The sequence below is a fragment of the Streptomyces sp. NPDC005181 genome (genome assembly GCF_040608395.1).
GTDB lineage: Bacteria > Actinomycetota > Actinomycetes > Streptomycetales > Streptomycetaceae > Streptomyces.
The window spans coordinates 1-50,615 of the sequence record NZ_JBEXID010000051.1 but is presented as its reverse complement, the minus strand read 5'-3'; the positions used below and the strand labels follow the sequence as shown (position 1 = coordinate 50,615).

At 68.6% G+C, this 50,615-nt stretch carries 35 protein-coding genes, 1 tRNA gene and 1 pseudogene; 18 read left to right on the top strand and 19 right to left on the bottom strand.

From position 1 onward, the window contains the following. Nucleotides 1–51: 51 nt before the first annotated feature. The 4 genes from ABZV38_RS27060 to ABZV38_RS27045 all read right to left on the bottom strand — a co-directional run bounded on the left by ABZV38_RS27060 (nucleotide 52) and on the right by ABZV38_RS27045 (nucleotide 5,038). Nucleotides 52–417 (bottom strand): hypothetical protein, encoded by a 366-nt coding sequence (locus ABZV38_RS27060; RefSeq protein WP_356331060.1) that lies wholly within the window; start codon nucleotides 415–417, stop codon nucleotides 52–54. 297 nt (nucleotides 418–714) lie between these two features. Then, the gene (locus ABZV38_RS27055) at nucleotides 715–1,260 is read right to left on the bottom strand and encodes a hypothetical protein (RefSeq protein ID WP_356331059.1); all 546 of its coding nucleotides are present in this window, start codon (nucleotides 1,258–1,260) and stop codon (nucleotides 715–717) included. Continuing rightward, complete coding sequence (locus ABZV38_RS27050) at nucleotides 1,257–2,432, bottom strand: XRE family transcriptional regulator (RefSeq protein ID WP_356331058.1); 1,176 nt, start codon at nucleotides 2,430–2,432, stop codon at nucleotides 1,257–1,259. Before ABZV38_RS27050 ends, ABZV38_RS27055 begins: the two co-directional genes overlap by 4 nt. Nucleotides 2,433–2,554: 122 nt before the next feature. After that, nucleotides 2,555–5,038 (bottom strand): DUF2786 domain-containing protein, encoded by a 2,484-nt coding sequence (locus ABZV38_RS27045; RefSeq protein WP_356331057.1) that lies wholly within the window; start codon nucleotides 5,036–5,038, stop codon nucleotides 2,555–2,557. A gap of 8 nt (nucleotides 5,039–5,046) precedes the next feature. Here ABZV38_RS27045 and ABZV38_RS27040 point away from each other — a divergent pair, with 8 nt between their 5' ends. The 3 genes from ABZV38_RS27040 to ABZV38_RS27030 are packed head-to-tail and all read left to right on the top strand — an operon-like array spanning nucleotide 5,047 to nucleotide 10,232. Next, complete coding sequence (locus tag ABZV38_RS27040; protein ID WP_356331056.1) at nucleotides 5,047–6,858, top strand: DUF4357 domain-containing protein; 1,812 nt, start codon at nucleotides 5,047–5,049, stop codon at nucleotides 6,856–6,858. Continuing rightward, nucleotides 6,855–8,057, top strand: coding sequence for a restriction endonuclease (locus ABZV38_RS27035; RefSeq protein ID WP_356331055.1), 1,203 nt, complete (start codon nucleotides 6,855–6,857; stop codon nucleotides 8,055–8,057). The genes ABZV38_RS27040 and ABZV38_RS27035 overlap by 4 nt, the downstream gene beginning before the upstream one ends. Before the next feature lie 39 nt (nucleotides 8,058–8,096). Further along, complete coding sequence (locus ABZV38_RS27030; RefSeq protein ID WP_356331054.1) at nucleotides 8,097–10,232, top strand: UvrD-helicase domain-containing protein; 2,136 nt, start codon at nucleotides 8,097–8,099, stop codon at nucleotides 10,230–10,232. Nucleotides 10,233–10,240: 8 nt separating this feature from the next. Here ABZV38_RS27030 and ABZV38_RS27025 read toward each other — a convergent pair whose 3' ends face one another. Further along, entirely contained in the window at nucleotides 10,241–11,899 is a 1,659-nt protein-coding gene (locus ABZV38_RS27025) for an N-6 DNA methylase (protein ID WP_356331053.1), read from the bottom strand. A 612-nt stretch (nucleotides 11,900–12,511) separates the two neighbouring features. Between ABZV38_RS27025 and ABZV38_RS27020 the strand changes: the two genes are divergently transcribed. Together ABZV38_RS27020 and ABZV38_RS27015 are read left to right on the top strand one after the other, a co-directional pair. Further along, entirely contained in the window at nucleotides 12,512–13,957 is a 1,446-nt protein-coding gene (locus ABZV38_RS27020) for an amino acid permease (protein WP_356331052.1), read from the top strand. Between the two features lie 200 nt (nucleotides 13,958–14,157). Further along, on the top strand, nucleotides 14,158–15,102 hold the full coding sequence (locus tag ABZV38_RS27015) for an LLM class flavin-dependent oxidoreductase (protein ID WP_356331051.1): 945 nt from the start codon (nucleotides 14,158–14,160) through the stop codon (nucleotides 15,100–15,102). A gap of 221 nt (nucleotides 15,103–15,323) precedes the next feature. Here the strand turns inward: ABZV38_RS27015 and ABZV38_RS27010 are convergent, their stop codons facing one another. Then, entirely contained in the window at nucleotides 15,324–16,886 is a 1,563-nt protein-coding gene (locus ABZV38_RS27010; RefSeq protein WP_356331050.1) for a hypothetical protein, read from the bottom strand. Nucleotides 16,887–17,371: 485 nt separating this feature from the next. Between ABZV38_RS27010 and ABZV38_RS27005 the strand changes: the two genes are divergently transcribed. After that, a complete protein-coding gene (locus tag ABZV38_RS27005) occupies nucleotides 17,372–17,707 on the top strand; it encodes a hypothetical protein (protein ID WP_356331049.1) in 336 nt (111 codons plus the stop codon). A 200-nt stretch (nucleotides 17,708–17,907) separates the two neighbouring features. On the opposite strand, the gene ABZV38_RS27000 is transcribed toward ABZV38_RS27005, so the two are convergent. Beyond that, on the bottom strand, nucleotides 17,908–18,993 hold the full coding sequence (locus tag ABZV38_RS27000; RefSeq protein ID WP_356331048.1) for a hypothetical protein: 1,086 nt from the start codon (nucleotides 18,991–18,993) through the stop codon (nucleotides 17,908–17,910). A 61-nt stretch (nucleotides 18,994–19,054) separates the two neighbouring features. On the opposite strand from ABZV38_RS27000, the gene ABZV38_RS26995 reads away from it, so the two are divergent. The 3 genes from ABZV38_RS26995 (at nucleotide 19,055) to ABZV38_RS26985 (ending at nucleotide 23,814) form a co-directional block, all read left to right on the top strand. After that, a complete protein-coding gene (locus ABZV38_RS26995; protein WP_356331047.1) occupies nucleotides 19,055–20,323 on the top strand; it encodes a DUF6880 family protein in 1,269 nt (422 codons plus the stop codon). A gap of 196 nt (nucleotides 20,324–20,519) precedes the next feature. Further along, on the top strand, nucleotides 20,520–21,785 hold the full coding sequence (locus ABZV38_RS26990; RefSeq protein WP_356331061.1) for a recombinase family protein: 1,266 nt from the start codon (nucleotides 20,520–20,522) through the stop codon (nucleotides 21,783–21,785). Nucleotides 21,786–22,065: 280 nt separating this feature from the next. Next, on the top strand, nucleotides 22,066–23,814 hold the full coding sequence (locus ABZV38_RS26985) for a hypothetical protein (RefSeq protein WP_356331046.1): 1,749 nt from the start codon (nucleotides 22,066–22,068) through the stop codon (nucleotides 23,812–23,814). Here ABZV38_RS26985 and ABZV38_RS26980 read toward each other — a convergent pair. Beyond that, nucleotides 23,786–24,055: a hypothetical protein gene (locus tag ABZV38_RS26980; RefSeq protein ID WP_356331045.1), complete on the bottom strand. Its 270-nt coding sequence runs from the start codon at nucleotides 24,053–24,055 to the stop codon at nucleotides 23,786–23,788. The two genes, ABZV38_RS26985 and ABZV38_RS26980, sit on opposite strands and share 29 nt — an antisense overlap. A 5-nt stretch (nucleotides 24,056–24,060) precedes the next feature. On the opposite strand from ABZV38_RS26980, the gene ABZV38_RS26975 reads away from it, so the two are divergent. Both ABZV38_RS26975 and ABZV38_RS26970 read left to right on the top strand, forming a co-directional pair. Further along, on the top strand, nucleotides 24,061–24,426 hold the full coding sequence (locus tag ABZV38_RS26975) for a hypothetical protein (protein ID WP_356331044.1): 366 nt from the start codon (nucleotides 24,061–24,063) through the stop codon (nucleotides 24,424–24,426). 225 nt (nucleotides 24,427–24,651) lie between these two features. Then, the gene (locus ABZV38_RS26970; RefSeq protein ID WP_356331043.1) at nucleotides 24,652–27,183 is read left to right on the top strand and encodes a 2OG-Fe(II) oxygenase; all 2,532 of its coding nucleotides are present in this window, start codon (nucleotides 24,652–24,654) and stop codon (nucleotides 27,181–27,183) included. Nucleotides 27,184–27,277: 94 nt separating this feature from the next. On the opposite strand, the gene ABZV38_RS26965 is transcribed toward ABZV38_RS26970, so the two are convergent. The 5 genes from ABZV38_RS26965 to ABZV38_RS26945 form a co-directional block, all read right to left on the bottom strand. Further along, nucleotides 27,278–28,069, bottom strand: coding sequence for an SEC-C metal-binding domain-containing protein (locus ABZV38_RS26965; RefSeq protein WP_356331042.1), 792 nt, complete (start codon nucleotides 28,067–28,069; stop codon nucleotides 27,278–27,280). Between the two features lie 120 nt (nucleotides 28,070–28,189). Beyond that, the gene (locus ABZV38_RS26960) at nucleotides 28,190–29,938 is read right to left on the bottom strand and encodes a hypothetical protein (protein ID WP_356000547.1); all 1,749 of its coding nucleotides are present in this window, start codon (nucleotides 29,936–29,938) and stop codon (nucleotides 28,190–28,192) included. An 88-nt stretch (nucleotides 29,939–30,026) separates the two neighbouring features. Beyond that, complete coding sequence (locus tag ABZV38_RS26955) at nucleotides 30,027–31,364, bottom strand: helicase-associated domain-containing protein (RefSeq protein ID WP_356331041.1); 1,338 nt, start codon at nucleotides 31,362–31,364, stop codon at nucleotides 30,027–30,029. A gap of 30 nt (nucleotides 31,365–31,394) precedes the next feature. Next, nucleotides 31,395–31,802 carry a hypothetical protein gene (locus ABZV38_RS26950; protein WP_356331040.1) on the bottom strand — a complete coding sequence of 136 codons (408 nt, stop codon included), beginning with the start codon at nucleotides 31,800–31,802 and terminating at the stop codon, nucleotides 31,395–31,397. Nucleotides 31,803–32,486: 684 nt separating this feature from the next. Beyond that, complete coding sequence (locus ABZV38_RS26945) at nucleotides 32,487–32,702, bottom strand: hypothetical protein (RefSeq protein WP_356331039.1); 216 nt, start codon at nucleotides 32,700–32,702, stop codon at nucleotides 32,487–32,489. Between the two features lie 358 nt (nucleotides 32,703–33,060). On the opposite strand from ABZV38_RS26945, the gene ABZV38_RS26940 reads away from it, so the two are divergent. After that, nucleotides 33,061–35,379: an ATP-dependent RecD-like DNA helicase gene (locus tag ABZV38_RS26940; RefSeq protein ID WP_356331038.1), complete on the top strand. Its 2,319-nt coding sequence runs from the start codon at nucleotides 33,061–33,063 to the stop codon at nucleotides 35,377–35,379. A gap of 170 nt (nucleotides 35,380–35,549) precedes the next feature. On the opposite strand, the gene ABZV38_RS26935 is transcribed toward ABZV38_RS26940, so the two are convergent. After that, nucleotides 35,550–36,119, bottom strand: a complete 570-nt coding sequence (locus tag ABZV38_RS26935) for a hypothetical protein (RefSeq protein ID WP_356331036.1) — start codon at nucleotides 36,117–36,119, stop codon at nucleotides 35,550–35,552. A 139-nt stretch (nucleotides 36,120–36,258) separates the two neighbouring features. Continuing rightward, nucleotides 36,259–37,542 (bottom strand): hypothetical protein, encoded by a 1,284-nt coding sequence (locus tag ABZV38_RS26930; RefSeq protein ID WP_356331035.1) that lies wholly within the window; start codon nucleotides 37,540–37,542, stop codon nucleotides 36,259–36,261. A gap of 483 nt (nucleotides 37,543–38,025) precedes the next feature. Here ABZV38_RS26930 and ABZV38_RS26925 point away from each other — a divergent pair, with 483 nt between their 5' ends. Beyond that, entirely contained in the window at nucleotides 38,026–39,492 is a 1,467-nt protein-coding gene (locus tag ABZV38_RS26925) for a zinc ribbon domain-containing protein (RefSeq protein ID WP_356331034.1), read from the top strand. On the opposite strand, the gene ABZV38_RS26920 is transcribed toward ABZV38_RS26925, so the two are convergent. Continuing rightward, a tRNA-Leu gene (locus ABZV38_RS26920) sits at nucleotides 39,471–39,558 on the bottom strand. The two genes, ABZV38_RS26925 and ABZV38_RS26920, sit on opposite strands and share 22 nt — an antisense overlap. A 224-nt stretch (nucleotides 39,559–39,782) precedes the next feature. Between ABZV38_RS26920 and ABZV38_RS26915 the strand changes: the two genes are divergently transcribed. After that, nucleotides 39,783–41,087 (top strand): DUF2254 domain-containing protein, encoded by a 1,305-nt coding sequence (locus ABZV38_RS26915; RefSeq protein ID WP_356331033.1) that lies wholly within the window; start codon nucleotides 39,783–39,785, stop codon nucleotides 41,085–41,087. Between the two features lie 21 nt (nucleotides 41,088–41,108). On the opposite strand, the gene ABZV38_RS26910 is transcribed toward ABZV38_RS26915, so the two are convergent. The 3 genes from ABZV38_RS26910 to sucC all read right to left on the bottom strand — a co-directional run bounded on the left by ABZV38_RS26910 (nucleotide 41,109) and on the right by sucC (nucleotide 45,067). Continuing rightward, the gene (locus ABZV38_RS26910) at nucleotides 41,109–42,677 is read right to left on the bottom strand and encodes an aldehyde dehydrogenase family protein (RefSeq protein WP_356331032.1); all 1,569 of its coding nucleotides are present in this window, start codon (nucleotides 42,675–42,677) and stop codon (nucleotides 41,109–41,111) included. Nucleotides 42,678–43,016: 339 nt separating this feature from the next. Then, nucleotides 43,017–43,922 (bottom strand): succinate--CoA ligase subunit alpha, encoded by a 906-nt coding sequence (sucD, locus tag ABZV38_RS26905; RefSeq protein ID WP_356331031.1) that lies wholly within the window; start codon nucleotides 43,920–43,922, stop codon nucleotides 43,017–43,019. An 11-nt stretch (nucleotides 43,923–43,933) separates the two neighbouring features. Beyond that, nucleotides 43,934–45,067, bottom strand: a complete 1,134-nt coding sequence (gene sucC, locus ABZV38_RS26900; RefSeq protein ID WP_356331030.1) for an ADP-forming succinate--CoA ligase subunit beta — start codon at nucleotides 45,065–45,067, stop codon at nucleotides 43,934–43,936. A 164-nt stretch (nucleotides 45,068–45,231) separates the two neighbouring features. On the opposite strand from sucC, the gene ABZV38_RS26895 reads away from it, so the two are divergent. From ABZV38_RS26895 to ABZV38_RS26880, 4 genes and pseudogenes are all read left to right on the top strand, one after another. Next, nucleotides 45,232–46,914, top strand: coding sequence for a thiamine pyrophosphate-binding protein (locus ABZV38_RS26895; protein ID WP_356331029.1), 1,683 nt, complete (start codon nucleotides 45,232–45,234; stop codon nucleotides 46,912–46,914). A gap of 16 nt (nucleotides 46,915–46,930) precedes the next feature. After that, a complete protein-coding gene (gene frc, locus ABZV38_RS26890; RefSeq protein WP_356331028.1) occupies nucleotides 46,931–48,160 on the top strand; it encodes a formyl-CoA transferase in 1,230 nt (409 codons plus the stop codon). 2 nt (nucleotides 48,161–48,162) lie between these two features. After that, nucleotides 48,163–50,310, top strand: coding sequence for an acetate--CoA ligase family protein (locus tag ABZV38_RS26885; RefSeq protein WP_356331027.1), 2,148 nt, complete (start codon nucleotides 48,163–48,165; stop codon nucleotides 50,308–50,310). Between the two features lie 128 nt (nucleotides 50,311–50,438). Then, nucleotides 50,439–50,615: pseudogene (locus tag ABZV38_RS26880) on the top strand (MFS transporter); the annotation flags it as partial.

Here is a 50,615-nt window from a genome sequence, read left to right as displayed (position 1 = left end):
AGTACCGCTTCGAGTAGTTGCTTCCCACCTGGCTCTACTTCCTCTGGAACCTCAGGTCCCAGTCTCCAGGTGTCCGTGATCAAGGGGAAGCTTCAGGTGTTGGGTTTCGCCGTCGACCCAGGCCGGGAAAGCCATGATGCGCAGGGTGGCCGCGCTCCCTGAAACCCCTGCTATGCCGACGCGCAGCCGGTTGTGCAGGTTGGAGAGCGCCGCAGGGATCTCGGGGACGACCGTGGGCTTGTACAGCACGAGATCTCGCTCGCCGTTACCCCATCGGGTGTCGTGCACAGTCAATAACGGGCGCCCAGGAAGATGTAATTGCCACTCCACGGCTGAGCCGTCCTCCTGGACCCCACCGCAGGTCTTGCCCGATTTGCTGTGGCCGGAGGAGCCGCGCTCCAGCGTGAGATCGTCCACGAGCCTCATGATCTGCGATCCCCCCAGGAATGCATGCCGAGATATGTCCGACGATGTACCTCCGGCGTACAGAACGTACCGCTTGCTGTGCTCGTACGCGAGGAAATGATGAAAGGTCAACGACCCGATGAAGATCAACGACCCACGGACCGCCCCCAATCGCGGTTGCTGCAGTGAACCAGTGGCCGGGCAGGAGTTGGCTGCGGTGCAGATGCCGCAGTAATGAGGGGTGCCTCCGCGACGGCGGACCGAGAAGTGTGGTTCCCGTGGGCCCGGTGGGCAACCCGCTGCAGGCCCTCAGCGCAGCAGGTCTTCGGGCCTCTGTGGCACACCTCGCAGATGACGATCAGCCGCCTCCATCGCGACCAGCAGCCGGTGACCCTCACTCGCCATGACCAGACCGTCGATGACGGCCTCGCGCATGAGGTCGACCGTGTTCTTGACGCAGATGCCTTTGCGGCGGGCGTAGTGGCCGGCTTCTCCGTCATCTGTGATCCATACGGAGTCCGCTAACTCTCCGCGGTGCTCGATGATGACCAGCGTCTCGGCCTCGCCCAGGTGTTGCAGCGGCCGGGACGGGGAGCCGGCGAACACCACGCGGCGCATGCGGTCCACGAGTGCCGTTTCCGTGGGGTCGTCGATCTCAATGGGATCGCCGAGCCAACCGTCCTCGGCCACCTGGCGCAGCCGCGGCCAGTACCGGGTCGACTGCTCGGCCTCTGCCGCAACCGCCTGCGTCCAACGCCCGCGGCCGTCCAGGACCTTTTCCAGCAGGCTCAGGCGGTCGACCGCCGCGAAGTTGCACAGCACAGTGTTGTCGGGGAACCAACAGTGGCGCGTCATGGTTGGAAGACCAGGTCCCCTTCGTCCGCGTCAGCTGTGGACGGTGTGCCACCCTCCGGCTCGGGTTCGAGTGCCGCGCGGATCTCGTCGACTTCCAGGCCGGTGTAGGCGGCCAGCGGGCGCAGGGTTGTCTCGCCGGCGAGGTAGCCCTCGTACAGTGACCGGGTAGGGCGGAAAGGCAGCCGCGTGGCTTCCGCCCAGGCAGTGCGGGCCGCGAACAGGTCGCTCTGTCCGGTCAGCAAATGGCAGGCCTCCGCAGTGAGTTCCCGCAGCCTGCCCCTCGTTTCCGCGTCGATGAATCCCAGCTGGGAAAGCCGTGCGGCAAGTGCGCTCGGCGACACCTTGAAGCGCACGACCAGCGATCTGAGCTCTTCGTCCGTGAGATCGCGCCCCCTCGCAGCAGCGCTCAGCTCGTCTTTGGGCATAGACAGGTTGGCGGCGAACACATTGGCGCGGATCTCAGTCAGGTCCTTCTGTCGCCCCGGCGCAAGATGAGTCTCTGTGAGGAGGTCCTGGGCATCGCGGGCCAGGATGTGGCCGAGTTCATGGGCAAGCGTGAAGCGCTGGCGCGTCGGCACCTTCGTCCGGCCGATCATGATGAGTCGGAATCCGTCCGACTGCCAGGCCGCACCGTCGACCCCCTCGGGCAAGCTGATCTTCGCCACGTCTACGCCGAAGGCACGCTCCAGGACATGGACCAGCTCAGACGTCTCCAGATCGCTGATGGTCGGCACCCCGGCTGTGGCGAGCAGTTCGAGGGCATCCGCGGCCAGAGCCACGCCCTGGTCAACATGGCGCGTCACCTCGCTACGGACGGACGGCAGCTCCGGCAGCTCCGGTGAGCGGCCGAGAAGATCCAGCACTTCGTGGGCCGTCGTGAACCTTTCGACGAGATCACGGAGCCTGTCGCGTCCCTGGTCATCGACCTCCAGGGCACTTGTGCGGGCAGCGAAGGCAGGACGGAGCGGCTCGCGGCCGGTCAGGAGCCAATCGACTGTGGTCTTGCCGAACTCGGCGATGCGCGCGAGGTCAAGAGACGTGAACCGTCGGACACCGTTGAGGGACTTCGACAGCTTGTCGGGGGTCAGCCCTATGGTCTCGGCGAACGCTGCCTGGTGGACCGAGGCCGCGTCCATGACTTTGCGTACACGATCACTCACAGTCTCACTCATATATCCAGCGTACGAGGACATTGCGAAAATCGCAACGCGTGGCGCGTGGCGCGCTTTGTCAGCGAATGCGCGCTCTGGACTCCCTACTGTGCCTCCGTGCTTGGCACGGGTGACGTCGCCTGTCAGACCAGTAGCTCCGGCTCGTCATCCATGTCTACAAGGGCAGAGCCTCCAATGTTGGCCTGCTGTCCGTCCGCGTGACCCTGGTGGTAGCCACTGCCCTTGAAACGGGTGCGGCGCGCCTTGCCGAGCTTCGGGTACTGCGAAGCGACTTCGGCCTGAATCGCGGTCGTCCGGTCGGCCAGGACAAGGGCGACACTGCGGCCGGCGGGCGCGTCCGGGGAATCGGTATGCCGGTCGCGCTCGGTGTCGTCCCGGGCAGCTCGCTCGGCCTCGGCAATTCGGGTGGTCACGGCCCGGACGAAGCCGAGCATCCACGAGCGCTTGTAGGCGCGCGCGTCCTCTCCGTCCGGCCGGTGGCGCGTGTCGGCCAGGTCGGCCCCCTGCAGCATCTGGAGCCGCAGACTCACGTACAGCACCTCCACCGCCTGCAGGTCCGAGGCGAAGCCGAACAGGTGCACCCGGTGCCGGTTCGCCTGGCCGCCGGGGTAGATGGCGTGGCAGCGCATGGCATCCGCGATCCAGGAAAGGAGTCGCTTGCACTCGCGCATCCAAGGAGCGGTGACGTCGACGACACGGTCGGACGGCTGCTCCGAAACAGGGTCGTCCCCCTGGAGCAGGGCCTGTTCGATGCCGTACTTGGCCATCAGTTCGGTGGCCTTCTTCAGAAAAGCCTCCGCCTCGGCTTCCGTCGCTCCCGGATCCTCGGCCAGGCGCAGCATGGCCTTGACGCGCGCCAGCAACGCTTCGGGAAGTGGGCCCGAGGGTGAGAGTGAGGAAGGGCCGGGCTCGCCCGGTGTGCCCGACGGTGCGGTGTCGTCAGCCGGATCCTGCTGCAGGTCGTCCAGATCGTCGTCTTCCGCGCCGTCCCCCTCTTCGGACTCTCGCGCAACAGCATCGGCGAGAGCGTCGGGGTAGGGAACCAGCCTACGCAAGCCGGCCAGCGCGCCCTGCTCCCAGGCGGTCGCGTCGTCGGTGCGGATGTGGGCCCGGAGTGATCTGAGCAGTGAGAAGCCGCCGCCCTCGTCCCGGACGAGGAACTCGAGACGTGCGTGGCCGAGCCGGGCGAGAGCCAGCAGTTCGCACAAGTCGGACGGACTCTGCCCTGAGTAGCGGATCTCTATGCCGGGTTCGGGGTACCAGTCCTCCGGCGCGTCTTCAGCGTCCAATGCGTCGCAGTCGAACAGGCTGAACTGAAGAGGTACGACCGGCACCTCGGCGTCGATACGGATCACCGCCGACGACACCCTTCCCGAGAAGGCCCGCGCCGCCGCCCGCTCCTGCGGAGACATGACGATGTGGTACCAGACCGGCACAGACCCGCGCATGCTGTGCCACGTCAGCTCGCTCCGCTCCCAGTGCTCTGCGGCATCCAGCACGACGTGGCCGTCCAGCACGCCGTCGCTACCGCCGTACGCTGCGGGAACGGCAACACAGTCGAAGAACTCGGTCAGATACTCGTCCACCGCCCGCTGATCGGAGATTTCACCGGCTGCCAGCAGGGCCCGCTCGGCTTCCGAGAGAAGACGGACGACTGGTTGGACCACCTCGTCGAGGTAGGAATCGACGACTTCGGACAGCTCCCCCAGGAACGCCTCACCAACCGCTGTGGCCACGCTCGTCTGTTCGTCGCACCACTCCTGCACATACCCGGCACTGAGGCGCTGCTCAGCGAGGAGCGCCAGGTGTCCGGCTCCCTGGAACGCCTCCTCGTACACGATCAGCTCATCGTCGATCGAGTCGGCCGCCTCTCGCTGAGCGAGCACCCCCTGCACGAGGAGCCGGACAGGTTCCGCCTCCGACTCGACGAACGCTGTGAGCGGCACAAACTTCCGGCCGAAGTCCTCCGGATGCTGCGCCTCCGCCGTGTCCTGCCCACGTACGCCCCAACGCGAGACCAACTCGTCTTCAACCTGCCGCGGCTCGACAGAACGAGACCGGTCCCAGCGCCACACCCCCAGGACCAGCGCCTCCCACGCCTCCGAGTTGCACGCCCACAACGCCGGGTCTCCGGACAGGAGAAGGGTGGAGCGGGCCTGCTGAACGGCACTGCTCAGATCGTGGCGGTGGCCTTGGGGGATCAGTAGCTCAAGCCATGCGACCATCTCGGAGACCGGCCTGACACGGGCCTCGTCCGCCGCGATACGGAGCATCACCAGCCCGTTCACCAGGCGCTGGTCTCCGAGGTCGGTGGGGAGCAAGGCGTGCAGCCGAGGGCTGCGGTCGGCGAGCGTCCCGCTCAATTCGGTGCAGCGGCTCCGCAACCAGGCCTTTCGGGCCGCGGCGAATTCCTCGGTCGTCCACTGGCCGGTCTTCTGATCCGACATGGCGTTCCGGCCCTCCCCCTGGCCGCCCGGATCGGTATCGCCCCAGCGCCCGTGTTCAAACGTGAGTTCACATCTTAGGGGCGCATGCCGGGCCTTTTGCCAGCGACTGTCAGCGCCCGTAAGTAATCTCTGTGGACGTTCCCATTCGGCAGGCGACAAGGAGACCCATGAGCGAGCAGTACCCGGAGTTCCGGTTGCGGCTGCCGAACGGCGGGCCCGAAGCACGGGGGCGGTTGCTGGCGGAGAAGGGGACAAACGGCAGCCAGAAGTTCGTCGTCCACGCAGGATCACCCGCGCGGCCCGACGTCGTGCCATCGTTCCCGGTGCGGATACCGTCCTCCTACCAGCTGCGGCAGCAGAACATCGACTCCGGTGTGATCCGCCCGTCCGAGACCTGGCCCGGTTGGCTGCAGGTCTTCGAGGACATTGAGTGCAACTCACCGTCCGCCGCAGCCGAGATCCTCGTCGGTCACAGCGCCAACGGCTGGCTGGCGTGGAAGACGGAGGACGGGCATCCGCTCTCCGACTACATGGAGCAGATGTGGCCGGGGCCCAGCCGTGCCTGGCTCGTACGCGGTTCCAACGTGTCCGGGCTCGACCTCGTTCAGCGGCTGTGGTTGCCCGAGCAGGAGGTCACCCTCGCCGCGGCCCGGTTGAGGCAAGGGGTCGAGCAGGGGGTGAGCAAGAACCGGCTGCGCACCCTGGTCGAGGAGGACTACGGTTCAGCGGCCACGTACAACCAGAAGCTGGATCTCGTCGAAGGTCTGCATGCCTTTCTGTCGCGAATGAGGCCCGGCGACACGGTGTGCACGATCTCCGGCGGCCTGCTCTACGTCGGTGAGGTGACCGGGCTCGTCGAACAGTCCGTCTCCGAGGACGGACGGTCCAATCTGCGGCGGCCCGTGGAGTGGCAGGGCGCTGGCTATGCGTACGACGAGCTGCCGGAGGCTCTCCAGCAGAGGCTGTCCGTACAGCACGACGTGGTCGACCTGACCCCGGTGCAGGCCCTGATCGAGGGGCTGGGTCGCAGCGACGAGGAGCTGGCGGACGAGGCCGCCGAGGTCATACGGGGGGACGCGAGCGGCGAGACGCCGGCCATCACGGCCCGTCGTGGGCTGGAGCTGCCCGAGCCGACGACTGAGCTCGCCCAAGAGTTGCTGGTGCACGACGTGGCGTGGCTGCGTGAAGTGCGGGATCTGCTTTGGGACGACCGGCAGTTGGTGCTGTACGGGCCGCCGGGTACGGGCAAGACGTATCTTGCGCTGAAGCTGGCGGAGTTCCTGGGCGGCGGGCCCGAGCAGGTAAAGCTCGTGCAGTTCCACCCCTCGTACGCGTACGAGGACTTCTTCGAGGGGTTCCGGCCCAAGGAGGACCCCGAAACACGCGAGGTGGCCTTCCGGCTGACCGCCGGGCCCCTGCGGGAACTCGCGGATCTGGCGTCGCGCGAGGGTAACCGGCACATCCCGCACTTCCTGATCATCGACGAGATCAACCGGGCCAACTTGGCCAAGGTCTTCGGCGAGCTGTACTTCCTGCTGGAGTACCGGAACAAGTCGGTGCGGCTGACGTACTCGGGCGACGACTTCGCTCTGCCCCCGAACCTTTTCGTCGTCGGCACGATGAACACCGCGGACCGGTCCATCGCTCTGGTCGACGCGGCAATGCGGCGGCGCTTCGCATTCGTGGAGCTGTCACCGCGCACCGAACCGACGAGCGGCCTGTTGCGGCGCTGGCTCGTAGACCAGAAGCGTGATCAAGAGCCTGCGGACTTGTTGGATGCTCTCAACTCCCGTATCGATGACGCGGACTTCCGCATCGGTCCCTCGTATCTGATGAAAAAGGGCGTCTACCGGGACGGCGGTCTGGAACGCACCTGGCGGACGAAGATCCTGCCGCTACTTGAGGAGCACCACTACGGGGAGGGTGTCGACATCGAGAAGCGGTACGGTCTGGCGGCGCTGCGGGGATCACTGACGTGACGACCGTCGAGCTGGTCGAGCACGCCCCGGCGGTGTCCGTGCCCCTGCTGGACGCGGTCGGTCGGGCGCTGGCCGCCGCACGGATCGTGGATGCCGCGCCGGACCCGTACACACCGGGGAGATGGCTGTTGCGCGCGGGGAGCAAGGTCGGGGCGGTCGCCCTGGAGGTTCCGGGCGGCGATCCCGTCACGGTGCGCGTCACGCCCAAGGTGCCCATTGCCCGGCTGTTCTTCCTCCTCGGTTACAGCCTCGACCCGCGCGGTTGGCGTGACGGGCAGATCGACGTCGCCGCGCACCGGGATCTACTGCCCGCGCTCGCCCACGCCGTCGAGCGGCAGGTGGACCGGGCGCTGCGGCAGGGGCTGCTCCAGGGCTACCGGAGCACCGAGGACACGTCCTTCGTCGTACGCGGGCGGATCCGGGAGGCCGAGCAGATCCGCAGGCACTTCGGCGCTTCGCTCCCTGTGGAGATCGCCTACGACGAGTTCACCGCGGACATCGCCGAGAACCAGCTGCTGCGCGCTGCGGTGGAACGGCTGCTTCGACTGCCCGGGGTCCCTTCCGATGTACGGCGCCGTCTGCTCCACCAACGGGCACGGCTCGCCGACATCACTCCGCTGGTGCGGGGGCAGGCGCTGCCCGTCTGGTATCCCACCCGGCTCAACACCCGATACCACCACGCTCTCCGGCTTGCACGTGTGGTGTTGGAGGACTCGTCGGCCGAGCATGCTGTCGGCGGGCTGCGCATCGACGGGTTCCTGTTCAACATGAACAAACTCTTCGAGGACTTCGTCACCGTCGCTCTTCGGGAATGCTTCCGCTCCACGGAATACACCGCGCGATTCCAGGACCCCCACCACCTCGACGAGGCGACCGAGGTCCGCATGAAGCCGGACTTCGTGCTGTACGGGTCCGACCTCATACCGAGGGCTGTCGTCGACGCGAAGTACAAGGCCGAGAAACCTCACGGGTACCCGGACGCCGACCTCTACCAGATGCTCGCCTACTGCACCGCACTCGGCCTGCCCGAAGGGCACCTCATCTACGCCAAGGGCAACGCCGCACACGCCGCGCATCGGGTGCGGCACGCCGGAATTCTGATTCATCAGCACGCCCTCGATCTCGACCAGGAACCGGCCTTGCTGCTGGGTGAGATCCGTTCCATCTCAGGGCAGTTTGCACCCCACCTGCACGTATGATCGCTAGTGGAACGTCCGTCCGGTGACAGGGAGTACCACGTGCCGCAACTCGCCTTCGCCAACAGCTTCTGGGACACCTACGACGTTCTCGAAAAACCCGTCAAAGCCGGTGTGCGCAAAGCGATGCAGAAGTTTCAGCTGCTCACCGTCGCCGAGCTGCATGCGGACAAGGGGCTGCACCTCGAGTCCGTGGACAAGGCGCGCGATCCGCGGATGCGGACCATCCGGATCAACGATTTCTGGCGGGGCGTCGTACTCGCGCCCGACGACGGCAGTGACGTTTTCCTGCTGATCAACGTGGTGCCGCACGACGATGCATACACCTGGGCGGCCAAGCGGCTCTACACGGTGAACACGGCGACGCGGGCACTGGAGGTCCGTAACGTCGTCGCTCTCGAACAGCTGACGCCGGCACTGGAGAAGGCCGCCGCCGTTGCACCGGCGCTTGTGTTTGCGAAGTACTCGGACACCGTGCTGCGTGAGCTCGGCATCGATGAGCAGGTCCTCCGGGCCGTACGGACCATCGTCGACACTCCGCAACTGGAAGCGTTCGGGACGCTGCTGCCGGAGGACCAGTTCGAGGTCCTGCAGTTTCTCGCTGATGACTTCAGCCCGGAAGAGGTATACCGGGATGTCGTAGCTGTGCGACGGCCCGCCGACGCCGCACCTGAGCCGGACGAGGACCTGGCAGCGGCCATCGCCAACACAACGAGCCGGATCACCCTGGTTACGGGACCGCACGAGCTGACCGACGTGCTGGAGAAGCCGTTCGCCGCCTGGCGGGTCTTTCTGCATCCCTCGCAGCGGCGCGTGGCCTACCGGGGGTCCTACGGTGGTCCGGTGCAGGTCACGGGCGGCCCGGGCACCGGCAAGACGGTGGTGGCACTGCACCGCGTCAAGCATCTGCTGTCCCGTTCCCCGGACACCCGTGTCCTGCTGACCACGTATACGAATGCGCTGGCAGCCGCGCTGCGGGAGAATCTGGCACTGCTGCTCGACGGGGACGAGAAGCAGCTGGCCCGCGTGGATGTGACAACGGTGAACGCCTTCGCCCACGGCGTGGTGAACGAATTCGTGGGGAAGGTCCCCTCAATGATCGGCGATCGCGAGGAGCGGCCGGTCTGGCAGCGCATCCGCAAGCGTCTTGATCTGCCATGGACCGAACAGTTCCTGGCCCAAGAGTTCCGACACGTCGTACTCGCTCACGGCATCACGACACGCGACGGCTACCTCGCCACTTCCCGGCCTGGGCGCGGAACTCCACTGCCGCCGTCCCGGCGGGAGCAGTTGTGGCCCGCAATCGAGATGTTCACCACCGAACTCAAGACGCGGAACCTCTCGACGCATCTCCAGATATGCGCCCTGGCAGCACGCCTGCTCGACTCCGGCAGCGCGCCGTATGAGCATGTGGTGGTCGACGAGGCGCAAGACCTGCATCCGGCACAGTGGCGAGTGCTGCGGGCCGCCGTCACCCCGGGGCCGGACGACTTGTTCATCGCGGGCGACCCTCACCAGCGGATCTACGACTCGAAGGTCTCACTCGGCTCGCTCGGGATCTCCGTCGCCGGACGCAGCAGCCGACTGCGTATCAACTACCGCAGCACGGAGGAGATCCTCGTCTGGTCCACCGGGATCCTCAGCGGCAACCGTGTGGAGGACCTGGGGGGTGATGGGGACGACAGCCTGTCCGGATACCGCTCCCTGTTGCACGGTCGTCGGCCGTACATCGGCGGGCACGGCTCCGAGCAGGCGGAGGTCACCGCGATGGTGGAGCGGGTGGAGCAGTGGATCGCCCAAGGGGTGCAGCCGGCCGAGATCGGGGTCTGCGCCCGCTTCAACACTCTGCTCGACAAGGCATACGACAAGTTGGAGGCAGCTGGGATCCCCGTCGTCCGGGTCCGGGACAACCCGGCACCGGACACTGCGGGGGTACGGCTGTCGACGATGCACGCAATGAAGGGGCTGGAGTTCAAGGCTGTTGCCGTCCTCGGTGTGACAGCAACCGCCGTGCCGTTCGGTCGGGAGATCACTCCGGCAGAGGTGGATGGTCTGCAGCACACGACGGACATGCTCCGTGAGCGGTGTCTGCTCTTCGTTGCCTGCACCCGTGCCCGGGAGGCTCTCGCGGTCTCATGGAGCGGGACGGCGAGCGCGTTCCTGCCCGAGCACCAATAGACCGGCGTTCACTCGTGGGTTGAAGGGGGGTTCAGAGCGCCATTGGTCAGACCGTCACGAGCCAGGGCGGTGAGATCCGCACTGAGCCGGACCAAACGCGCGGTGCTCTTCTCCATCTCCTGGAGCGCATGAAAGGCGGCTCCGTAGCGGCGCTGTTCTTCGACGCTCATCTGCGGAATGCGGGAACCACGTGCATCAAGTCGGAACGAGCCGCTGGCGCTGGTGGAGCGACGGCTGTTGGCGGGGCTTCGCAGGAACCCGTGCAGGTAGTCGGTGTCGAGCTGGTCGCTGGCGGAAACCGGTTCACCGATGTCGTTGTGGTCCACAAGCCCAGCGCGGGCCAGATCGGCAAGGCTGACCATGGTTGCGTCCAGGGTGCCCGGCCCGCTGCCGGGAGTGAGTTGGGGCAGCAGCGTGTGCAGCGTGCGCAGGCCGGCCGTCAGCTCCTCTCGCAGCGCAGCGTACTCGGCCGGATAGTCGCGATGGGTCTCCGCGACGTGTGTGCCCGGGGTGAGATCGGCAGCGTCGTCCAGGAGGCCGATCAGGGGTACGTCGACGAACTGGTCGGGCTCCGGGGCCAAAGGACCATCCGGCGCGTTCGCGGTGAGATCCACCATCCGTACAGACGTCACACCATGCGGGTCCGGGCGCTGGAGGATCCACAGATGCACAGGGAGGGAGTGGGCGGTGGCCGTGCCTGGCGGAAGCGCGACCACGTGGGTGAGAATTCCACGGCGAATGAGCTCGGCGCGGATGCGTCGCCCTGCCTTGCGATAGGCCACCGACGGGGGCATCACCATGACTGTGCGGCCGCCGGGTGCGGTGTGGGCATAGGCGTGCTGCAACCAGGCGAGTTCGCCCTCGGCCCTTGAGGGGATGCCAAGTTCCCAGCGGGAATCGAGGAGGAGGTCTTCCCGTCCCCAGTCGGGTGAGGCCACCGGTGGGTCACATACGACAAGGTGCGCCTTGAGACCGGGCCACTGGTCATGGCGCAGGGAATCGCCGGCTCGAACTTCAGTGGGGGCGTGTCCGGTCAGAGCGGCACGGAGACCCGCAAAGTCCGCCATGACCACATCGGCTTCCTGCCCGTAGCGGCTCGCCCCGGTGGCAGGGCCGATGGAGAGGAGCAGGGTGCCGATCCCGCAGGCCGGGTCCAGGATGCGCGCGTCGGCGGGAACAGTGCCGATGAAGTGCTGGACAGCCCGCACGATCCGGGGCGAGGTGACCTGATCGGAGCCGGCTCGGCGAGTGGCATCGAAAAAGCGCTCGGACAAGGCATCGATCAGATCACCCTTGGAAGTGCTTTCGACGATTTCCCGCACCTGTTCGACGACCTCCGGCGCGAGGTCCTGTCGTGCGCCGTCATCGGCGAGAAGGTGAGCGACGGCCGTGAGGGCTTCAACCATGGCGTCGCCGTAAGAACCGCGCAAGGACTGCCAGAGCCTGACCTCAGCCGAAACGTCCTGTCCCTTCCGCTGTCCGGCGAGCCAGGCGCGCACCTCGGCCAGGTCGAAGAGCGGACTGTTCGTCCCGCCTCCGGCCGGTTGCGGGAAGTCGTCGTAACGGCGCCGCCAGTTGGACACCGCCGCCCGGGTCACACCGGCCAGCCGGGCGATCTCGGCACCGCTGATCAGCGGGTCGGGGCTGGGACGGGTGTCTTCCTTCATGCGGCCCACCGTACACGGCACGCCGAGCCTCAGACACTAATTTACGTTGACAACGTACACGCAAGGAGAAAGTGCCCGATCCGTGCACTTCGGAGAATTCCCCACTGCTCCGGAGACACCCCCGAGTGCCGACGGGACCGCTCATCGCCGCGACCGCCGCCACTAGGAGGCGGACAAGTCCGACATGGACCTCAGGCGTGCGGCCAGGTAGCAGGGGCTGCGCATCCGGACGTCTCAGCGGATTCGAAAAAGCGCGGCCCGGCCAGTACCCGCAGTTCCGCCTCGGTGAACCGATCCATGATCTCCCCACCCCGGCCTTCCCATACGCCCAGTCACAGCGTTCACAACGGCGAAATGTGCAACCACATCCGGGCAGACCCGCGGCGAAGGTCAGCCGCCTCCTGCGTGAATGGAGCTCCGCGACCAGCGCCCCCCTTGCTTACCGCTCCGTAACCTCTGAATTACCTCAGATTTGTTCCTGCGTGACTTTTGGCACTGCCAGAATCGCAGGATTCCCGGATGATGTGGCGTCGGACCGTGTCACGGTGACGACTCTCTGGCCCGCCACGGCCGGGAACGCCCACCTTCCCCTCACCTAGGCGAACCCTCTCCATGAGTGACCGCATCACAGCGGCCGAAACGCTCGTTGCCGCCCCACCGGCGGCGGGCTCCCCCCATGTGGACGCCGGCGATGCCGGGTACAGCAAGGACCTCAAATCCCGCCACATCAACATGATCGCCATCGGCGGAGCGATCGGCACCGGGCTCTTCCTGGGCGCGGGCGGCCGGCTGGCCGGGGCGGGTCCGTCACTGGCCATCGCGTATGCGGTCTGTGGCGTCTTCGCGTTCTTCGTCGTGCGCGCGCTCGGCGAGCTGGTGCTCTACCGGCCGTCCTCCGGCGCCTTCGTCTCGTACGCCCGTGAGTTCATGGGAGAGAAGGGCGCCTTCGCGGCCGGCTGGCTGTACTTCCTGAACTGGGCGACCACGGCTGTGGCGGATATCACGGCGGCTGCCACCTATGCCCACTTCTGGGGCATGTTCAGCGACATCCCTCAGTGGATCCTTGCGCTGATCGCTCTCGCCGTCGTTCTCACGGCCAATCTCATCTCGGTGAAGTACTTCGGCGAGATGGAGTTCTGGTTCGCGATCATCAAGGTCGGCGCCCTGGTCGCGTTCATGCTGATCGGCATCTTCCTGGTGGTGACCCAGCACCCGGTGGACGGTCACACGCCCGGTTTCTCCACCATCACCGACAGTGGTGGCATCTTCCCCGTCGGCATGCTCCCGATGCTGCTGGTGATCCAGGGTGTCGTCTTCGCGTACGCGTCCGTCGAGCTGTGCGGCGTTGCCGCCGGTGAGACGAAGAGCCCCGAGAAGATCATGCCCAAGGCGATCAACTCGATCATGTGGCGTGTCGGTCTCTTCTATGTCGGCTCGGTGGTGCTGCTCGCCCTGCTGCTGCCGTACACCTCGTACTCGGGGGACCAGAGTCCGTTCGTCACCGTCATGGACAAGCTCGGTATCCCGGACGCTGCCGGTGTGATGAACCTTGTCGTGCTGACCGCGGCGCTCTCCAGCCTGAACTCCGGGCTGTACTCCACCGGCCGCATCCTGCGCTCGATGGCGCTTTCGGGCTCGGCGCCCAAGTTCACCGGGCGGATGAACAAGGGCCAGGTGCCCTACGGCGGCATCCTGCTCACCGCCGGCTTCGGTGTCCTCGGCGTCGGACTCAACTACGTCATGCCGGGCGAGGCGTTCGAGATCGTCCTCAACTTCGCGTCGATCGGCATCCTCGGCACGTGGGGCATGATCATGCTCTGTTCGCTGCTGTTCTGGCATCGCTCGCGTGATGGCCGGGTCACCCGCCCCTCGTACCAGCTGCCCTGGGCCCCGTACACGCAGATCGTCACGCTGGCATTCCTTGCCACGGTCGTGTTCCTGATGTGGTGGGGCGGCGGAGTGGGCCGTACGACCGTGATGTGCCTGCCGCTGATCGCGGCGGCGCTGGTCGGCGGCTGGTTCGTCGTCCGGCGACGGGTGAACGACCTCACGCGGTAGCGCCAGGACGTCTGATTCTCCCGGTTGCGTGGACGGTCCCGGTGGAAGCCTGAAGACGCGTCCACCGGGGCCGCCGTCGAGCGGTAGCAGCCCGTCGCGCCTCATCCCCGACAGCAAAGGCCGGAAGGCGTCCTCACCCACTCACCAGGGGGGGCGTGGCACAGCAGTGCCCAGCAGGTGACGCTCAATAAGATGCGCGTGTGCGATTCGCGATCTCCATCCCACAGTTCTACGCAGACGGCGAGTTCGATCCAGACGCATTCCGCGCCTACCTCACACGTGTGGAGCAGTTGGGTTTCGACAGTGCCTGGACACAGGAACAGACACTGGGTTCGAAGCCGCAGCTCGGACCGATCGAGAGCATGACCTACGCCGCCGCGTGCACGGAGCGCCTACGTCTCGGATGCGTGGTCTTCGTGTCCACGCTGCACAGTCCCGTGCACCTGGCGAAAAGCATCAGCTCGCTGGACCAGATGAGCCGAGGCAGGATCGAGGTCGGCTTCGGTACGGGCGGCAAGCAACGGCCTTTCGCAGCCTTCGGCGTCGGACCGGAGCGCTACGTCGCCCGCTTCTACGAGGGCATCGAGGTGATGACACGCCTGTGGCGCGATTCCCGAGTAGACTTCTGCGGCGAATTCTGGCAGTTGACTGACGCTGCCATGGAACCGAAGCCGTTCCAGAAGCCCAATCCTCCGTTGTGGTTCGGCGGGAGCGGGCGCACCGCGCTGCGACGTGCCGTGATGAACCCGGGCTTGTTCAGCGGCTTCTTCGGTGCGGGCCAGGTCCCGACCGCGAAGTTTGCCGAGCAGGTCCAGATCGTGCGGCAGGCACTGGTCGAGTCCGGCAGGCCGACGAATGACTTCGCGATCGCCAAGCGCGTCTACATCGCGGTGGACGACGACGCCCAGCGGGCCCGCGACCGGATCAACGCCGAGCTGACCGCGCTCTACACGAGGCAGTCACCCGAGATCGAGGCTGCCGCGATCGCGGGAACTCCGATGGACTGTGCTCGCCGGCTGCGAGAGATCGTCACTGCCGACGCGGAACTCATCTTGTTCACGCCGCTGTTCGCGCCGGCCGAACATGCCGAACGGCTGGCCTCAGAGGTCATGCCGGAGCTTGGGGTGGACTTCGGGGAGGACTAGCCGTAGCTCAGGTAGCGGCGACGGAGCATCTGTCAGTGTCGACCAGGCGTGTCATGCGGTATCCCGATGGGGGCGGTCTGACCGCGAAGCGGCGGGCTGCTCATCGGGAGCAAGTACGGTTCGACGCTTCCGAGTTATTCCCAAAAGGCGTGGCACCACCGCAGGTCGCGCGCCGGTGGTCTCCCGCAAGTCCGCTACCACGACCGCCCGGCCACCGGCGGTCAGCCGAATACCAGCAGCGCGAGCGCCAGCGCCGTATTGACGACGAACAGGGGAAGGCCTACGGGCCTGCCCCTGTCTTCTGGAGCGCTTTCCCCGGTCGGCCGCAGAGCGGGATCGGCCTGCAGGGCGCGGATGCCGTCGACCGCCCGCAGCGCCTCCGGTCTGCGGCGGAAACGACGGTTGAGCCAGGCCGGGGCGACGACACCGTAGATCTCCGCGCCGCGGGCACCGTCGCCGGACCGGTCGATTCTGAATCCGCGGTCCTTCAGCCAGACTTGGGTGAGCTCGTTCCAGGGAATGTGCCGGACCCTCCGCGTCCCGACGGCCCACAGGCCCGCGCTGTCCGCCGTGATGCGCCAGCTGAACTGGGTGGCGATCAAGAGGGTCACGCCGAGGATGCAAAGCACAAAGAGCACGCGTTGACCGAGCGGACTTTCGCCGTGTAGGGCAGGGCCACCGACCACGAAGGCGATCAGGATGCCCTGGCCGAGGACGGCGCACAGTCTGCTCCCGATTCCCGGCCCCCAGCTCACGGGCTCCGCGCCGGGACCCGGTGGCTCGGACGGCCCGTCGGGGTACTCCTGACGCGCCGGTCCGGCGTCGTACTCGATGCACAGGCGGGGCGCCTCCTGTCCGTCGGACGAGACGAGGACGAGCCCGCCGCCGGGGTGGGGCGGGCCGAACAACACGGCCTCACGCAGCCGGTTGTGCACGGGAATGCGGGACTCGCCATCGGCGAGCAGGGTGTAGCAGCCGAGGAACGGGCGGCGCCCTTCGACGTCGTCGGCCGCGAAGACGTACGTACGCCGGTCGTTTCGCCCACCCCCCTCGCGCACGAGCACACGCAGCGCGGGCACCGGCCCGCGGTGCAGCGCGGCGGCACGCCGTCGGTCTCTGACGTAGTACGCCAGGCTCAGAAAGCCGATGATGGTGCCGAAGAACGCCACCAGCTGCCAGCCGTCGGTGCCCATGAACGGGGTGACGCGGAGCGGCCCGAGAGCGAAGGCGAGAACGGCGGCGACGACCATCACGATGCCGCAGCCGAGCTGCTCGCCGTCGCCCGGGCGGGTCATCGCCGCCTCGGGCAGTGGGTACCGTCCGGGGCCGGCGATCTCCAATGCCAGCCGACGCTGACGGCGTGCGGCGGCGAGCCTGTGCAGACAGCCGAGACAGGCGTAGCAGGCCGCGACCGCCATGGTGATGCCCACTGCGGTGGGAGTGCCCGGGTCGAGAAGCGCCCAGATGACCACCAGAGGGAGCACCGCGGCGGTGGCCAGGGGCAGCAGTCTGATGCCCCGGTAGACAACGGCGACGACGAGCGCCGCCATGGCCGTGGCGAGCCAGTCGGTAGTGCACGGCCCTTTGTCGTCGCAGAAGTAGGCGTCCCCCGGGGCCAGCCGGAGGGCGGCGATGCTCGCGAGCACCAACGCCAGAACCGTTGGAAAGGGATGCGCCCAGCGCCCGGGCCGCAGCGCACGCCAGCGCTCGGCGTTGGAGGAGAGCCAGGCAGCGGCATCCGCCGGAACTATCCCGGGCGGCAGGGGAATTGGGGTTTCGGCCACGGTTGAATTGTCAGGCCCGGCCCCCGGTGGCCCACCCTCACCGGCCGACGGGAGTATGAACAGATCGGGGCGGTCGGGCAAATACAGAGTACGTGTCCGTCAGGAGCCCGGTGACCGCGCCCTGGGGGTGGGCCGGAGCAGCGTTGACCCTGTCGAGCACACGGCACCCGACGGGAACCTGGGCATGACGCCGCCCCCTGACACACAACCTCATTCGAGATGCACAATGACTGGCTGCGGATCTTTCAAATGCCCTCCTCAGCACTGGAGTTAATCCGGGCCGAGGAAATCGGGTCACTCCTCAAACGGCACCGCGAAGGCCGACCCGCCGGCCCCTTGGACCGCAGAGCCTGAACGCCACCCTCCCGCCAGCGGGCGCCGGTGGCGCGGCGGGCCGAAAGGGGTAGCGGCGGAAGTTGTTCCGCCACTCCCCACGAGGACCCGGCCTCACCCACCCCCGCACAGTCAACCTGCGGGAAGACATCGTGTGCCAGGCCCTGGACCAGTGGATCGCCCGGGCCTTCGCCCCCGACCGGCTCACCGCCACCATCGAAGCACTCACCCACGCGAGCGCCGCGGCAAGCGCCGCAGAGACGCAAACAACCGAGCAGGCCCAAACCCGCCAGGCGATCAAGGACTGCGAACGCCGACTCGCCCGCTACCAGGCCGCCCTCGAAGCCGGAGCCGACCCTGCCGCCGTCACCCGATGGATCAACGATGCGCAGAAAGACAAGCGGCACAGACAAAGCTCGACGCGCTCCCGCCGTCAGCCGGAAGAAGGAACCCCCACTCGACGCCCAGCAGATCCGCGAGATCACTGAGAGCCTTTGAGGCATCGCACAGCGCATCCGCACAGCCACACCGAGAAGAAAGGCCCGCTCTACGAGGCCCTAGGCATCACCGTCAGTTACGAAAACGCAACGAGGACCGCGACCATAAGGTCGAGGCCCTCGTCTTCGTATCGTCACTAGTTGTGTCCGAGGGGGGATCGGGACCAATACCCCACGGATCGCGCCGCTGGTCACGGAGCTGACACTGATCGGCGCCACGAACTGACCCGTCGGCTCGGGGGCTTCTTCTGACCGATCAGGTCGTCGATCTCCGTCCAGAGCGGGCCGGGAGCGGCGGCGACCTTCGCCAGGTGTGCGGCTCGTCGTTCTTCGGCGGCCCGCCGCCGGGCCTCTTCCGCCGCTCGGCGGGCCTTCTGTTCGCGCTCGGCTCGCCCGGTGCGGTGCAGGTGCGCGGCGTCCAGGAGCGCGGCGGCGCTGCGGCGCTGCGGCGCTGCGGCGCTGCGGCGGCTGCCGACGGTGGTTGCGTCGGCCGGGGTGCGGGTCGCGCGGAACCGTGCCATGAGTCTCGAGCCGACGTGAGCCGCCTTGCCGAGCGCGGCCTCCACCAGGAGTGCGTTCTTCTCCGCTGTCGGCAGCGCGCTGACGAACGTGGCCAGCGCCTTGGCCTGATCGGCCGGGGCGGCATCCCCGGAGGGCGCGGAGGCGTCGGCGGCGACGGTCAGCAGGTCTTCGTCGACCTTCAGGAAATGCGCGAGTGCCTGCTGCGGTCCGGTCAGCTCGCCCAGCCCGGCCGGCACCGGCGGCTCGGTCTCGCGGGCGTACTCCTCCTCGTCGTCCTCGGCCAGCTCCCACACCCGCAGGCCGGCCAGCCACGCCAGGTACAGCGGCCGCAGGTCCCCGGCGGCGAGCTCGGCCCGCAGCCCGACGAAGTCCGAGAGCGTGAATGACGACTCGAAGTCCCACTCCCCGCCGTCCTCGCAGTCCAGGGAGAAGTCCAGGAGGGTGTAACCGCCCTTGGTGTGGACGGTGAGGGACTCCTCCAGCGCGTACGGCTCGACGGTCTTCTTCGCCAGCAGGCCGGCGGGCAGCCGCAGCAGCAGGCAGCGCGAGCCCCAGTTCGCGAAGTACAGGTGCGCGTCGTAGAGCTGCTCGACCAGCTTCGTGGTGTCCCCATGGAAGTCCCCGAAGTGATATTCGTTGACGAACCGGGTCGCGGTGATCGTCGCCCGCGTCGACAACGCCCGCACCTGGGCCTGCTCGTCCTTGGACAGCGGCCGGTCGACGGCCAGGAACTCGTAGTACTGATACTCACTCACGCCGCCGCACCCTACCCGTGGCCACCGGTGCCTCGTCGGCCCGGTGTGCTGGGATGGAGGGATGAGCACCGAGGAGACGAGCGCCGCCCTGTCGGATCTGGTGGACGCCCTGCGCCGGGACAAGCGGCGCGGCCCCTACGCCGGGCACGACGCGTACGTACACACCGCATGGGCCGTCCAGGAACAGGCCACCCGGCTGATCGAGTCCAGGAGCGCCGTGTCGGCGGTTCCGGAACTCCGCAAGGCCGTCGACCGCATCACCAAGGCCCTGATGCACCTGGACGACTCCTCCGGCATGGCCGGCGACGCGCTGCGCGCCCTGGTCGACTGCTACGCCCGCGCCTTGGCCGCCGCCCCGCCGAAGAACCCGGCACCGCTGGCCCGCTGGATCGCCGCCACCACCCTGGACGGCCCCGGCTGGCCCGACCTGCCCCTGGCGGCCTTCGCTCCGGCCCTCGGCCCGAAGGGCCTGGCAGCCCTGACCGACATCGTCGAGGAGCGCGCTCGCTTCCTCACGCCCGCTGACCAGTACGGCGCCGAGTTCGGCGTCCGGCACCTGCGTGTCCAGCTCGCCGAGGTCTCCGGCGACACCGACCACTACATTGCCGTCCTCGCGGAACAGCTCACCAGCCCCACCCCGTACGTGAAGATCGTCCGGGCACTCCGGGCCGCAGACCGCCCCGACGAGGCCGTCACTTGGGCAGAACGCGGCCTGACCGACCATCCCACCAGCCCCAACCAGTACGCGGGCCCGCTCCGCGATGAACTCGTCGCCCTCCACCTCGCCGCAGACCGCCCCGAGAAGGCCCTCCTGGTCCGCCGCGACGCCTTCGCCCGCACCCCCGTCCACGACCTCTTCCGTCCCCTGGCCGCCACAGCCAACAGCCTGGACCACCCGGAGGCCATCGACTGGGCCCTGGACCTCCTGCGCGAACGCCTGGACACCAACCCCACCACGTACACCCGCGAACTGATCGAGTGCCTCCGCGAGACCGGCCGCACCGACGACGCCTGGCACACCGCCACGCACCTCGACGCCCTGTCGAAGTACACCCTCCAGGACCTCATCGAGAAGCGCCGCACCACCCATCCCGCCGACGTCATCGCCCCCTACCACCACCTGGTCGACCTCTATCTCGCCGACACCGGCAACAAGCGCCGCTACGACTACACCGCCCGCCACCTGAAGAAGCTCCGCACCGTCCACCGCACCCTGGGCACCGAACCCGACTTCGACGCCTACCTCACCACCCTGCGTGCCGAACACCGCCGTAAGCCCAGCTTCATCACCCGCCTCGACCAGTCCGGCCTCCGCGGCACCGCGCCGTGAACTTCCCGGGGCCCGGCCGGATAGCCATCCGATACCCCCAACCGGGTAATTCCGAGGCTCTTCTCGTTGGGTCAGTACCGACCGCGCCGGGTCCTCCCGCTGCTGGGCCGGTAGGCATCCTTCACGATCTGCTCAAGATCCTCTTCGCTGAACCTGCGGTGGCTTCCTCGGCGGCCGACCCCCGTACGGCTACCGCCTGGTCGATCTCGGCCCGCATCCCAACCCGGCCAAGGCCGCCGACGGCAAGCGCCTCCACGGCCTGGAACCCGATCCCGTCACCGCGCCGATCGTCGTCCGCATCTTCACCGAGTACCTGAGCGGCCTCGGGATCTTCGCCATCGCCGAGGGCCTGACCCGCGACGGCATCCTCAGCCCCTCCGCGTACGACCGCACCCGCAACCCACACCGCGACACCCGGGCCTGGTCCAAGAGCGCCGTCCGCGCGGTCCTCACCAACCCCCGCTACACCGGCCGCCAGGTCTGGAACCGCCAGCGCAAGCACGAGTCCCTCATGGACATCACCGACGTCACCCTCGGCTACACCACCACCATGAAGTGGAACGGCCAGGACAAGTGGATCGTCTCTAAGAAGATCGTCCACACCCCGCTCATCAACGACGAGATCTTCGCCCGCGTCGACAGGCTGCTCCACAAGCGAGCCACCACCGGCGCCGCGCACGTTCAGCACCGGACCCGTAACCCCTACCTCTTCCGCGGCCGGATCACCTGCGACTCGTGCGACCGCCGCATGCAGGGCCAGTGGTCCCACGGCGAGCCGTACTACCGCTGCCGCTTCCCCGAGGAGTACGCCCTGGCCAACAGCATCGAGCACCCCCGCAACGTCTACCTCCGCGAGGCATGGGTCATCCCTTCCCTCGACACATGGCTGACCCGCGTCTTCAGCCCGCACCGCCTCTACGCCAACGTCGACGCCCTGGCCGGCGCCGCCTCCGAAGAGAACACCGCCGACACCTCCGAAAACGCAGCGCGAGCCGCCATCGCGGAGTGCGACAGGAAGCTCGCCACCCACCGTTCCGCGCTCGAAGCCGGAGCCGACCCCACCCTCGTCACCCGATGGATCGCAGAGACTCAGGCCCACCGAGCCCGCGCCGAAGCCGTCCTCCGGACCGCCGCCCGGGGCCCCGCGGGACCCATGAGCCGCGAGGAAATCACGCGGCTGGTCGACTCCATCAAGGACCTCGCCGCCGTCGTCAGCACCGCAGACCCGGCCGACAAGGCCGAGATCTACCGGCAGCTCGGACTCCGCCTCTCCTACACCCCCGGCAGCGCCACTACACCCCCGGCAGCGCCACCGTCCGCGCCGAGATCCATCGCGACGGAGACGGCCCGGACAACGGAAAATCCCCACGGTCACAGAGTGACCGTGGGGATTTGGTACGTACGTGTCCGAGGGGGATCGGGACCCATACCCCACGGATCGCGCCGCTGGTCACGAAGCTGATGCTGGGCGCTCCGGCACGCTGAGAGCGCCGTCCCGCCAGGTGCTGCAGGACGGCCTGCCAAGGACCCGGGCTCGACCGGCACGGGGCCCCGATTAGGTCCTGTGCGGAGCTCTGTCAAGTCCCGTACCGGGCCGGGTTCGGTCGGCGTATTGTCGGTGGCCGGCACCCGCATCACGCCTCGTCCGCCCGGTACGACGTCGCGGGGCGTCGATGGAGTCCGTGAAACACGTCCGGTATCCGGTAATCGACATCCAGCGCATCAGAAAGTGATGGTTCGGCGTGAGGCTGCTGTTCGACCCTGACCCCTTCTTCGACGGCCCCGAAATCATCGCTCCGGTTCGGGCCGCAGGCGCGGAGGCGGACGACGGCGGAGACGACGACTTCGAGTCGGCGTGCGACGGGTTGGTCCGCCTCGTCACCGAGTACCGGCACGAGCTGCAGACCTCCGCCGGTCTGGACGAGACCCGCGGCGCACTCAACGAGTTCTTCCTCTCCCACGCCCTGGAGTACCGGCATCGCGGCACGACGGACGGGCGGCTCGCACTGTGGCGTGAGGAGCATGTGCGGGCGCTGCTCCTCGAATGGCTGCCCCGGAACGTCACCGCCCTGCCGCAGGAGGCCGACGAGGGCGACGCGCCCGGAGCCGTCGCCGGCCTGGTGGAATTCCTGGCCGCGACCGGCATCCTCGACCCGCGCTCCGAGGACCCCGGCCGCTTGCGCGAGACCGCCGAGGAGCTGCGGGCCGCTCATGACGAAGCGATGCAGGACCCGCGTTTCATGGGCCCGGCCAAGTTCTGGATGCTGACGGCAGCCCGTGCCGGCGTCGATGTACGCGACGAACGGTCCCTGGACCGGTTCCTCGCCGACGCCCGAGCGGGCCTCGTCGCCTACGACGCGAAGCAGCTCGAGGAGGTCATGCTGAACCAGCTGGCCGGCGGGGTCATGGCCACCGGGGCCGGTCCCGGTGGCCGCAGCCTGCTCCAGGAACGGGAACCGGCGCTGCCCGCGGTGGCATTGGGCGACGAGCCGTCGCTGCGCCGGGCCGCCGCGGACGCGGGTGTCCTGGGGCAACTCGCGGAGGTCGCCCGTTGGCTCGGCAAGGACGGGCGTCCGGTGACGAAGACCGGCCGCCTGAAGACCGCCGACGCGATCGAACTCGCCCGCCGCCTCGGCACGGAGCGTGGCCTGGGTGAGGCGGCGGGCCCGCTCGGTCATCTCGCCGGCGACGTGCTCGACGGTATTCGCCGCGCCGACCAGCTCCCCTACCTGCGGCTCCTTGTGGAGTGGGCGCGTGAGGCCCGGCTGGTGCGGGTGTACGGGGGCCGGCTGGTGGCGGTCGCGGGCGCCAGGTCCGTACGCGAGGACCCTCTCGCGCTCGCCGCCCGTGCGCTCACCGCGCTGCCCTGGCTGCGCGATCCGCTGCTGACCGGCCCCGGATGGGATGTCCCGTCCCGGCTCTACCGGCGCTTCGACCTGCTGCTGCCGGACGTCCTCGCCGCGCTGTATGGAATGCCGGCCGCCACGCCGTGGCCACTGCTGTGGCACACGGTGCGCACCGGCTATCTCGACGACGCCCACCGGTTCGTGACGGAGGATGCCGCGGACGCCGCCGACCGGCGCTCCGCCGCCGAACTGCACGCCGTCTTCCGTCTCCTCGCGGCAGCGGGGATGGTCGATCTCACGCGCGGCCCGGTCGACACCACGATCACCGAACCCCTGCGCGCCCTCGGTACGGCGGGCGGACCGGCCGGACCAAGCGGACCGGGCGGACCGGATGGACCGGATGGACCGGATGGACCGGGCGGACCGGGCGCCGGTCGCCACGAAGGCGCCGCTCCCGGCCGGGACCTCCTGCGGGCCTGCGAGGGCGACGACGTCGAACTCGTACGGCTCACCCCGCTCGGGCACCTACGCGGTCCGCGCGCTGCTCACCTCCCTCGGCCGCCGCGCCCCCGCCCTCGGCGATCTGCGGGAGGCGGACGCCACGACCCTCCTCACCTCACTGCTCGACGAGTACGGGCCCGATGAGGCCCGTGCGGAGCTGGCCGGATGGATCGCGGCGCAGGGCGGCTGGGACGCCGCCCGACCCGCCCTCGCCGGGGCGCTCGCCCGGGTCCGCCTGCACACCCGGCGCAACGCGATGCTGCGTCTCCTCGCCATGGACCTGCCCGACGGACTCGGCCCACAGCTGCTGCGCACGCTGCGGGAGGACGCGGAACTGGCCCCCAACGCCCTCCTGATCACACAGGAGCGGGCGACGGAACAGCACACACCATGGACCCGGACAGCACCACCGGCACCGCCGCCTTCCCTGTCGTCGAGGACATGGACGAGCGCGAGTCCGCCCTGGCCGTCGCCGAGAGCCTGCTGCTGATGCGGGAACTCGGCGGCGAGGAAGGGCTGCTTGCGGAGGCGGGCCGCTCCAGGGACGACACCGAGATGTTCACCGTCATGCTCCAGCTGGCATGCGCCTCCGGCCACCCGGACCGGGCCGGCCTGGAACGTCTTGCCCGGATCGACGTGACCGGACTGCGCGGCAGAGCCACCCGGCTGGGACGGCTGCGGGCGGACGCGGCACGCAAGCGCAAGGGCGGCAGCAACGCCAAGGGCAAGGGCAAGAAGCGGAAGAAGCGCCGCTGAGCCGACCGCCGACCGTTCCCGCACGGCGGGAAGCCGCCGCCCGGCCCGGTGGAGGGGGCGCCGGGCCTGCACCCTCTCCCCCGCGCACACCGCCGGCCCCTCCCACCATTCCTGCTCCGTCCCCTTATCCTTTCCGCTTCCCTTCGGCTTCCCTTCGGCTTCCCTTCGGCTTCCCTTCGGCTTCCCTTCCGCTTCCCTTCCGCTTCCCTTCCGCAGAGGTCCTCCATGTCCCGTCCGCCCCGTCACCACATCGCCCGCCTGCTCGACGACACCTCGCCCACCGGGACGTTCAGCACCGAGCTGTCCCTGCCCGCATCGGATCTCCGGCTCGACGTCGACGGTTTCGGCCCGCTGCCCTTCCCGCTCAGGGCCGACAAGGTGAAGAGGCTGATCGCAACTGCCCGACGGGCCAAGTTCGGCAAGGGGGAGGCGACACTCAGCGACCCCTCCGTCCGCGACACCTGGGAGCTCACACCCGAACAGTTCACCGTCGGCGGCGACCGCTGGCAGGCACGCCTCGACTCCGCCCTCGACCAGATCCAGGACCGTCTCGGCCTGTCACCGGCCGCCCGGCTGACCGCCCGTCCGCACTCCCTTCTCCTCTACGGCAAGGGCCAGTTCTTCCTCCCCCACCAGGATTCGGAGAAGGACGACGCGATGATCGGCACGCTGGTCGTGTCCTTGCCGACCACGCACTCCGGCGGAGAACTGGTCATCCACCACGGTGGCACCAGCAGGTCCTACCGCGCCTCGGCGGACGATCTCGGCCTGGTCGCCTTCTACGCGGACTGCCGCCACGAGGTCACCCCGGTCACCCGGGGCTACCGTGTGACCCTCACCTTCGACCTGCTCGTCGAGAAACCCGCCGGTGACGGCGCGGCCGGGCCGGGCCCGGTGGCCGAGGTCGCCGCCTGCCTGACCTCCCACTTCACCACCCCCGCCACACCCCGCTACTCCTACCGTCCGCTTCCACCGCCCGGCCGCCTCGTCCACCTCCTCGACCACGAGTACACCCGGCGCAGCTTGCACTGGGACCAGCTCAAAGGCGCCGACCAGCACCACGCGGCCGTACTGCGGGCAGCCGCCGAGGCCGCGGACTGCGAAGCCGTCCTGGCCCTCGTCGACGTCAAGGAGACCTGGGACGCCTACCCCGAGGGCGAGGACCCCTGGGACCGCTACGACTCCTCGTACTACTACGACGACGATGACGATGACGAGGACGTGGCCGAAGCCGGTAACCGCACCAGCAGCGAGCCGGAGTACGTACTCAACGACCTGATCGACGACGAGGTGACCCTCACCTGGTGGACGCTTCCCGGCCGCCGCGGCGGCGAGAGCGTAGCGCTCCATGTCCCCGACGAGGAACTCTGCGCCACCACCCCGAACAAGGCCCTGAAGCCGTACGAGTCGGCGTACGAGGGCTACATGGGGAACTACGGCAACACCCTGGACCGCTGGTACCACCGGTCGGCCGTCGTGCTGTGGCCGCGCGAGCAGGCGTTCGCCACGCGCGCCGAGGCCCGGCCCGCCGAAGCCCTCGACGACCTCCACCAGCGCCTGACGTCCGGCGACACCGCCGCGGCGGCCAGGACCGACGCCGCCTCACTGGAGCCGTTCTGGTCCGGCGTCGTCGCCTCCACCGTCCGGGCCGGCACGACGTCCACCGGCCCGGCATACGGAAGCGGGAGCGGGGACGGGGACGGGGACGGCGCTGCGGACGGCACCTCCCTCGACAGGATGCTGGGCCTCGCCCTGCGCATCGCCCCGCTCCTGGACGATCCGGCACTCGCCGCGACACTCCTCAGCCCCCTCCCCCTGGAGTCCCTGACTCCCGCCCACGCCGACGCCCTCGCCACCGCCTGCACCCACCACGGCGCACAGTGGTCCGGGCCCCTGCTCTCCGCGTGGTTCGGGGAGCCCTCCCGGCACATGGACAGGGGACGGCGTGAGTGGACCCGTCACCTGCCGGGGATCGTCCGGGCACTGGAGGCGGCGGGCGCCGGGCAGGCGGCTCAACAGTTGACGGCGGAGACCTGGAAGTGGCTCGACAGCCTGCTGAAGTACTGGACGACAGTCCGCCACACCGCGCAGCGCACTCCCTCGTTGGCGGGGCTCGCCGCCCCGCTCGCCCGGCTGTCCCGGTGCGCCGGCGGCTCCCTGCCCGCAACCATCCGGAAGACCCTGCGCGGATACGACGACACCGTCCTGGAATGCATGGTCCCAGCCGTCCTGACGCCACGTCCGCAGGACGATCCCGGCCCACCGATGTCCGGCCCACCGGGGCCGGGCATCACCGACGGCCTCACAACCGCCCTCGCCCATGACTGCGTCGAACGCCTCGAGGCACTCCTGGCCCGCCCCGAGCGCACCGCCGACGACTGGTCGATCACCTGGAGTGCCCACCCGCCGGAGCGGGGCCGGGGACAGCGGCGCGGCCCGGCCCCGCACACCGGTCCCGCCGGCTGCGGCTGCGAGCTCTGCACCACCCTGGAGTCCTTCCTCACCTCCCCGACCAGGTGCTCCCACGAATGGCCCCTGGCGCAGCCCCGGCGGCAGCACATCCACCAGCTGATCGACACCGCCGCCCTGCCCGTCCGGCACGTCACCCGGCGCCTGGGACGCCCGTACACCCTCGTCCTGACCAAGACCGACCGCCTGTTCACCGACGAACGCGACCGCCGCACCAGGGCCGCCGCCGACCTCACCCGTTTGCGTGCCCTCCTGGCCGACGGAACTGCCCCCACCGGAAAGGGCTGACGGGATCCGAACCGGAACCCGAACCGGAACCCGAACCGGGACCGGGACCTCTCCGGGCGCCGGGTCCCTTCTTCGTGAGGCCGGTCGGTCCTGGTCAGTTCCTGGCCGGGGAGCCGCAGCATTTCTTGTATTTGCGGCCCGACTCGCACCAGCACGGCCCGTTGCGCGGCGGAGGCCAGACCGGCGCTTGCTCGGGACGGTCGCGGAGTACGTGTCGGCTGTAGGTGCGGCGGGTCCCCGCATCGTCGACCGGAAGCCCTTCCCCGGCGGCGAACTCCTCGTACGACGCAAGGGTCGGCTTGACGATGTGCACCCGGGTGGCACCCGCCTCGGTATAGGTGCACGCGTCGGTCTGCGGCCGCTCGGCGTAGCTGGCGTAGTCGTCGCCGTAGGACTCGGTGGACTCGGGCCAGCGCCGGCGCAGGTCCGACAGTGCGGTGGACGCGGCATCGGGGGTGCTTCGGGAGGTGCCTGTCGGGCTGAGCAGGGCGAGCGCCAGGCGCTGCGCCTCCGCGCGCAGTTCGGGCCGCTCGGCCAGCAACGCGTCGAGCACACCGCCGCGTTCGGCGGCGGACAGGGCGCGGAAGGTTGCCGCGGCATCGGCCCGGTCCGGGTCCCGCTGCGGCGCGGGAGCCCAGTCGATGCCATCGTGCATGGCGGCGAGAGCGAGTGCCACGGCGTGTGCGCAGAAGGCGCTGCGGGAGCCGCAGTCGCAGGTGCCGGTCAGCCGTCGGTCGACCACCCCGACCCAGACGCTGTGCCGCGCCCCTTGGGCGACGACTCCTCCGGCGGCACCGCCGTCAGCCGCGGCACACTCCCGTACGGCCCCCTGGCGGTGGAGTTGCTCCCCGGTACGCAAGGCCGCCTTGCTCGCGGTCTGTCGCACGGTCTCTACGGTCACTACGGCTGCCATCCGGGCATTCAACCGTGCGGCGCAGGCCGGTTTCCAGCCGGGGATCAGGACCCCGCCTGCGGCCCGTTCACGGCGGAGATCCGCAGCGGTGGGTCACAGCAGTGAGGAGTCGCGTCGCGCGGCGTCAACCTCGCGGCGGAAGGCGATGTGGCGCGGATAACTGTCCCGGATGCCTTCGAGGTAATGTCCGTCGCCGTCGGCGATCAGCAGCCCCTCCGCACAGGCGGCGGCCAACCGTGCGGCCTCCTCGTAGGAGGCCCGGTCCTGGGAGCCGACAATGCGGCGCACCGAGCGGTCGCTCACGGCCCGCGCGATCTTGAGCCAGTGCGCGCGCCGTGCGGGAGTGGTGGCGCGGCGGGTCAGCAAGTCCTGCAGATGAGTGGCGTACGCGGTGCCGGCCTCCGCTTCCTCCTCGTGGCGTTCGTCGCTGTACCGGACCGTGCGGCCGCCCGTCGCGGCCTGGAAGAACAGGGAGTGCAGAACGGTGTGCGGCCAGTCGGGACGGGCCGCCGCGCCGCTGGCCGCGGCGATGACGTACGGAAGCACGGTCATGGTGACGTCCGTACTGCGGTAGCTGCTGTAGGACTGCTCCTCGGTGCCGGTCGGCAGCAGGGCCAGAACCTCGTCGACCCGGTCCGCGAGCAGCAGGGCCTGTGCCTGGAACGCGAGCAGGTAGGCGTGGCGGAATCCCGCCTCGCCGGCTGCGATCTCGTCGGCGGCGAGTCCGGCGGCCTCCGCTCCGGCCCCGGCCTGGTGGGTTTCGGCGGCCTCGTAGAGTGCGACCAGACGGCGGGTGGACGCGTGGAGCTGGAAGGCGCGGGCCCGGTGGGCGGCGGTGGCCTCGGTGTCACCCCGCTCGACGGCGAGCTCGGCCGCCCGTTCGGCCAGCGGCGCCCACTGGTGGACGGCCCAACCGTGCTCCCCCTCCCGCCGGTTGCCGGCGGCTTCGAGTCCTTCCTCGCAAGCATGAGTTGCGGCCTTCGCCTCGCTCTGCGCCCGTAGCGCGTCGACGAGGCCGAGGTAGGCGTCCGGCTGATCGATCCCGCCCGCGCGGGCAGCCTGGGCGAGCGCGTCGGTTCCCCCGCTGTATCCGGCGGCCTCCCTCAACAGCCGCATGCGCAGCGGGGAATGGCCCTGGGCGGCGCGGGAGACCAGGGCGCGGGTCCAGTGCGGGGCGAAGTCGGCGAGGGAGGCGACGTCGTACGGCAGCGCCTCGCGCACCGCGGCGAGCGAGCGCGGCTCATGGCCGTACGGCAGCCCGGTCAGCCACAGCTCGGCCAGCTCCTCGGCCGCCGTGGCGGGGTCGGCGACGGCGTCGAGTCGGGAGCGCAGCGCGCGGGCGGCGGCCTCGGTGAGGTCGGTGTCCAGCATGGCGGCCGCCGAGGTCTCGAAGCTGTACAGGGGCCCTTCGTCCCCTTCGAGTTCCAGGGCGGCGAACAGCATGCGATGCGCCCGCGCGGACAAGTCGTACTCCCCGGCCAGGAGACAACCGGCCGCGCGACTGAACAGGGCGTCCATGCGCGGCGCCCAGGACGCGTCGCCGAAGGCGCGCTCATGGCCGAGATCCGGGTCCCAGTCCCAACGGTCGTAGAAGACGCCCGACTCGACGTCCGTGGTGAAGGCCTCGATGTCGGCGATGAGCGTGTCCGGCCGCCGGCCGCCGGCGGATGACGCGTCGGGGGCGAGCAGGGCCTTGAGGTCGCCGAGGAAGGCCGCCCGGCTTCCGCTGGGCAGGCCGGTGGCGTACGCGGTGAGCGTCTGCCTCAGCTCCCGCTCGGTCAGCGGGTCGACGAGGGAGGCGAACTCGGCGAGGAATTGCTGGAGGCTGGGGGACGTGACCATGCCCGAAACCCTAGCTCCGGTGCCGCCGGAACCTGTTCGCCGGGCCCCGGCGGCACCATCCGGAGCGCGACTGCCCCCACGCGGACCCTCAGTTCGGCAGTACGTACCCCAGCGCCTGGACGGCCTTGCGGAAGGCGGGGAGGTCGTCGGGGCGTACGGCGAGGTGGCGTTCGCCGAGCGGGGTGCACAGGCGGCGCAGTGTGCGGTCGCCGACCAGGAGCAGGGCGAGCGCGTGGTCGGCGCACTCGACGAGGTGGAGGGGGCCGAGGTCGGTGAGCTTTCCGGCGCGGGCCTCGACGTCGGCGAGGAGGACGGCCACCGTGTCGGGCAGCGTGTGGTCGCTGCGGGAGGTGAGGAACTCGCGCAGTTCGCGCAGGGTGCGCCCGGCGTCGAGGGCGGCGAGCAGGGAACGGGAGTCGAGCTGCCAGACGCGGTCGGCGGTGTGCTCGGCGTAGGCGGAGAGCAGGAGTTCGTCAGCGGCGGGCAGTCCGTCGGGAGCGATGACGTCGAAGTTGCCGAGGACCTTGATGCGGCGGCCGTCGCTGCTGTCCGGGGTGCGCGGTGAGGGGATGTAGGTGCCGGCTGCGCCGGTGGCGTAGGCGCCGAGCGGGTTGAGGCGCAGGGCGAGCAGGCCGTCGTAGCGGGTGAGGTAGTCCAGGTCGTCGGCGCCCCACTGATCGTGGTAGTCGGCGCGCGCCCCGGCGGGGGCGGTGTGGCGGACGTCGATCAGACCGAGGGTGGCGGCGTACTCGAAGAGGACGGCCAGGGTGTAGCGACCCTGGAGGAGGGGCCAGTCGCCGTATCCGGCGTAGCCCATGCTGCCGTATTCCGCGTCCACCAGGTACAGGCGCCACTGGGCGCGTTCGCTGCGGGCGATCGCGAAGCCGTTGCCGCTTGAGCGGACCCGGTCGAAGAAGGCGTCCGCCTCCTCCCACTCTCCCTCGGCGGCCCTGGCGAGGGTGGCGGCGACGGCCTGGCGGCGGGGTTTGACCGCGGTCAGGACGTTCGCCGCGCGCTGCCCCTTGATCTCCTCGCAGCGCGAGAACTCGTCGATGACGCCCCGCGTGATCCACTTCTGCCACAACAGGCGGATCGTGTCGTGGGCGGGTTTGGTGAGCGCGGTCCGGCCGCGCACGGTGAGTTGGAGCTTGCTGCCGGACAGCTCGGCCAGACCCCCGGCCTGCAACAGCAGTGGCCATGCATACGCGGCGACGGGCTCGTGCGGGTAGAAGTCGCCGCCGGTCAGAACCTCGGCCACGACGGCGACCGTCGCCGCGGCCGGCCGCAGCGTCTTGGCGCTGCACCGCAGCTTGCCCGCAGCGCACAGCTGGAGCACCGCCCGGAGATCGGCCTGCGCGGCGTGCTCGGTCGGGCGGTCGATGGCGTCGAAGGCATCGGGCGCCTTCGCGGTCGTACGGTCGGTCATGTCGCTGCAGTCCTTCAGGTCATAGCGGCTTCAGGCAGGCCGTGGCGGGGCAGGCGCAAGGCTACGGCGTCGGTCAGGCGGCCAGGTCCAGTCCGGCCGGGGCCGTGCGGGAAACGGGACAAGGCCGAGGAAACGCCGGTAGGCAGCGTGCAGCCAGGCCGCCTCGGAGGCCGGCGGGAACACCAGGTCGGCGACGGCGATCTCACCGCTTCCGCCCTGCGCGGCCCGGCAGTACGCGGCCACCTCCGGGCGGCCGCAGGGGACACCGATCTCCGTGACCGTGACCAGCCGCCCCAGGAGGACGGCCTCCGCCGGCACGGCGATCACGTCCTCCAGGACGGTCTCCCATGCCCCGAGCTGCTCCTCCTCTCCGTAGGCGTCGACCAGCACCATGTCGACCACCGCGTCGAGGAGGCTTCCGAGCGCACCGTCGTTCATCGCGCGCTCCCCGGAACCCGGAACACCGGAACCGCCGCGGTCGGGGACGCCGGACTGGTAGGCGGGGAACGGCTGGCGTCTGGGCCGCGCACCCCCGAGACCTCCTGCCGCTCGCGAATGCGAACCGGACCGTCTGCCCCGCCATGCTCAAGTGCACTTCATTGCCCGCGAAGAGACGCTGCCCCTTACCTGCCGAGAGGAGACACCCAGGAGGAGCGACGGTCAGCGTCCCCGAACACCCTCCAGAGATCATGCCGGAGGTGGCGAGGATCCTGCTGAAAGCGCTCCTGGAGGCCCGGGATCGACAGCAGGACGATCAAGCCCCACTGCTGACGTCAAGCCCGCTCCGTAGCCAGAACCAAAGCAAGAAAGCGAACATTCTTATCATTCCGGGGACTTGAACCCCCACGGATTGGCGGCAACAAAACCGCAGGTCACAGCATGATCTATTTCTGTGCGACGAAGGGGCCGCATGGGCACACAGCTCCCACACAAGGAAAACCCCTGGTCAGCGCACCGACCAAGGGTTCTTCGCACGTGTCCGAGGGGGGATCGATACCAATACCCCACGGATCACGCCGCTTGTCACCGAGCTGGAGCTGCACGTTACCCCGTAACCCGCAATCGACCAGGCAGGAATGCCCGGTCGGCCGGTCTCGGATGCGGCCGCGGCTGCGGCTGCGGTCAGAGGACGATGTATCGAAGGCCCGCGGCCATGGTCTGGTTCGCCACACGGCTCTCCATGTCCCACGGGCGCTCCAGCAGCAGAGCACGCAGCATCTTGTGCTCGCGAAGGACCTCCACAACGCCACCGGCAGTTTCCCGGATCTCCGCGTCACGGGGGCTGAGGTGGTCCAGTGCTCGCAGCCGCTCCATCGGCGTACCCGCGCTCTCCGCCAAGACTCTCTCCTCCACCACTCACTGAATCGCCCTGGGACATGGTGGTCGGCGCATACACGCAACGATAGCGTCCGATGAGAACTGATCGCCTACGAGGCGAAGTTGGTGAGCAAGTGACTCTCAGTGTCCGGGTATGAGCATCGCCGTCCCGCGGCAAAGTTCGCTTCGGGCGGCGCGGTGCGCTTGCGATGTGGGGCGCTGCTGGTTGGGCGGCTCCTGACCTGGTCCTAGGTCGCTCGTCTGGGTGAGGAGAATCCTTCAAGCGGACGACAATCCGCCGCCTGGAGCCCCATGCTGACCTTGTCTCATCCGGCAGCATCATGCGATCCGTCGCCGTACGCACCCGTGGAGAGAGCGCGTGTCTCACCTCATGCCCCCAGATGCCCCCGATGCAATCGAGGGCGTCATCGACCATGTGCTGCATGTCAGTTACGACGAGCGCACGGTACTGCGGCTGACTACCACGATCGGCGACGAGGACAGCGTCACCGCGTTTGGCAAGGCGCTCTTCGGCGTGCAGCCCGGAGAGAGCTTGCGGCTGCGTGGCAAGTGGACCCAGCACGCCCGCTATGGGCGGCAGTTCGCGGCAGATCACTGCGAGCGCACGGTGCCCGCCGACGAGCGGGCCATCCGCCTCTATCTTGCCTCGGGAATGATCCGCGGGATTGGCCCGGTGCTCGCCTCCGCGATCGTGGACGCCTTCGGCGAGCAGACCCTGAAGATCATCGACGCCGAACCGCAACGCCTGCTGGACGTCCACAACATTGGTGCCATCCGGCTGGCGCGTATCACGGAGGCCTGGCAGGAACAGAAGGCCATCGCCGAGATCATGGTGTTCCTCCAGGGGTTGGGCATCACCCCCACCCTCGCGGTGAAGATCTACACCACCTACGCCGAGGCCGACGACGACCCGATGGACATCGTCCGCCGTACCCCCTACCAGCTGTGCCGGGACGTGCGCGGCATCGGCTTCGCTAACGCCGACAAGATCGCTCTTGCCGTCGGTGTCCCCAAGCACAGCCATGCACGCCTCAAAGCCGCGCTGATCCATGAACTGGACGAGGCCGGCGGACAGGGCCACTGCCATCTGCCGACACGCGTACTGATCACCCGCACCCGGCACCTCCTGACCGACGACGACCCCGCGAGCGCCGAGATCCTCGACAACGTGGTGCTGCGCCATGCCCTCCAATCGCTGTGCGCCGAGGGCGAGGTGGTCATCGAGACGCTGCCGCTGCCGGTCAAGGACGGTGCTGATGCGGTAGCGGACACCGAGATCGCCCAGCTCCCGCACCGGCACAAGGACGAGACGCAGCTCGCCTGGCACGTACGCCGCCTCATCGCTTCTTCCTCACACCTGGCCGACCTCGCCCCCTGGGACGAGCGCCTGGCTCCTCTTTCCACCGCCGAGACAGCCGGACTGACCGAGGAGCAACATCAAGCGATCCGCACTGCTCTCACTCGACCCCTTTCCGTCCTGACCGGCGGACCGGGCTGCGGCAAGACCCACACCCTGTGCACCCTCGTCGAGATCGCGGATGATGTTGGGGCGATGGTCGCGCTGGCCGCCCCGACCGGAAAGGCGGCCAAGCGGCTGGAGGAAACCTGCGGGCAGAGCGCGATGACCGTGCACCGGCTTATCCGCCCGCCCGACGGTGACTCCCTCTTCGACCACGCCAGCGCCCTGGAAGCAGCCGACCTGGTGGTCGTCGACGAGGCGTCCATGCTCGATCTCAACCTGGCCCGCCGACTCCTCTCCGCCGTCCGCGACGGCTGCCACCTGCTGCTGGTCGGCGACATCGACCAGCTGCCCAGCGTCGGCCCGGGCCGCGTCCTGCGCGACCTACTCGATGTCGAGGCCATCCCGCGCACCCGCCTCACCAAGGTCTTCCGTCAGCAAGACGACAGCGCCGCTATCGTGATCAACGCACACCGCATCCTGCGCGGTGAACTGCCCCAGGACGATCCGAAGGTGTTCTGGAACCGCCCCGTACCCGCCGCGGAGGACATCGCCCGACGCGTGGTGGAACTGGTCACGGAACAGATGCCGCACCACTTCCGTATCAGTCCGCAGGACATCCAGGTCCTGTGCCCGGGCAAGAAGAACATCGCCGGTATGACCGACCTCAACCTGCGCCTGCAGCACAGCCTCAACCCGCCGTCGGATACCAAGCCCCAGCACTACCACGGCGGATCGGTCTTCCGTCTTGGCGACCGTGTCCAGCAGGTCCGCAACAACCCCCACCGAGGTGAGACGGGCGTCTTCAACGGCACGAGCGGAACCGTCACCGCCGTCGACCTCGAAGCCCACCAGCTCGCCGTCACCTTCACCGACGGCGAGGCGGCCACCTACCCCTTCGCCGACCTCGACGAACTCGTCCACGCCTACGTGCTGACCGTCCACCGCTCCCAGGGCAGCGAGTACCCCTACGTCGTCATCCCCATGATCAGCGCTGCCGGAATGCCGCTGCTCCAGCGCAACCTGCTCTACACCGCTGTGACCCGCGCCCGCCACGGCGTCCTGCTCATCGGCCAGAAGGAGGCCGTCGAACGAGCCGTGGCCAACAACCACACGCAACGCCGCAACACCGCCCTCACCTACCGCATCACCCACGCCGCAGGCGCTGTGCCAGGCCCTCGCTCCAAGACGCCATCCGGTCAACTCGCCTGGGACTGAGCGACCGCAGAACACTGCTCGCTCAAACTCGTTGTCCGAGGGGGATCGATTCCCGTGCTCCACGAACCACGCCGCTGGCGGCAGAGCTGGACCTTGCCCTCGTAGGCGGGAGCGAATGCGCACCGCTTCGCCGGTGGATGTCGGCCCGCTACCCCATATGAGTCGGCGGTTCAGTTGTCGAGCGCGGGAATCAACTGTCCGGCGGTGGCCTCCGACAGGAGGCTTTGCGTACTGGGATGCCGCTGGTAGACAGCGTTGATCTCCCGGGATGCGGCCGCCTCGTCATGGGGCAGCGCGAACTGTCGAGCGACAGCGTGCCTGAACGCGTCGGCAAGGTCTCCGTCCAGGTCGACGACGCGCAGGGCCTCGACGATGCCCGTCCCTGAATCAACGAGCACCATGTGGACCGGGAAAGGCTCTCCTGCCCGACCCGGCACCCCGACAATGCGGTCGCGCTGCCGGTGGGCCTCCCAGGGCGAGTCTCCCCAGCCGAGAGACGTGGGCTGGTCCCCCGAGCTCGGCAAGGTTTCGAAGCGATGGCACCACATGAGATGCCTGTCGCCCGGAACGACAGCGAACGCCGCCACCCCAGTGTTGAACGCAGCCCGCTCGCTGGACGCGAGGCCGTCGAACGCGTAGATGATCTCTACGTACGCCTCATTGAGCACGAGATTGGCTGCGGATTTCGGCCAGTTGACCTGCTTCGAGTAGGGAGCGCCTACCTCCAGTGTGTATCCCATGATCTGCCCCTCCCGGCCTGTGGCACCAGACCGGCTGATCGGTTCTCAGAATGGTGTCGACTCGCCATGCGGCGGCGGCACACGGTCGTCCGTGCTTCGGTCAGCGGTTGACCGGTCTGACGTCACCTCACCTCGTGGGTCACTGCCCGCCGGATGCGGTCTTGGTCCCTCCACCGTGTTTGGTCATACGGGGCCGGCATCGGATACGGACGGCACCGTGGGTGAATGCCGGGTCGGTGGCCTTGCTCGACCAGACGTACGCCTCGCCGGGGCCGAGCCGGGCCAACTGCTCGGCGGTGAGTCCGGACAGGGCTGCGTTCGCCTTTTGCAGGTGTTTCAGCCAGGCCGGGGACGTGAATTTGTGCAGGATTACGTGGTTGGACAGCTCAATCAGTTGGACAGGAACGGAGGGTGGGTCCTGACTCGCCACAAGGATGCTCATGCCCTTGTGGCGCATCTCGCGGACCGTCTCGACGAGACCGGCAACGAGGTCGGGGCTGTCGATGTACTTGTGCGCTTCGTCGAAGACGACCAGCTTGTTGAAGCGGCGCTCGCCGTCCCGGGCGTCGGCGAAGAGCTGCATGAGGACGACGAATAGGCCGAGAGCGTCGTCCTTCTCGATGAGATCGTCACGCAGGTCGACGATGATGAGTCGGCCGGGTCGGATTTGGCTGGTGAGCCGGACGCTGTCGTCGATGTATTCCTCGGCGAGCTCGAGCCGGTCCTCGGCGAGATCTTTGATGTGGTCCGGCATCCGTGAGTCGGCCAGTTCTTGACGAATCGCGTCGAGGCTCAGGTCGTTGCGCCGCTTACGGATGGCCTTGGCGATCTGCTTGATGTACGTGGACCGGTTTCCGACGGCGCCAAGGAGGAATTTCCAGTGTTCCGCCTTGAGTTCGGCCGAGGAGAAGGCCAGAGGTTGTACCTCGATCCCGGGGTAGTCCGCGCGGCGGTCGTCCACCTGCCCCTCCGGCGCGAGAGGTAGGACGTCGGTCAGGGCGCGCGGTTCTGCCCCGTAGCGTTCCTTGAGGGCAGCGAGCTGGGCGCTGTCGTCATTGGGATGCACCATCGAAGTGAATTCAGGCGCATAGTCCTGGGCCTTGCTGTAGTGGAAGACCACGGTGGCCAGCGGGTGCGGGAGGTTGTTGACCGGCGGGGCCGGCAGGGAAGCCGCCTCGATGATGCTGCCCAGGGTGTAGCTCTTGCCGCCCCCCTGGACTCCGAAGAGACTGATCGTATGGGTCTCGTCGAGGTCGAGGGCGATCGTGCGGCCGGCGACCTCGCCCAGCACGCCGTACTGTGGTGAGGGGCGGGTGACTCCGAGGAAGATCGCGGGCAGCACGGCTCCGGTGACGGGTGGTGCAGTAAGACTTGGAGCGTCGATGGTGGGCGCGTCGTGGAAGCCACTCGGGTTGAGCTTCATGGCCGCACGCGAGGGCTGATCGACGGACTTAGGTGTCGGGGCAGCCGCATCTTGTTCGCGCTCATCTGCCATCGGGTACTGCGGCTCCGGAGGCGCGACAGCGTTGGGTGCGGGAACGCTGGGCGTTGCCGACCCCAGCTCGCCTTCCGATACCGACGCACTCCCCTCCGCAGGGGGTTGCGGGGTAGCGGCCTGGCCCGGATCAAGCTCTGTGCCCCTCGCAGGCCTTCTGACTACTTGGCCCGCTACCTCTCCCTTCCCATCGTTCGCGACCGCAGGGTCTTGCGCGCGGAATGCCGCGTCAGCTAGGCGCGGGACGGAGGGTCGCAGCAGCGCCAGGGTAGGCGCGGTGGCCGCTCCGTCCGGCTCCGGTACCTGGTCGGCCTTGTCCTCCGAGACACCACCGTCCGAGGAGTCCGGCACGCCGGGCCGCACCGTTGGGATTGCCTGGACCAGTTCATCGATCAGGTCGCTGCCGATCCGATGGAACTCCACTCCGTCGTCAGTTTCCCGGTCCGTTCCGGTCCGGGCGAGGTCGAAGATCAGTCCGCTCCGGGTGAACTGCAGTCGGTAGCCATCGTCGAGGCTGTCAAGCAGTTGGTGTGCGGCCATGCGGGTGGTCTGGTTCAAGGTGCCGTGGCGGGCGGCCCGCTCCAGGTAGAAGCTGAGCATGGAGTCAAGAGCGAGGTTCTTGACCGGACGGTCGACGCGGTCGGGTGTGCTGAGGGCAGGGTCGAAGGACTCGGCAAGGACGATCTGGCTGCGTGCCAGTTGTCGGCCGACCTTGGTCTTGAGGCGCTGGTATGCGCCGATGTCGTCGAGCGCGGTGTAGCACTTCACTTCGACGAGGCGGCAGGTGATGATCCGCTCTCCTACATCGAGATGGAAGAGAGCGAGATCGCTGCGCTGGAAGGAGAGGGCATCACCGAATTCTCGTGCATGGCGGCGGGCTTCGGCGTAAAGCTCGGGGTGCGCGTCAAGGGGGACGACGATCTGGTTGTGCAGGACGTCCTGGTAGTCCAGGTAGAGGCGGGCCAGGGACAAGCCGAGCACGAGAGCCTGCTGGACATCGAGGACGTCACGCTCGGCTACACCACCACGATGCGCTGGAACACCCAGGACAAGTGGATCGTCTCGAAGAAGCTCGCCCACACCCCGCTCATCGGCGACGAGACTTTCGCCCGCGCCCAGGACGTACTCGCCAGCCGCGCCCGAAAAGGGGCACCCCACGAAGAGCACCGCACCAGGAACGTCTGTCTCTTCCGCGGACGTATCGCCTGCGCCGCCTGCTCTCGCCGGATGCAGGGCCAGTGGTCTCATGGCGAGGCTTACTACCGGTGCCGCTTCCCTGAGGAATACGCCCTCGCCAACCGCGTTCAGCATCCCCGCAACGTCTACCTCCGCGAGGCGTGGATCATCCCGCCCCTCGACGCCTGGCTGGCGAAGATCTTCTTGCCTCACCGTCTCGACGAAACCATCGACCTCATGGCCGCCTGTGCCCCGGACCGCACAGGCGAGAGTTCCACCGCCGCCGCAGCCCGGGCCGTCATCACCGCATGCGACACCAAGCTGGCCACCCATCGCGCAGCACTCGAAGCAGGGGCCGACCCCGCCCTGATCACCTCATGGATCGCCGAGACCCAGGCCCGCCGCGCCACGGCCGAAGCGGAATTGCGTACCGCCACCAACACGCCGACGGGCCGCATGACCCGAGACGAGATCGCCCGGCTCGTTCGGTCCATCAGCGATCTGGCCTCCGTCATCCGCCAGGCCGACCCCGTGGACAAGGCCGAGATCTACCGGCAGGTAGGGCTACGGCTCACATTCGCCCCCGGCCAGACGACAGTGCGGGTCGAGATCCATCTCGAACCGCACCACCAGAAAAACGACAAAACCCCACCGCTTCAAAGAAGCCGTGGGGTAATGGTTGGTGTCCGAGGGGGGACTTGAACCCCCACGCCCGATAAAGGGCACTAGCACCTCAAGCTAGCGCGTCTGCCATTCCGCCACCCGGACCAGGTGATCGGCCCCGGTCTCCCGCGGCGACAAAGCAAACAATACCAGGGGTTTGGGGTGCCTCTCATCTGCATATTCGGTGGTCAGTGCGGTGTGGTGAGCACGCTCGAGGGACCCGGGATGCATCGCATATGCTCCGGAGTCGTCCGCGTACGCGCAGTGCACCAGAGGTTCACCGGGCGGCATACGGGCCCTGCGGGGGCGGCCGGGCTACCTTCGCGGACATGAGTGATCGCGGCTATCGGCGGCCCCGGGCGCTGTCCCCCCTGCGTGAGCATCTGCGCGATACGTTCTGGTTCGCTCCGACGGTGGGACTGCTGTGCTCCTTCGCGCTGTGGTGGGGCGTCTCGGCGCTCGATGCGGAGATCGTCACGCACCTGAAGGACGAGCAGGCGTACGAGGAAGTCGGCGATCTGATCAGGTTCGCCGACGACGCCAGGACCATCGTCACCACCATCAGCTCGGCGATGATGACCTTCATCGGCGTCGTCTTCAGCATCTCGCTGGTGGCTGTGCAGATGGCGAGCGGTCAGCTCACGCCACGGGTGGTGAGGATCTTCGTCAGGAGCCGGATCAGCAAGCTGACGCTGACGGTGTTCCTGGCGACGTTCTCGTTCTCGCTGCTGGTGCTGACCTCGTACGAGAGCGAGAGCGACCCGCGGCGGGTCACGTCCGTGCCGCTGCTGCAGAGCATGCTGACGCTGGCCATGGTGGGCCTGAGTCTGTTGCTGTTCATCGCGTACGTGAGCTCGACCCTGCGGCTCATGCAGGTGGGGCCGGTCGTCGATCGCATCACCCGTGAGTGCCTGCGGGTGCTCGGGCGGATGCCCGGTGGGGTGTGGGAGGAGTTGCCGCTCGGGCCGGAGACCGCTCGGATCGCGTACTCGAAGCGGGCGGGAGTGCTGCGCGAGGTGAACGTGGCGCGGCTGGTGCGGGCTGCCCGGCGGCAGGGGGTGGTGGTGCGGCTGATCCCGCGGATCGGGGACTTCGTGGTGCCGGGCACGCCGGTACTGGCCGTTCATGGTGGGGCCGCTCCGCCACGGCGGATGCCGAGGTACACGATCTCGGTGGGAGTCGAGCGCACGCCGCACCAGGATCTGGCCTTCGGACTGCGTCAGCTTTCGGACATCGCGCTGCGGGCCCTGTCCCCGGCGGTGAACGATCCCACCACTGCCGTGCAGTGCCTGGACCGGATCGTGCAGTTGCTGGCCGCCATGGTGCACCTGCCGCTCGGGGCGGTGCAGCACCGGGACAGGGCGGGTGCGGTGCGGCTTGTGCAGGACGGGCCGGAGTGGACCGATCTGGTGGATCTTGCCTTCGAGGAGATCCGGTGGTGTGCGACGAGGAGTCCACAGGTGTCCCGGCGGATGCTGGCCGGGATCGACGATGTGGTGGCGCTGGCTCCGGAGGACCGGAAGGGCGCGCTGGTCAGGCACCGTGAACTCCTGGTGAAGGCCGTGGAGCGCACGGTGCCCGACGTCGGCGAGCGGGAGTTCGCGCTCTTTCCCGATCGTCAGGGGATCAGGTGAGGCGGGTGTTCCTCCTGGGAGTTACGGCATCAGGTGGTAGTCCGGGAAGTTGCCGGGGAGACGCTCCCCTGCCGGGCCGTCCGTCACCGCCCTGACCAGCAGTTCGCCGCCCACGAAGGCCCCGCGCCAGGACGCGCCGAAGCCGCCGAAGAGTTCGTCCCGGTCGCCTCGGGAGCGGGGGGTGCCGTGGCCGGTCTTGAACGCGCGGATCTGTGGAGCCAGGCGCTCGTACGTTGCCGGGTCGTCGGTCGAGAGCGTGGCCACCAGGGCGCCGTTCGAGGCGTTCATGGCAGCCAGGAGTTCCGCCTCCGTGTCGACGAGGACGATCGTGTCGACCGGGCCGAACGGTTCCGCGTGGTGGAGCGGGGAGGACGGGGGCGGGTTGAGGAGCGTGACCGGGTGGAGGTACGCGCTGGTGTCCTGACCCGGGAGGAAGTGTGCGTCGGCCGTCGATCCTCGGTGGAGGGGGATCGCGCCCCGGTCGATGGCCTCCGCCACCTGATCGGCCAGTTCCTTGGCCTTCGCCGCGTTGATCAGCGGGCCGAAGTCCAGGGTGGGGAGCGGGGCTGTCGGGTCCGCCACCGCCAGGGGGTGGCCGGTGCGGAGTGAGCGGACGGCGGGGAGGTAGGCCGACAGGAACTCGTCGAACGCGCTGCGCTGGACGACGAAGCGGGGGTATGCGGTGCACCGCTGCTTGCCGTAGTCGAAGAGCTTCGGGATGACGGCGGTCAGGGACGGCCAGTCCGTGAAGTTCCAGATGCCCCAGGTGTTGAGACCTTCCTGTTCGAGGATGTGCCGTTTGCCGAGGTCGGCGACTTCGGTGGCGATACGGGCCCCGGTGTCCCGGCCGCCGACGAAGGAGACGCAGCCGATCTCCGCCGAGCGGACGAGAGGCGCGGAGAGTTCACGTCCGCTGCCGCTGAGGAGGGTGAGCGGGATGCCCTCGCGGGCGGCGAGGGCGCAGGCCAGCGTGAGACAGGCGACGCCGCCGTCGGTCGGGGTCTTGGCGATGACCGCGTTGCCGGCCAGGGCCTGTACGAGCATGGCGTGGACCAGCACGGACATGGGGTAGTTCCAGCTGGCGATGTTCGAGACCGGGCCGGGGAGCGGGGTGCGGTCGGCGAGGAGGCGGTCGATGTTGTCGACGTACCAGCGGACACCGTCGATCGCGCGGTCCACGTCCGCCTGGGCGAGGCGCCAGGGTTTGCCGATCTCCCAGACGAGGAGGAGGGCGAGCAGTTCCCGGTGCTCGGTGAGCGCGTCGAGGGTGGCGGATACGCGGGCGCTGCGCTCGGCCAGCGGGATGTGGCGCCAGGCACGGTGCTGGTCGAGGGAGGCCCGGACCGCCTGTTGGGCGGTCCGGGCGTCCAGGCGGGGCGGGCCGGCGATGGGGGTGCCGTCGACGGGGCTGGTGGCGGGGAGGGGGCGGCCGTCCTGCTGCCAGGACGAGGCCCAGAGGTTGAGGACCTGGTCGGCCCGGAACGCCTCGGGGGCGGTGGTGAGGCAGCGTTGCCAGGCGTCCGACCAGGCTGTGCCTGGTTTGAGGGTGAGGGTGGGGGCGTGGGCGCTGATGGGTGGGGTCGGTGCCATGGAAGTCTCCGCTCTCGGTGCACAGTCGGGGCGGGAGGTGGGACGACTCTCTCCTACCGGACGGTAGTGAAGCCGGTGTGGGGAAGGCAGGGGTGTTGCCTCAGTGGTGAGGGACGTCACGCGGTTGAGGGTGGAAGTCGGAGGCCAGGTGGGGGTGAGGGTCGGGAACGGGTGCGGGGCGGGTGCCATGGTCGCGGGGTGGGCGCCTGCGGCGGGCCTTCCCCTACCCGCCCCTTCCCGAAACCGGGGCTCCGCCCCGCACCCCGGTCCTCAATCGCCGGACGGGCTGGATCGTCGCCCGGACGCGTTGGGTGGTGCCGACCGCCTGGATATGCCGACTTAGCCGGATGTGCCCGACGGGCTGGGTATCCCCAGCTGCTGCCGTACCAGCCTGGCCGTCTCCGTCGGCGTGGCGCCGACCGGCACCCCTGCCGCCTCCAGTGCCTTCTGTTTTGCCTCCGCCGTGCCCGAGGAACCCGACACGATCGCGCCCGCGTGGCCCATCGTCTTGCCCTCGGGGGCCGTGAAGCCCGCGATGTAGCCGATCACCGGCTTCGTGATGTGCTGCGCGACATAGGCCGCCGCTCGTTCCTCCGCGTCGCCGCCGATCTCGCCGATGAGGACGATGAGTTCCGTGTCGGGGTCGTTCTCGAACGCCGTCAGGCAGTCGATGTGCGTGGTGCCGATGACCGGGTCGCCGCCGATGCCCACCGCCGATGTGAAGCCGATGTCGCGCAGTTCGTGCATCAGTTGGTACGTCAGCGTGCCGGACTTCGAGACCAGGCCGATCCGCCCCGGCCCGGGCGCGATGTCGGCCGGGATGATGCCGGCGTTGGACTGTCCGGGGGTGATCACGCCGGGGCAGTTGGGGCCGATGATGCGGGTGCCGCGGGTACGGGCATGGGCGTGGAAGGCCACCGCGTCGTGGACCGGGATCCCTTCGGTGATGACCACGGCCAGGCCTATGCCTGCGTCGGCCGCTTCGATGACAGCCGCCTTGGCGAAGGGGGGCGGGACGAAGACCACCGTGACGTCCGCTCCGGTGGCGTCCATGCCTTCGCGTACGGAGCCGAAGACGGGGATCTCGGTGCCGTCGAGGTCGACCTTCCGGCCTGCCTTGCGCGGGTTGACGCCGCCTACGATCCGGGTCCCTGCCGCGAGCATTCTGCGGGTGTGCTTCATGCCTTCGGCGCCGGTCATCCCCTGGACGAGGACCTTGCTCTCCTTGGTGAGAAATATGGCCATGTCCGGACTCCTTAGGCTGCGTCGGCCAGTTGGGCTGCTCGGCGCGCTGCGCCGTCCATCGTGGTGACCTGCTCGACCAGGGGGTGCGCGTATGCGTCGAGGATCGCGCGGCCACGGGCGGCGTTGTTGCCGTCGAGGCGGACGACGAGGGGTTTGGTCAGACGTACGGACCGCAGTGCCTGGACGATGCCGTCGGCGACCGCGTCGCAGGAGGTGATGCCTCCGAAGACGTTGACGAAGACCGACTTCACCGCCGGGTCGGAGAGGATGACGGAGAGGCCGTCGGCCATGATGCCTGCCGAGGCGCCGCCGCCTATGTCCAGGAAGTTGGCCGGACGGGCGCCGCAGCCGGCGACGACGTCGAGGGTGGACATGACCAGTCCGGCGCCGTTGCCGATGATGCCGACCTCGCCGTCGAGTTTGACGTAGTTGAGATCCTTGGCCGCGGCTGCCGTCTCCAGTGGGTCGCCGTGCGGGTCATCGGTCTCTGTTCCCCAACGGGACTGACGGAAGTGGGCGTTGTCGTCGAGCGTCACCTTGCCGTCGAGCGCGAGGATCCGTCCGTCCGTCGTGCGGACCAGGGGGTTGACCTCGACCAGCAGGGCGTCCTCCCTGGTGAGTACCTGCCACAGACGCTGGAGTACGGGGACGGTCTCGGGCGGCAGGGCTGCCGCTGCGGCGATCTGCGCCGCCTTGCGTTCCGTCACTCCTTCGACGGGATCGATCGGGATGCGGGCCACCGCTTCCGGGCGGGTTGCGGCGACCTCCTCGATCTCCATACCGCCCTCCGCGGAGGCGATGGCGAGGAAGGTGCCGGTCGTTCGGTCGAGTACGTAACTGACGTAGAACTCGGCCTCGATTTCCACGGGTTGGGCGAGCATCACCGTCCGCACCGTGTGGCCCTTGATGTCCATGCCGAGGATCTGGCGCGTGGTCAGTTCAGCGGCCGCCGGGTCGGCCGCGATTTTCACTCCGCCCGCCTTGCCCCGGCCGCCCGTCTTCACCTGCGCCTTGACGACGACCCGGCCACCGAGCCGGCCCGCTGCTTCCTTTGCGTCGGCCGCGTGGTCGATGACCTCGGCCTCCGGTACCGCTATGCCGTGTTCTGCGAAGAGTTGCCGTGCCTGGTGCTCGTACAGATCCATAGCCACTCCCGATCGTGCCGATTGTGAAAGTGCCGCTCGCCCCCTGGACACCACCCACCGGATGCGGGATAACAAGTTTCATACAGTATTCGTCGACTGTATGCAATGTACCGCGGGAGCACGGCAATGGCTCCTGCACTCCCCTACGAAGGGACAGGACCGCCATGCCCGAGGACAGCCAGGAACTCATTTCCGGCGGGCACTTGGTCGCCAAGGCGTTGAAGGCGGAGGGGGTGGAGCGCATCTACACCCTCTGTGGCGGCCACATCATCGACATCTACGACGGCTGCGTCGACGAGGGCATCGAAGTCGTCGACGTACGCCATGAACAGGTCGCCGCGCATGCCGCAGACGGCTACGCGCGGATCACCGGCAAGCCGGGATGCGCCGTCGTCACCGCCGGACCGGGCACCACGGACGCGGTGACAGGCGTCGCCAACGCCTTCCGCGCCGAGTCGCCCATGCTGCTGATAGGCGGTCAGGGAGCACACAGCCAGCACAAGATGGGCTCGCTCCAGGACCTTCCGCACGTCGAGATGATGGCGCCCATCTCCAAGTTCGCCGCCACCGTGCCGGACACCGCCCGCGCCGCCGACATGGTGTCCATGGCCTTCCGCGAGTGCTACCACGGGGCACCCGGGCCTTCCTTCCTGGAGATCCCGCGCGATGTGCTGGACGCCAAGGTGCCGGTGTCGAAGGCCCGGGTGCCGGAGGCCGGGCAGTACCGGGCCTCGACCCGTACGGCCGGTGACCCCGAGGCCGTCGAGAAGCTCGCCGATCTCCTGGTGCACGCCGAGAAGCCGGCGATCCTGCTGGGCAGTCAGGTGTGGACGACCCGGGCGACGGACTCCGCCATCGAGCTCGTACGGACGCTCAATGTCCCCGCCTACATGAACGGGGCCGGGCGCGGCACGCTGCCGCCCGGCGATCCGCACCACTTCCAGCTGTCGCGGCGCTACGCCTTCTCCAACGCCGATCTGATCGTGATCGTGGGTACGCCGTTCGACTTCCGGATGGGCTACGGCAAGCGGCTCTCGCCCGACGCCACCGTCGTGCAGATCGACCTCGACTACCGCACCGTCGGCAAGAACCGGGACATCGATCTCGGGATCGTCGGCGATGCGGGGATGGTCCTGAAGGCGGTCACGGAAGCGGCAAGCGGGCGGCTCAACGGGGGTGCGGTCAAGCGCAAGGCATGGCTGGAGGAGCTGCGTGCCGCCGAACAGACCGCGATCGAGAAGCGGCTGCCCAGTCTGAAGTCGGATGCCTCGCCGATCCACCCGTACCGGCTGGTCAGCGAGATCAATGACTTCCTCACCGAGGACTCGATCTACATCGGGGACGGCGGCGACATCGTCACCTTCTCCGGTCAGGTCGTCCAGCCGAAGTCCCCCGGCCACTGGATGGACCCTGGGCCGCTGGGCACGCTCGGCGTCGGGGTGCCGTTCGTGCTGGCGGCGAAGCAGGCCCGGCCCGACAAGGAGGTCGTGGCGCTCTTCGGCGACGGCGCGTTCTCCCTGACCGGCTGGGACTTCGAGACGCTGGTCCGCTACAACCTCCCCTTCGTCGGGATCGTCGGCAACAACTCTTCGATGAACCAGATCCGTTACGGCCAGAAGACGAAGTACGGGGACGAGCGCGAGCGGGTCGGCAACACCCTGGGCGATGTCCACTACGACAAGTTCGCCCAGATGCTGGGCGGTTACGGCGAAGAGGTCCGCGACCCCGCCGACATCGCGCCGGCGCTGCAGCGGGCCCGGGAGTCCGGACTGCCGTCGCTGATCAACGTCTGGGTCGACCCCGACGCGTACGCCCCCGGAACCATGAACCAGACCATGTACAAGTAGCAGAGGAGCCGTTGGCATGACCAAAGCTCTTGAGGGCGTGCGCGTCCTCGACATGACGCACGTACAGTCCGGTCCCTCCGCCACCCAGCTGCTCGCCTGGCTCGGCGCCGACGTGGTGAAGCTCGAGGCGCCGAGCGGCGACATCACCCGCAAACAGCTGCGCGATCTGCCGGATGTCGACTCCCTCTACTTCACGATGCTCAACTGCAACAAACGGAGCATCACCCTCAACACCAAGAGCGAGCGCGGGAAGGAGATCCTCACCGAACTGATCCGTCGCTCGGATGTGATGGTGGAGAACTTCGGGCCCGGTGCCGTCGACCGGATGGGGTTCACCTGGGAGCGGATCCAGGAGATCAATCCGCGGATCGTCTACGCGTCCATCAAGGGCTTCGGCGAGGGTCCGTACACCAACTTCAAGGCGTACGAGGTCGTCGCCCAGGCCATGGGCGGGTCGATGTCCACCACCGGATTCGCGGACGGTCCGCCGCTCGCGACCGGTGCGCAGATCGGCGACTCCGGAACCGGCATCCACGCGGTCGCGGGCATTCTGGCCGCGCTGTTCCAGCGCGAGAACACCGGGCGCGGACAGCGCGTCAACGTCGCCATGCAGCATGCGGTGCTCAACCTGTGCCGCGTGAAGCTCCGTGACCAGCAGAGGCTGGCGCACGGGCCGCTGGCGGAGTACCCGAACGAGGACTTCGGCGACGAGGTGCCGCGCAGCGGCAATGCGAGCGGCGGCGGGCAGCCCGGATGGGCGGTGAAGTGCGCGCCCGGTGGGCCCAACGACTATGTGTATGTCATTGTGCAGCCCGTCGGATGGCAGCCGCTGGCCTCGCTGATCGGACGCCCGGAGCTGGTGGACGACCCCGAATGGGCGACGCCCGAGGCCCGGCTGCCGAAGCTCGACAAGATGTTCCAGCTCATCGAGGAGTGGTCCTCGACGCTCCCCAAGTGGGAGGTGCTGGAGCGGCTGAACGCGCACAACATCCCGTGCGGCCCGATCCTCTCCACCCAGGAGATCATCGAGGACGAGTCCCTGGTCGCCAACGAGATGGTCGTCCAGGTGGAGCACCCGGAGCGCGGCACGTTCACCACGGTCGGCTCCCCGCTGAAGCTCTCCGACTCCCCGGTGGATGTGGTGACTTCGCCGCTGCTCGGTGAGCACAACGAAGAGGTGTACGTCGGTGAGCTGGGCCTCGGCGACGAGGAGCTGCGGCTGCTGAAGACGAACGGAGTCATCTGAGCATGGTCGAATCACAGGACCGCGAGACCGTACGGGCGTTGCTCGAATCCGTCCGGGCCGCCGGGCGCAGTGCGCTCACGGCACCCGAGGGCAAGATCGTCGCGGATGCGTACGGGATCGCCGTGCCGGGCGAGGAGCTGGCGCAGGACGTCGACGAGGCGGTGGCCTTCGCGGACCGCCTCGGCGGGCCGGTCGTACTGAAGATCGTCTCCCCCGATGTGCTGCACAAGACGGATGCCGGCGGCGTCGTCGTAGGGGTGGAGGGCGGCGCTCAGGTGCGCGCCGCGTTCCACCACATCATCGAGAACGTACGGGCGTATGCGCCCGACGCGCGGATCGACGGCGTACAGGTGCAGCAACTGGTGCCACCCGGCCAGGAGGTCATCGTCGGCGCGGTCACCGACCCGACGTTCGGGAAGGTCGTGGCCTTCGGGCTCGGCGGCGTGCTGGTGGAGGTACTCAAGGACATCACCTTCCGCCTCGCCCCGGTCACTGCGGACGAGGCACTGTCGATGCTCGACTCGATCGGCGCGGCCGAGATCCTGCGCGGGGTGCGGGGTGCGGCGCCGGTGGACCGGTGGGCACTGGCCGAGCAGATCCGGCGGGTCTCCCAACTGGTCACCGATTTCGCGGAGATCGCGGAGGTCGACCTCAATCCGGTCATCGCTGCTCCGGACGGTGCGGTCGCGGCGGACATCCGGATCCTGCTGTCGACGGAGACGGTCAAGCCCCGGCGTACGTACCCGCGCGAGGAGATCCTCGCGTCGATGCGCCGGCTGATGGAGCCGCGCTCGGTCGCCGTGATCGGCGCCTCCAACGACCAGGACAAGATCGGCAATTCGGTGATGCGCAACCTCATCGACGGCGGTTTCTCCGGGGAGATCCATCCGGTGAACCCCCGGGCCGATGACATTCTGGGCCGCAAGGCGTACAAGAGTGTCACCGACGTTCCCGGTGAGGTGGATGTGGCGGTCTTCGCGATCCCCGCCAAGTTTGTGGCATCGGCGCTGGAAGAGGTGGGGCGCAAGGGGATCCCCAATGCGGTCCTCATCCCTTCCGGGTTCGCCGAGACCGGTGAACATGCGCTGCAGGACGAGATCGTGGCGATCGGCGAGCGGTACGGCGTACGGCTGCTCGGGCCGAACATCTACGGCTACTACTCGACGTGGCAGGACCTCTGTGCCACCTTCTGCACCCCGTACGACGTGAAGGGCGGGGTGGCGCTGACGTCGCAGTCCGGTGGCATCGGCATGGCCATCCTCGGTTTCGCCCGTTCGACGAAGACCGGTGTGTCGGCGATCGTCGGGCTCGGCAACAAGTCCGACATCGACGAGGACGACCTGCTGACCTGGTTCGGCGAGGACCCGAACACCGATTGCATCGCGATGCACCTGGAGGATCTCAAGGACGGGCGCGCGTTCGTCGAGGCGGCGCGGGCGACCGTGCCGAAGAAGCCGATCGTGGTACTGAAGGCCGGCCGTACCAGCGCCGGCGCGAAGGCGGCGGGTTCGCACACCGGTGCGCTGGCGGGCGACGACGCCGTGTACGACGACATCCTGCGCCAGGCGGGGGTGATCAGGGCCCCGGGGCTGAACGACATGCTGGAGTACGCGCGGGCGCTGCCCGTGCTGCCGACGCCGAAGGGCGACAACGTCGTCATCATCACGGGAGCGGGCGGCTCGGGAGTGCTGCTGTCCGACGCGATCGTCGACAACGGGCTCTCCCTCATGGAGATTCCGCCGGATCTGGACACGGCCTTCAAGGCGTTCATTCCGCCGTTCGGTGCGGCCGGCAATCCGATCGACATCACGGGCGGCGAGCCGCCGTCCACGTACGAGGCGACGATCCGCCTCGGCATGGAGGACCCCCGCATCCATTCGCTGGTCCTCGGCTACTGGCACACGATCGTCACTCCCCCGATGGTCTTCGCCGAGCTGACGGCGCGTGTGGTCGCGGAGTTCCGCGAGCGCGGGATCGAGAAGCCCGTGGTGGCGTCGTTGGCGGGCGACACCGAGGTGGAGGAGGCGTGCCAGTACCTCTTCGAGCACGGCGTCGTCGCGTACCCGTACACGACGGAGAAGCCGGTGGCCGTACTGGGCGCCAAGTACCGATGGGCGCGTGCGGCCGGACTGCTGGACGGTGATCGATGACCTGAGAGCGAGAGCTCGAACCCCGGGGTCTGCGGCGAACCACTCGGCCGCAGACCCCGGGCGACGCGAAGTGGGAACGGACAGGGGGCGCTGGCCAGACTTCTTCCACGCGAGGGGTTCGATCGATCATGACAACGACAGACATCTCCATATCCGTCCCCTTCAGGGAGGTGACGGACCGCAACGGCCGCGTGTACCGGCTCGGTGAGACCGACCGGGACATCATGCGGAGACCACGCTGGACCATGGTGCTCTTCCCATGGATCGGCATGATGGGCATCAGCTCGTCGGAGTACGCGTTCACC

What these genes read in the sequence shown, in the direction of transcription:
- ABZV38_RS27055 (WP_356331059.1), bottom strand. Translation starts at nt 1,260, where the DNA reads ATGACGCGCCACTGTTGGTTCCCCGACAACACTGTGCTGTGCAACTTC.
- ABZV38_RS27050 (WP_356331058.1), bottom strand. Translation starts at nt 2,432, where the DNA reads ATGAGTGAGACTGTGAGTGATCGTGTACGCAAAGTCATGGACGCGGCC.
- ABZV38_RS27040 (WP_356331056.1), top strand. Translation starts at nt 5,047, where the DNA reads ATGAGCGAGCAGTACCCGGAGTTCCGGTTGCGGCTGCCGAACGGCGGG.
- ABZV38_RS27025 (WP_356331053.1), bottom strand. Translation starts at nt 11,899, where the DNA reads ATGAAGGAAGACACCCGTCCCAGCCCCGACCCGCTGATCAGCGGTGCC.
- ABZV38_RS27020 (WP_356331052.1), top strand. Translation starts at nt 12,512, where the DNA reads ATGAGTGACCGCATCACAGCGGCCGAAACGCTCGTTGCCGCCCCACCG.
- ABZV38_RS26995 (WP_356331047.1), top strand. Translation starts at nt 19,055, where the DNA reads ATGAGCACCGAGGAGACGAGCGCCGCCCTGTCGGATCTGGTGGACGCC.
- ABZV38_RS26975 (WP_356331044.1), top strand. Translation starts at nt 24,061, where the DNA reads ATGGACCCGGACAGCACCACCGGCACCGCCGCCTTCCCTGTCGTCGAG.
- ABZV38_RS26970 (WP_356331043.1), top strand. Translation starts at nt 24,652, where the DNA reads ATGTCCCGTCCGCCCCGTCACCACATCGCCCGCCTGCTCGACGACACC.
- ABZV38_RS26960 (WP_356000547.1), bottom strand. Translation starts at nt 29,938, where the DNA reads ATGGTCACGTCCCCCAGCCTCCAGCAATTCCTCGCCGAGTTCGCCTCC.
- ABZV38_RS26955 (WP_356331041.1), bottom strand. Translation starts at nt 31,364, where the DNA reads ATGACCGACCGTACGACCGCGAAGGCGCCCGATGCCTTCGACGCCATC.
- ABZV38_RS26950 (WP_356331040.1), bottom strand. Translation starts at nt 31,802, where the DNA reads ATGAACGACGGTGCGCTCGGAAGCCTCCTCGACGCGGTGGTCGACATG.
- ABZV38_RS26935 (WP_356331036.1), bottom strand. Translation starts at nt 36,119, where the DNA reads ATGGGATACACACTGGAGGTAGGCGCTCCCTACTCGAAGCAGGTCAAC.
- ABZV38_RS26930 (WP_356331035.1), bottom strand. Translation starts at nt 37,542, where the DNA reads ATGAAGCTCAACCCGAGTGGCTTCCACGACGCGCCCACCATCGACGCT.
- ABZV38_RS26925 (WP_356331034.1), top strand. Translation starts at nt 38,026, where the DNA reads ATGGAACTCCACTCCGTCGTCAGTTTCCCGGTCCGTTCCGGTCCGGGC.
- ABZV38_RS26915 (WP_356331033.1), top strand. Translation starts at nt 39,783, where the DNA reads ATGAGTGATCGCGGCTATCGGCGGCCCCGGGCGCTGTCCCCCCTGCGT.
- ABZV38_RS26910 (WP_356331032.1), bottom strand. Translation starts at nt 42,677, where the DNA reads ATGGCACCGACCCCACCCATCAGCGCCCACGCCCCCACCCTCACCCTC.
- sucD (WP_356331031.1), bottom strand. Translation starts at nt 43,922, where the DNA reads ATGGCCATATTTCTCACCAAGGAGAGCAAGGTCCTCGTCCAGGGGATG.
- sucC (WP_356331030.1), bottom strand. Translation starts at nt 45,067, where the DNA reads ATGGATCTGTACGAGCACCAGGCACGGCAACTCTTCGCAGAACACGGC.
- ABZV38_RS26895 (WP_356331029.1), top strand. Translation starts at nt 45,232, where the DNA reads ATGCCCGAGGACAGCCAGGAACTCATTTCCGGCGGGCACTTGGTCGCC.
- frc (WP_356331028.1), top strand. Translation starts at nt 46,931, where the DNA reads ATGACCAAAGCTCTTGAGGGCGTGCGCGTCCTCGACATGACGCACGTA.
- ABZV38_RS26885 (WP_356331027.1), top strand. Translation starts at nt 48,163, where the DNA reads ATGGTCGAATCACAGGACCGCGAGACCGTACGGGCGTTGCTCGAATCC.